The sequence below is a fragment of the Acidovorax sp. SRI_002 genome (genome assembly GCF_057586455.1).
In genome coordinates this window covers 1-56,116 of the sequence record NZ_JBYCZW010000010.1, presented here as the reverse complement: position 1 = coordinate 56,116, position 56,116 = coordinate 1, and the positions used below count along the sequence as shown (strand labels likewise).

51 protein-coding genes (1 of these 51 cut by a window edge) are annotated in these 56,116 nt (G+C 65.6%); 35 read left to right on the top strand and 16 right to left on the bottom strand.

Annotated elements, in window-relative coordinates:
• Nucleotides 1-830 carry the 3' portion of a mechanosensitive ion channel family protein gene (locus tag AC2YJX_RS23995; protein WP_487257474.1) on the top strand. It extends 319 nt beyond the left edge of the window, so 830 of the gene's 1,149 nt are visible here — the last part of the coding sequence; its start codon lies beyond the left edge, outside the window; its stop codon occupies nt 828-830.
• 211 nt (nt 831-1,041) lie between these two features.
• Here AC2YJX_RS23995 and gap read toward each other — a convergent pair whose 3' ends face one another.
• Nucleotides 1,042-2,040 (bottom strand): type I glyceraldehyde-3-phosphate dehydrogenase, encoded by a 999-nt coding sequence (gap, locus tag AC2YJX_RS23990; RefSeq protein WP_121421498.1) that lies wholly within the window; start codon nt 2,038-2,040, stop codon nt 1,042-1,044.
• Nucleotides 2,041-2,128: 88 nt separating this feature from the next.
• On the bottom strand, nt 2,129-4,210 hold the full coding sequence (tkt, locus tag AC2YJX_RS23985) for a transketolase (protein WP_487257473.1): 2,082 nt from the start codon (nt 4,208-4,210) through the stop codon (nt 2,129-2,131).
• 123 nt (nt 4,211-4,333) lie between these two features.
• Between tkt and AC2YJX_RS23980 the strand changes: the two genes are divergently transcribed.
• The 5 genes from AC2YJX_RS23980 to pyk all read left to right on the top strand — a co-directional run bounded on the left by AC2YJX_RS23980 (nt 4,334) and on the right by pyk (nt 9,249).
• Nucleotides 4,334-4,723, top strand: coding sequence for an S-adenosylmethionine decarboxylase family protein (locus AC2YJX_RS23980; protein WP_057271400.1), 390 nt, complete (start codon nt 4,334-4,336; stop codon nt 4,721-4,723).
• Nucleotides 4,720-5,505 carry a nucleotidyltransferase family protein gene (locus AC2YJX_RS23975; protein ID WP_487257472.1) on the top strand — a complete coding sequence of 262 codons (786 nt, stop codon included), beginning with the start codon at nt 4,720-4,722 and terminating at the stop codon, nt 5,503-5,505. The genes AC2YJX_RS23980 and AC2YJX_RS23975 overlap by 4 nt, the downstream gene beginning before the upstream one ends.
• Nucleotides 5,502-6,899 carry an aminopeptidase P N-terminal domain-containing protein gene (locus AC2YJX_RS23970; protein ID WP_487257471.1) on the top strand — a complete coding sequence of 466 codons (1,398 nt, stop codon included), beginning with the start codon at nt 5,502-5,504 and terminating at the stop codon, nt 6,897-6,899. The genes AC2YJX_RS23975 and AC2YJX_RS23970 overlap by 4 nt, the downstream gene beginning before the upstream one ends.
• A 2-nt stretch (nt 6,900-6,901) precedes the next feature.
• Nucleotides 6,902-7,699 (top strand): CPBP family intramembrane glutamic endopeptidase, encoded by a 798-nt coding sequence (locus AC2YJX_RS23965; RefSeq protein WP_487257470.1) that lies wholly within the window; start codon nt 6,902-6,904, stop codon nt 7,697-7,699.
• A 113-nt stretch (nt 7,700-7,812) separates the two neighbouring features.
• The gene (gene pyk, locus AC2YJX_RS23960) at nt 7,813-9,249 is read left to right on the top strand and encodes a pyruvate kinase (protein WP_055398460.1); all 1,437 of its coding nucleotides are present in this window, start codon (nt 7,813-7,815) and stop codon (nt 9,247-9,249) included.
• Nucleotides 9,250-9,268: 19 nt separating this feature from the next.
• Here the strand turns inward: pyk and AC2YJX_RS23955 are convergent, their stop codons facing one another.
• Entirely contained in the window at nt 9,269-10,009 is a 741-nt protein-coding gene (locus tag AC2YJX_RS23955; protein ID WP_487257469.1) for a phosphatase PAP2 family protein, read from the bottom strand.
• A gap of 79 nt (nt 10,010-10,088) precedes the next feature.
• Here AC2YJX_RS23955 and AC2YJX_RS23950 point away from each other — a divergent pair, with 79 nt between their 5' ends.
• From AC2YJX_RS23950 to AC2YJX_RS23915, 8 genes are all read left to right on the top strand, one after another.
• Nucleotides 10,089-10,796: a response regulator transcription factor gene (locus tag AC2YJX_RS23950; RefSeq protein ID WP_055398497.1), complete on the top strand. Its 708-nt coding sequence runs from the start codon at nt 10,089-10,091 to the stop codon at nt 10,794-10,796.
• On the top strand, nt 10,793-12,184 hold the full coding sequence (locus tag AC2YJX_RS23945; protein WP_487257468.1) for a histidine kinase dimerization/phospho-acceptor domain-containing protein: 1,392 nt from the start codon (nt 10,793-10,795) through the stop codon (nt 12,182-12,184). Before AC2YJX_RS23950 ends, AC2YJX_RS23945 begins: the two co-directional genes overlap by 4 nt.
• A gap of 79 nt (nt 12,185-12,263) precedes the next feature.
• Nucleotides 12,264-13,328, top strand: a complete 1,065-nt coding sequence (gene fba / locus AC2YJX_RS23940) for a class II fructose-bisphosphate aldolase (protein ID WP_055398457.1) — start codon at nt 12,264-12,266, stop codon at nt 13,326-13,328.
• A gap of 317 nt (nt 13,329-13,645) precedes the next feature.
• Entirely contained in the window at nt 13,646-14,380 is a 735-nt protein-coding gene (locus AC2YJX_RS23935; RefSeq protein WP_487257467.1) for a hypothetical protein, read from the top strand.
• Nucleotides 14,381-14,443: 63 nt separating this feature from the next.
• Complete coding sequence (locus tag AC2YJX_RS23930) at nt 14,444-16,045, top strand: Re/Si-specific NAD(P)(+) transhydrogenase subunit alpha (RefSeq protein ID WP_228897279.1); 1,602 nt, start codon at nt 14,444-14,446, stop codon at nt 16,043-16,045.
• Between the two features lie 35 nt (nt 16,046-16,080).
• Complete coding sequence (gene pntB / locus AC2YJX_RS23925) at nt 16,081-17,493, top strand: Re/Si-specific NAD(P)(+) transhydrogenase subunit beta (protein ID WP_426305495.1); 1,413 nt, start codon at nt 16,081-16,083, stop codon at nt 17,491-17,493.
• 91 nt (nt 17,494-17,584) lie between these two features.
• Nucleotides 17,585-19,264, top strand: a complete 1,680-nt coding sequence (locus AC2YJX_RS23920; RefSeq protein WP_121421489.1) for a long-chain-fatty-acid--CoA ligase — start codon at nt 17,585-17,587, stop codon at nt 19,262-19,264.
• Between the two features lie 70 nt (nt 19,265-19,334).
• Entirely contained in the window at nt 19,335-20,102 is a 768-nt protein-coding gene (locus AC2YJX_RS23915; protein WP_487257466.1) for a 5'-methylthioadenosine/adenosylhomocysteine nucleosidase, read from the top strand.
• Between the two features lie 293 nt (nt 20,103-20,395).
• On the opposite strand, the gene corA is transcribed toward AC2YJX_RS23915, so the two are convergent.
• The 5 genes from corA to AC2YJX_RS23890 form a co-directional block, all read right to left on the bottom strand.
• Nucleotides 20,396-21,382: a magnesium/cobalt transporter CorA gene (gene corA / locus AC2YJX_RS23910; RefSeq protein WP_055398450.1), complete on the bottom strand. Its 987-nt coding sequence runs from the start codon at nt 21,380-21,382 to the stop codon at nt 20,396-20,398.
• 198 nt (nt 21,383-21,580) lie between these two features.
• Complete coding sequence (locus AC2YJX_RS23905) at nt 21,581-22,363, bottom strand: uracil-DNA glycosylase family protein (RefSeq protein WP_487257465.1); 783 nt, start codon at nt 22,361-22,363, stop codon at nt 21,581-21,583.
• Nucleotides 22,364-22,391: 28 nt separating this feature from the next.
• Nucleotides 22,392-22,871 carry a ribosomal protein S18-alanine N-acetyltransferase gene (rimI, locus tag AC2YJX_RS23900; protein ID WP_121421487.1) on the bottom strand — a complete coding sequence of 160 codons (480 nt, stop codon included), beginning with the start codon at nt 22,869-22,871 and terminating at the stop codon, nt 22,392-22,394.
• A 19-nt stretch (nt 22,872-22,890) separates the two neighbouring features.
• The gene (gene tsaB / locus AC2YJX_RS23895) at nt 22,891-23,607 is read right to left on the bottom strand and encodes a tRNA (adenosine(37)-N6)-threonylcarbamoyltransferase complex dimerization subunit type 1 TsaB (protein ID WP_487257464.1); all 717 of its coding nucleotides are present in this window, start codon (nt 23,605-23,607) and stop codon (nt 22,891-22,893) included.
• A 30-nt stretch (nt 23,608-23,637) separates the two neighbouring features.
• Complete coding sequence (locus AC2YJX_RS23890; RefSeq protein ID WP_121421485.1) at nt 23,638-24,636, bottom strand: DMT family transporter; 999 nt, start codon at nt 24,634-24,636, stop codon at nt 23,638-23,640.
• A 97-nt stretch (nt 24,637-24,733) separates the two neighbouring features.
• Here AC2YJX_RS23890 and dacB point away from each other — a divergent pair, with 97 nt between their 5' ends.
• The 3 genes from dacB to AC2YJX_RS23875 all read left to right on the top strand — a co-directional run bounded on the left by dacB (nt 24,734) and on the right by AC2YJX_RS23875 (nt 27,956).
• Nucleotides 24,734-26,206, top strand: a complete 1,473-nt coding sequence (dacB, locus tag AC2YJX_RS23885; protein ID WP_487257463.1) for a D-alanyl-D-alanine carboxypeptidase/D-alanyl-D-alanine endopeptidase — start codon at nt 24,734-24,736, stop codon at nt 26,204-26,206.
• 50 nt (nt 26,207-26,256) lie between these two features.
• A complete protein-coding gene (locus tag AC2YJX_RS23880) occupies nt 26,257-26,526 on the top strand; it encodes a SemiSWEET transporter (RefSeq protein WP_055395455.1) in 270 nt (89 codons plus the stop codon).
• A gap of 131 nt (nt 26,527-26,657) precedes the next feature.
• Nucleotides 26,658-27,956 carry a lipase family protein gene (locus AC2YJX_RS23875; protein ID WP_487257462.1) on the top strand — a complete coding sequence of 433 codons (1,299 nt, stop codon included), beginning with the start codon at nt 26,658-26,660 and terminating at the stop codon, nt 27,954-27,956.
• Between the two features lie 123 nt (nt 27,957-28,079).
• On the opposite strand, the gene AC2YJX_RS23870 is transcribed toward AC2YJX_RS23875, so the two are convergent.
• The 4 genes from AC2YJX_RS23870 to purE all read right to left on the bottom strand — a co-directional run bounded on the left by AC2YJX_RS23870 (nt 28,080) and on the right by purE (nt 31,872).
• On the bottom strand, nt 28,080-29,033 hold the full coding sequence (locus tag AC2YJX_RS23870; protein WP_487257461.1) for an SGNH/GDSL hydrolase family protein: 954 nt from the start codon (nt 29,031-29,033) through the stop codon (nt 28,080-28,082).
• A 76-nt stretch (nt 29,034-29,109) separates the two neighbouring features.
• Complete coding sequence (locus AC2YJX_RS23865) at nt 29,110-30,126, bottom strand: L-threonylcarbamoyladenylate synthase (protein WP_426305488.1); 1,017 nt, start codon at nt 30,124-30,126, stop codon at nt 29,110-29,112.
• A 2-nt stretch (nt 30,127-30,128) separates the two neighbouring features.
• Complete coding sequence (locus AC2YJX_RS23860; protein ID WP_487257460.1) at nt 30,129-31,301, bottom strand: 5-(carboxyamino)imidazole ribonucleotide synthase; 1,173 nt, start codon at nt 31,299-31,301, stop codon at nt 30,129-30,131.
• 79 nt (nt 31,302-31,380) lie between these two features.
• Complete coding sequence (purE, locus tag AC2YJX_RS23855; RefSeq protein ID WP_121421480.1) at nt 31,381-31,872, bottom strand: 5-(carboxyamino)imidazole ribonucleotide mutase; 492 nt, start codon at nt 31,870-31,872, stop codon at nt 31,381-31,383.
• Nucleotides 31,873-32,029: 157 nt separating this feature from the next.
• Here purE and trxA point away from each other — a divergent pair, with 157 nt between their 5' ends.
• Nucleotides 32,030-32,938 (top strand): thioredoxin, encoded by a 909-nt coding sequence (gene trxA, locus AC2YJX_RS23850; RefSeq protein ID WP_487257459.1) that lies wholly within the window; start codon nt 32,030-32,032, stop codon nt 32,936-32,938.
• A 77-nt stretch (nt 32,939-33,015) separates the two neighbouring features.
• Here trxA and AC2YJX_RS23845 read toward each other — a convergent pair whose 3' ends face one another.
• On the bottom strand, nt 33,016-33,936 hold the full coding sequence (locus tag AC2YJX_RS23845; protein ID WP_218301903.1) for a phosphoribosylaminoimidazolesuccinocarboxamide synthase: 921 nt from the start codon (nt 33,934-33,936) through the stop codon (nt 33,016-33,018).
• 271 nt (nt 33,937-34,207) lie between these two features.
• Here AC2YJX_RS23845 and AC2YJX_RS23840 point away from each other — a divergent pair, with 271 nt between their 5' ends.
• From AC2YJX_RS23840 to hprK, 4 genes are all read left to right on the top strand, one after another.
• Nucleotides 34,208-35,434: an MFS transporter gene (locus AC2YJX_RS23840; RefSeq protein WP_487257458.1), complete on the top strand. Its 1,227-nt coding sequence runs from the start codon at nt 34,208-34,210 to the stop codon at nt 35,432-35,434.
• A gap of 237 nt (nt 35,435-35,671) precedes the next feature.
• Nucleotides 35,672-36,007, top strand: coding sequence for a ribosome hibernation-promoting factor, HPF/YfiA family (hpf, locus tag AC2YJX_RS23835; protein WP_010464246.1), 336 nt, complete (start codon nt 35,672-35,674; stop codon nt 36,005-36,007).
• Between the two features lie 113 nt (nt 36,008-36,120).
• Complete coding sequence (locus tag AC2YJX_RS23830) at nt 36,121-36,588, top strand: PTS sugar transporter subunit IIA (protein ID WP_055395439.1); 468 nt, start codon at nt 36,121-36,123, stop codon at nt 36,586-36,588.
• A gap of 35 nt (nt 36,589-36,623) precedes the next feature.
• Nucleotides 36,624-37,580, top strand: a complete 957-nt coding sequence (gene hprK / locus AC2YJX_RS23825; protein ID WP_055395437.1) for an HPr(Ser) kinase/phosphatase — start codon at nt 36,624-36,626, stop codon at nt 37,578-37,580.
• 160 nt (nt 37,581-37,740) lie between these two features.
• Here the strand turns inward: hprK and fur are convergent, their stop codons facing one another.
• Nucleotides 37,741-38,157, bottom strand: coding sequence for a ferric iron uptake transcriptional regulator (gene fur / locus AC2YJX_RS23820; RefSeq protein ID WP_487257457.1), 417 nt, complete (start codon nt 38,155-38,157; stop codon nt 37,741-37,743).
• A gap of 89 nt (nt 38,158-38,246) precedes the next feature.
• Here fur and AC2YJX_RS23815 point away from each other — a divergent pair, with 89 nt between their 5' ends.
• The 6 genes from AC2YJX_RS23815 to AC2YJX_RS23790 all read left to right on the top strand — a co-directional run bounded on the left by AC2YJX_RS23815 (nt 38,247) and on the right by AC2YJX_RS23790 (nt 44,412).
• Nucleotides 38,247-38,807, top strand: a complete 561-nt coding sequence (locus AC2YJX_RS23815) for an outer membrane protein assembly factor BamE (RefSeq protein WP_121508286.1) — start codon at nt 38,247-38,249, stop codon at nt 38,805-38,807.
• An 81-nt stretch (nt 38,808-38,888) separates the two neighbouring features.
• A complete protein-coding gene (dapB, locus tag AC2YJX_RS23810) occupies nt 38,889-39,734 on the top strand; it encodes a 4-hydroxy-tetrahydrodipicolinate reductase (RefSeq protein WP_121421477.1) in 846 nt (281 codons plus the stop codon).
• Between the two features lie 132 nt (nt 39,735-39,866).
• A complete protein-coding gene (locus tag AC2YJX_RS23805; protein ID WP_121508288.1) occupies nt 39,867-40,634 on the top strand; it encodes a MotA/TolQ/ExbB proton channel family protein in 768 nt (255 codons plus the stop codon).
• Nucleotides 40,631-41,080: an ExbD/TolR family protein gene (locus AC2YJX_RS23800; RefSeq protein ID WP_176887395.1), complete on the top strand. Its 450-nt coding sequence runs from the start codon at nt 40,631-40,633 to the stop codon at nt 41,078-41,080. Before AC2YJX_RS23805 ends, AC2YJX_RS23800 begins: the two co-directional genes overlap by 4 nt.
• A 135-nt stretch (nt 41,081-41,215) precedes the next feature.
• Nucleotides 41,216-43,909, top strand: a complete 2,694-nt coding sequence (gene leuS / locus AC2YJX_RS23795) for a leucine--tRNA ligase (protein WP_487257456.1) — start codon at nt 41,216-41,218, stop codon at nt 43,907-43,909.
• 5 nt (nt 43,910-43,914) lie between these two features.
• On the top strand, nt 43,915-44,412 hold the full coding sequence (locus AC2YJX_RS23790) for an LPS-assembly lipoprotein LptE (RefSeq protein WP_055395428.1): 498 nt from the start codon (nt 43,915-43,917) through the stop codon (nt 44,410-44,412).
• A gap of 96 nt (nt 44,413-44,508) precedes the next feature.
• Here the strand turns inward: AC2YJX_RS23790 and rocF are convergent, their stop codons facing one another.
• Complete coding sequence (gene rocF / locus AC2YJX_RS23785; RefSeq protein ID WP_121421472.1) at nt 44,509-45,459, bottom strand: arginase; 951 nt, start codon at nt 45,457-45,459, stop codon at nt 44,509-44,511.
• 194 nt (nt 45,460-45,653) lie between these two features.
• Between rocF and holA the strand changes: the two genes are divergently transcribed.
• Nucleotides 45,654-46,709, top strand: coding sequence for a DNA polymerase III subunit delta (gene holA / locus AC2YJX_RS23780; protein WP_228900239.1), 1,056 nt, complete (start codon nt 45,654-45,656; stop codon nt 46,707-46,709).
• A gap of 101 nt (nt 46,710-46,810) precedes the next feature.
• Here the strand turns inward: holA and AC2YJX_RS23775 are convergent, their stop codons facing one another.
• The gene (locus AC2YJX_RS23775; RefSeq protein WP_156358621.1) at nt 46,811-47,095 is read right to left on the bottom strand and encodes a hypothetical protein; all 285 of its coding nucleotides are present in this window, start codon (nt 47,093-47,095) and stop codon (nt 46,811-46,813) included.
• 63 nt (nt 47,096-47,158) lie between these two features.
• On the opposite strand from AC2YJX_RS23775, the gene AC2YJX_RS23770 reads away from it, so the two are divergent.
• The 6 genes from AC2YJX_RS23770 to gshB all read left to right on the top strand — a co-directional run bounded on the left by AC2YJX_RS23770 (nt 47,159) and on the right by gshB (nt 56,115).
• On the top strand, nt 47,159-48,439 hold the full coding sequence (locus AC2YJX_RS23770; protein ID WP_487257455.1) for a glutamate-5-semialdehyde dehydrogenase: 1,281 nt from the start codon (nt 47,159-47,161) through the stop codon (nt 48,437-48,439).
• A gap of 60 nt (nt 48,440-48,499) precedes the next feature.
• Nucleotides 48,500-49,954 carry a Trk system potassium transporter TrkA gene (gene trkA / locus AC2YJX_RS23765; protein WP_487257454.1) on the top strand — a complete coding sequence of 485 codons (1,455 nt, stop codon included), beginning with the start codon at nt 48,500-48,502 and terminating at the stop codon, nt 49,952-49,954.
• A gap of 24 nt (nt 49,955-49,978) precedes the next feature.
• On the top strand, nt 49,979-51,445 hold the full coding sequence (locus AC2YJX_RS23760; RefSeq protein WP_487257453.1) for a TrkH family potassium uptake protein: 1,467 nt from the start codon (nt 49,979-49,981) through the stop codon (nt 51,443-51,445).
• Between the two features lie 103 nt (nt 51,446-51,548).
• The gene (gene gshA, locus AC2YJX_RS23755; RefSeq protein WP_055395416.1) at nt 51,549-52,844 is read left to right on the top strand and encodes a glutamate--cysteine ligase; all 1,296 of its coding nucleotides are present in this window, start codon (nt 51,549-51,551) and stop codon (nt 52,842-52,844) included.
• Nucleotides 52,845-53,041: 197 nt separating this feature from the next.
• A complete protein-coding gene (locus AC2YJX_RS23750; protein WP_121421466.1) occupies nt 53,042-54,910 on the top strand; it encodes a potassium transporter Kup in 1,869 nt (622 codons plus the stop codon).
• A gap of 248 nt (nt 54,911-55,158) precedes the next feature.
• The gene (gene gshB / locus AC2YJX_RS23745) at nt 55,159-56,115 is read left to right on the top strand and encodes a glutathione synthase (RefSeq protein WP_121508297.1); all 957 of its coding nucleotides are present in this window, start codon (nt 55,159-55,161) and stop codon (nt 56,113-56,115) included.
• Nucleotide 56,116: the final 1 nt, after the last annotated feature.

Below are 56,116 nucleotides of genomic sequence, written 5' to 3'. Positions count from 1 at the left end.
TGCAGATGGGCCTGTGGGGCATGCGTGCCATTGGCATTGGCGTGCGCCGCTATGTGGAGCGGCACTCGTCCAGTGGCATGACGCAGGTCAGTGCCTCGGCCACGCTGATGTCCTGGGGGCTGCGCACGCTGTTGTGGAGCGTGGTGCTGCTGGCCATCTTGTCGAATGTGGGTGTGAACATCACGGCCTTCATCGCCAGCCTGGGCGTGGGCGGCATTGCGGTGGCGCTGGCGGTGCAAAACATCTTGGGAGACCTGTTTGCCTCGCTCGCCATCGCGGTGGACAAGCCGTTTGAGGTGGGCGACTTCATCGTGGTGGGCAATGTGTCGGGCACGGTGCAGGTGATTGGTCTCAAGACCACACGCATCCGCAGCCTGCAGGGCGAGCAGATCGTGATGTCCAACACCGACCTGCTCAAGCAGACCATCAGCAACTTTCGCATGCTGGAGCGGCGGCGCATCGTGTTCACGTTTGGCGTGGCCTATGACACCACCCCCGAGCAGGCTGAGGCCATTCCGGGTGTGGTGCGCAAGCTCATCGAAGCCCAGCCGCAGCTGCGTTTTGACCGCGCGCATTTCAAGGCGTTTGGCGCCAGTTCGCTCGACTACGAGGTGGTCTATATCGTCGAAGACCCGGCCTTCAACGTGTACATGGACCTGCAGCAGTCCATCAACCTCGGGCTGCTGCGCGAGTTCAAGGCCATGGGGGTGGAGTTTGCTTTCCCCACCCGCACGGTGCACATCGCAAGTGCTCCAGGGCAGGTGCCGGGGCCTGCGCCGCTGGCTGTGGCGGTCTCAGCAGCGGCAGCTCTTGGGGGTGGTGACCGTTGAATGCCAGGTGTTCCGTACCTGCTATGCGCGGAGGGCGGGCAAAAAAAAGCCGGTGGCCTTGGCAGGCGACCGGCTTGAACAGGGTAGTTGCTACTAGCGCTTCTTCATCTTCAAAGGGAAAACTTTTCAAGACCTGCGCAAACAGGCCTGAGTCCGCCGTTGCGTTCCGGGGACAAGCATGGCGCCTGATCCCCTTTTGCGCAAGTCGTACTTACTTGGATACCACGCGCACCATTTCCAGGCACTTGTTCGAGTAGCCCCATTCGTTGTCGTACCAGCTCACGACCTTCACGAAGGTGCCGTCCAGGGCAATGCCAGCGTCGGCATCAAAGATCGAGGTGCGGGTGTCGCCACGGAAGTCGGTGGCCACCACCTTGTCTTCGGTGTAGCCCAGAACGCCCTTCAGGGCGCCTTCGGACTGGGCCTTCATCTCGGCCTTGATTTCATCGTAGGTGGCAGCCTTGTCCAGTTCCACCGTCAGGTCCACCACCGACACGTCGGAGGTGGGCACGCGGAAGGACATGCCGGTCAGCTTCTTGTTCAGCGCGGGGATCACCACGCCCACGGCCTTGGCCGCGCCAGTGCTGGAGGGAATGATGTTTTCCAGAATGCCACGGCCGCCGCGCCAGTCCTTGTTCGAAGGGCCGTCCACGGTCTTTTGCGTGGCAGTCGCTGCGTGCACGGTGGTCATCAGGCCGCGCTTGATGCCCCACTTGTCGTTCAGCACCTTGGCCACGGGGGCCAGGCAGTTGGTGGTGCACGATGCGTTGGAGATGATGGCCTGGCCCGCGTAGGTGTCGTGGTTCACGCCGAACACGAACATGGGGGTGTCGTCCTTGGAGGGGGCCGACAGGATGACCTTCTTGGCACCAGCGTCCAGGTGCTTCTGCGCGGTGACCTTGTCCAGGAACAGGCCGGTGGATTCGATCACCACGTCGGCGCCGACTTCGTTCCACTTCAGGTTGGCGGGGTCGCGCTCTTGCGTCAGGCGGATCTTCTTGCCGTTGACGACCAGGGTGTTGCCCTCGACCGAGACTTCGCCCTTGAAGCGGCCATGCACCGAGTCGTACTGCAGCATGTACGCGAGGTACTCGGGCTCCAGCAGGTCGTTGATGCCCACGACTTCGATGTCGCTGAAGTTCTGGATGGCCGAGCGCAGCACGTTGCGGCCGATGCGGCCGAAGCCGTTGATACCAATCTTGATCGTCATAGGGAGCCTCTTCAAAGTTGCAAAGTCGAAATCGGGAATCTGCCGCCGCGCGCCCGCTGGCAGCGGGGCACAGCGGGCAGGAGAAGTTTTAGCGGGCCTTCTTGGTGGGCTTCAGACGTGCGGCGCCGATGGCGACCAGCACCGCATCGGCCACGTTTTCTGCGGTGAAACCGAAGTGCTTGAACAGCACGGGCGCAGGGGCCGATTCACCGTAGGTGTCGATGCCCACCACGGCAGCGCAGCCGTATTTCCACCAGCCGTCGGTCACGCCCATTTCCACGGCCACGCGGGGCACGCCGGCGGGCAGCACGCTGCTCTTGTACTTGGCGTCTTCACGGTCGAAGGTGGTGGTGCTGGGCATGGAGACCACGCGCACGCCGATCTTCTTGTCGGCCAGCAGGCGCTGGGCCTTCAGGGCTAGCTGCACTTCAGACCCGGTGGCAATGATCACGGCCACGGGCTTCTTCTTGATGCCCACGTCGGAGGGTTCTGACAGCACATAGGCGCCGCGCGAGATGTCGCCCAGGTCGCGCTTGGGAGCGTAGGGCAGGTTCTGGCGCGACAGGGCCAGAACGGTGGGCTTGTTGCGGTTGGACAGGGCCACACTCCAGGCCACGGCGGTTTCGGCCGTGTCACCGGGGCGCCAGACGTCGAGGTTGGGAATCAGGCGCAGGCTGGCCACGTGCTCGATGGACTGGTGCGTGGGGCCGTCTTCACCGAGACCAATGGAGTCGTGCGTGAACACGTGGATCACGCGCTGCTTCATCAGCGCGGCCATGCGGATGGCGTTGCGGCTGTAGTCGCTGAACGTGAGGAAGGTGCCGCCGTAGGGGATGAAGCCACCGTGCAACGCCACGCCGTTCATGATGGCGGCCATGCCGAATTCGCGCACACCGTAGTTGATGTGGCGGCCACCGACCTTGTCGCCATTCGCGGCTTCGGTCTTGACCACGTTGCCCTGCATGTCAAAGCGCAGGTTGGGCGTGCTCTTGGTGTTGGTGAGGTTGGAGCCGGTCAGGTCGGCGCTGCCACCCAGCAGCTCTGGCAGGGCTGCGGTGAAGGCTTCCAGCGCCAGCTGGCTGGCCTTGCGGCTGGCCACGGTTTCGCCCTTGGTATGGGCGGCCACCACGGTGTCCACGGCCACCTGGGCAAAGTTGGCGGGCAGGTCGCCGTTCATGCGGCGCGTCAGCTCGGCAGCCAGCTCGGGGAAGGCGGCGGTGTAGGCGGTAAAACGCTCGTTCCAGGCGGCCTCAAAAGCTTGGCCGTTGGCCTTGCAGTCCCAGCTGGCGTACACGTCTTCGGGGATCACGAAGGGTTCGCTGGCCCAGCCCAGGGCTTCGCGGGTCAGCGCGATTTCTTCGGCGCCGAGCGGTTCGCCGTGGGCCTTGGCGGTGTTGGCGCGGTTGGGGCTGCCCTTGCCGATGTGCGTCTTGCACACGATCAGGGTGGGGCGCTCGGTCTGCTTCTTGGCTTCTTCGATGGCTGCGGCCACCTTGTCAGCATCGTGGCCGTCGATGGGGCCGATCACGTTCCAGCCGCTGGCCACAAAACGCAGGGGGGTGTTGTCGGCAAACCAGGGAGCGACCTGGCCATCGATGCTGATGCCGTTGTCGTCGTACAGGGCGATCAGCTTGTTGAGCTTCCAGGCGCCTGCCAGAGACACGGCTTCGTGGCTGATACCTTCCATCAGGCAGCCGTCGCCCAGGAAGGCGTAGGTGTGGTGGTCCACCACGGCATGGCCTTCGCGGTTGAACTCGGCGGCCAGCAGCTTTTCGGCCAGCGCAAAGCCCACGGCATTGGTGATGCCCTGGCCCAGGGGGCCGGTGGTGGTCTCGACGCCAGCGGTGTAGCCCACTTCGGGGTGGCCGGGCGTCTTGCTGTGCAGCTGGCGGAAGTTCTTCAGCTCGCCAATCGGCAGGTCATAGCCCGTGAGGTGCAGCAGCGCGTACAGCAGCATCGAGCCGTGGCCGTTGGAAAGCACAAACCGGTCGCGGTCAAACCACTGGGGGTTGGTAGGGTTGTGCTTGAGGTGGCGGCTCCACAGCGCCACGGCCATGTCGGCCATGCCCATGGGGGCGCCGGGGTGGCCGGAGTTGGCTTGTTGAACGGCGTCCATGGCCAATGCGCGGATCGCATTTGCCATCTGTTGGGATTGCTGGGTGTTGGCCATGGGGGGAGGGTTCAGGGTGGGTGATTCGGGGGAAACCCGGCATTTTACCGGGGCGGCTTTCGCCCACCTGAATTCGCAGGCTGCAAGCCGGAAGCCCGGTGGCAATGCACTACAGTGCGGGCCATGCAAGGACTGCACCTCACCGCCGATCTCCATGGCTGCCGCTGTGCCCCTGCCTGGCTGCTGGACGCCGCCGCCCTGGGCCGCGCCTGTACCGATGCGGTGCACGCCGCCGGGCTGCAGCCCGTGGGGCAGTTATTTCATGAATTTCCGGCCACGGCGCATGGCCCTGGAGGGGTGACCGCTACTGTTTTGCTAGCAGAATCCCACCTGTGCGTGCACACCTGGCCCGAGCAGCGCGCGGTGACGCTGGATGTGTATGTGTGCAACTTTGGCGCCGACCATTCGGGCAAGGCGCGGGCGCTGATGGACGCGCTGCTGGCCCTGTTCGACCCCACCACGGTGGAGCGCCACGCGCTGCAGCGGGGTGCTGTGAACGAGGTGGCGGCATGAGTTCTAGTGCCGCCTCCCATCACCAGGTACCCGCGTTGCTGCTGGCCGCCGGCCGTGGCGAGCGCATGCGCCCGTTGACCGACACCACCCCCAAGCCTCTGCTGCCGGTGCAGGGCCAGCCACTGCTGCAGTGGCACTTGGCGGCGCTGCAGGAGGCGGGTGTGGAGCGGGTGGTGATCAACACCGCGTGGCTGGGGGCGCAGATCAGCGACCATTTTCTAGGTGTTTTCGGCCTTCAGCGCTTGATGGATAAGCGCAAACAGCTATCAATTTCATACTCGCGTGAAGGCGTGGACTTTGGCGGTGCGCTGGAAACCGCTGGTGGCATCGCGCGCGCGCTGCCCCAGCTGGGGCCCGTGTTCTGGCTGGCGGCAGGTGATGTGTTTGCCCCCGACTTCGTGTTCGACAGCGCCGCCGTGGCGGCCTTTGAAGCGAGCCACCACATGGCCCACCTGTGGCTGGTGCCCAATCCGGCGCACAACCCGCGTGGCGACTTTGGCTTGTCGGTAGACGGGCTGGCGCTGAACCTGCCCGCCGACGACCCCGCACCGCGTTACACCTACAGCACCATCGCCCTGCTGCGCGCCGAGCTGTTTGCAGCGCCGTGGTGCGACATTCCGCCCGGAAACCCCAGCGGCATCAAAGCCCCGCTGGCGCCGCTGCTTCGCCGTGCAATGGACAATGGCCGCGTCAGTGCGCAGCTCTACACCGGCCGCTGGACCGATGTGGGCACGCCCGAGCGGCTGGCCGAACTCAACTTCTTTTCTTCCAACGCGCCATGAACACCACCGTGCCTGCCTCTGTCTACGCCCAGCGCCGCGCGCACCTGGCTGCCCAGCTGGGCCCCGGGGGTATCGCCATCATTCCTACGGCGCTGGAGCGCCCGCGCAATCGGGACAGCGACTTTCTGTTCCGCCACGACAGCTACTTCTACTACCTGACCGGCTTCACCGAGCCCGGCGCGTGCCTGGTGCTGGCCCACGACGGCCGCAGCACGCTGTTTTGCCAGCCCAAGGACCTGGAGCGCGAGATCTGGGATGGATACCGCCTGGGCCCGGCCGCCGCGCCCGCTGCGTTGGGAGTGGACGCGGCACATTCGATGGCTGAGCTGGACAGCAAGCTGCCGCGCCTGCTCGAAAACACGGGCTGCGTCTGGTACCCGTTTGCCACGCACAGCGGCTTGGCGGCGCGGGTGGAGGGCTGGCTCAACGTGGTGCGCGGCCGTGTGCGCTATGGCGCCATCTGCCCCGCAGAACAGAACGACCTGTGCACGCTGCTCGACGAGATGCGCCTGTTCAAGGACGCGCATGAGCAGGACATCATGCGTCGCGCAAGCAGCATCAGCGCGCAGGCCCACATCCGCGCCATGCAGCGCTCGGCCCGCATGCTGCGCGCCGGGGAGGATGTGCGCGAATACCACCTCGATGCCGAGCTGCTGCACGCGTTCCGAGACGCAGGCTCGCAGTACCCGGCCTACAGCTCCATCGTGGCGGCGGGCGCGAACGCCTGCGTGCTGCACTACCGCGCCGATGCGGCCCCGGTGCGCGATGGCGAGCTGGTGCTGATCGACGCGGGCTGCGAGCTGGACAGCTACGCCAGCGACATCACCCGCACCTTCCCCGCCAACGGCACATTTACAGGCCCCCAGCGTGCGCTGTACGACCTGGTGCTGGCCAGCCAGGATGCCGCCGTGGCTGCCACCAAGGCGGGTGCCCGCTTCAACGACCCGCACGACGCAACGGTGGCCGTGCTGGCGCAGGGCATGCTGGACCTGGGCCTGCTCGACAAGAACAAGGTGGGGTCGGCGCAGGACGTGATCGACAAGCGTGCCTACTTCCAGTTCTACATGCACCGCACCAGCCACTGGCTGGGCATGGACGTGCATGACTGCGGCAGCTATGTGGAGCCCGGCGAAGTCGGCCAGGTGAGCGAGCGCAAGGACCCGCTCTCGGGCGAGACCATCACCAACCGCCCCAGCCGTGTGCTGCGCCCGGGCATGGTTCTGACCATCGAGCCCGGCATCTATGTGCGCCCCGCCGAGGGCGTGCCTGAGCAGTTCCACAACATCGGCATCCGCATTGAAGACGATGCCATCGTCACGGACACGGGCTGCGAGCTGATCACGCGTGGCGTGCCCGTGAAGGCCGACGAGATCGAAGCGCTGATGCGCGCCTGAGCGTGGGCAAACCCATGGCCGTGGACAACGCTGTGTTGGCGGAATCGGCGGGTGCCCCGGGGCAACCCGCGAAGTGGCGACTGGGCGGTGCGCTGTGGTTGTTGGGCATGCCTGGCGTGGTGGCGGTGGTGTGGGCGCTGCTGCCACCGTTGAAGGCCAACGAGGCGCTGCTGCCGTTGCCGCTCTGGGCGGTGGTGCTGCTCAGCGGGCTGCAGACGGCCGTGCTGTTGGCGCTGGCTGTGGCGGTGGGCGTGTGGCTGGCGCCCCGCGTGGGCCTGCGGGCGCCCGTGGTGTCTTCCTGGCTGGTCGGCCAGCCCATCGGCCCCGCGCTGCGTGTCCAGTCCCTGCCTGGCATCGTGGGCGGTGTGGCGGGCGCCGCGTGGTTGTGGGTGCTGTCCCAGGTGGCCCCCGCCGCGTTGCAACCGTCAGACCCCGCCAGTGCCATGCCCCTCCTGGTCAAGCTGCTGTATGGCGGCATCACCGAAGAATTGTTGGTGCGCTGGGGCGTGATGACCCTGCTGCTGTGGCTGGGCTGGCGCGTGCTGCAGCGCGGGCAGGGCCAGCCTGGCAAGGGGCTGGTGGCTGGCGCGGTGCTGCTCAGTGCGCTGCTGTTTGCGCTGGGGCATCTGCCTGCCGCGCAGGCGCTGGCGGGCGCATTGAAGGTGCCCGTCGTGGTGTTTGTGCTGGTGGGCAACACGGCCTTTGGCCTGGTGGCAGGCTGGCTCTACGCGCGCCACGGGCTGGAGGCGGCGATCCTGGCGCATGTGCTGGCGCATCTGTTGTCATCCCCGTTGCTCTGATGGGGCTTATGGACCGCAGGGCGGATGCAAGGGGTAACTCGCCTGTAACCGCTTCGTGTGAGAATTGAAACTCGATTACATCCACCAGACAAACGAGAGAAAGAGACAAACCCATGCCTACCCGCCGCGCCACCAAGATTGTTGCCACCCTGGGCCCCGCCTCCAGCGACCCGGCACTGCTGGAGGCCATGATCCGAGCGGGGGTGAATGTGGTGCGGCTGAACTTCAGCCACGGCAAGGCGCAGGACCACATCGACCGCGCCGCCACCGTGCGTGCCGCCGCCCAGCGCGCGGGCCGCGAGGTGGCCATCATGGCCGACCTGCAGGGCCCCAAGATCCGCGTGGGCAAGTTTGCCGAGGGCAAGGTGCAGCTGGAGTCGGGCGCCAAGTTTGTGCTGGATGCATCGCGCACCGAACTTGGCGACATCGAAGGCGTGGGCCTCGACTACAAGGAGCTGCCACGCGACGTGAAGGCGGGCGACCTGCTGCTGCTCAATGACGGCCTGATCGTGCTCACGGTGGATGCGGTGCGCGGCGAGGAAGTGCACACCACCGTCAAGGTGGGTGGCGAGCTGTCGAACAACAAGGGCATCAACAAGAAGGGTGGCGGCCTCACGGCACCGGCCCTCACGGCCAAGGACATGGAGGACATCCGCACGGCGATGAGCTTCCAGGCCGACTACGTGGCCGTGAGCTTTCCCAAGAACGCGACCGACATGGAAATGGCGCGCCAGCTGTGCAATGTGGCCGCGTCCGAGTACCGCCACAAGCCTGGCCTGATCGCCAAGATCGAGCGGGCCGAGGCCATCCCGCACCTCGAAGCCATCCTGCGCGTGAGCGACGGGATCATGGTGGCGCGCGGCGACCTGGCGGTGGAAGTGGGCAACGCGGCCGTGCCCGCGCTGCAAAAGAAGATGATCCGCATGGCGCGCGAGCTGGACAAGGTCGTCATCACCGCCACGCAGATGATGGAAAGCATGATCACCAACCCCGTGCCCACGCGCGCCGAGGTGAGTGACGTGGCCAACGCCGTGCTGGACGGCACCGACGCCGTGATGCTGAGCGCCGAGACGGCCGCAGGCCGCTACCCGCTCGAAACCGTGGAAGAAATGGCCACCATCTGCGCAGCGGCCGAGGCGGCGGAAGACCATCACCTGGACGCGGACTTCACCGGCCAGACCTTTGGCCGCATCGACCAGTCCATTGCCATGGGCGCACTGTTCACCGCCCACCACCTGGGCGCCAAGGCCATCGTGGCCATGACCGACAGCGGTGCCACGGCGCTGTGGATGAGCCGCCACAGCATCCGCATCCCCATCTATGCGCTCACGCCCAAGGTGACCACGCAGCGCAAGATGGCCATGTACCGCAACGTGCGCCCCCTGCTCATGGACACCAGTGCTGACCGCGATACGGCCCTTGAGCAGGCCGAGCGCCACCTCAAGAACCGCAACATCGTGCAAAAGGGCGATGTCTACGCCATCACCTGCGGCGAACCCATGGGTGCGCCGGGCGGGACCAACATGCTGAAGATCTGCGTGGCGAGCTGAATAGCCAGGTTCTGAGTCGTTAGCTGGCCGCGTGTGGCGGGTCGTTGGCGAGAGACAACGCCGCCAGGCGTGGGCGCAGTGCCAACGCTCCCAGGTCGCACAGCCAGCCCACCGTCCAGCAGAGCCAGCCCGTCCACAGCGTGTGGCTCATGAAGTGCGCGCCGCGCACCTGTTGGGCTCCACCCAGCACCAAGCCTGCCAGCATCGCCGCAGCCAGCCACCAGCGCGCGGCAGCCGGTGCCTTGTGGCGCAGCGCGAAGTAGCCCCCCACGAAGGCAAAACCCGCCGAGGCATGGCCCGCCGGAAAGCACCGCCCACCGCCGCCATCGACCACGCCCAGCGCCCAGTGGGAGGCATACCGCGCTACACCGCCGAACTCCGCCAGGTCCCAGGGGCAGCTGGTGGTGCTGAGGTTCTTGCCCACGCTCACGGCCGCCAGCGCCAGCAAGGCACTGATGGCCATCTGCAGGCGCTCACCCACATCCAGACGCCGCAACACCCCCCAGGGCCACCAAACGCCCAGCGCCAGCAGCAGCACCAGCAGCCATCCCAGGCGGCGGGCCCCTTCGTGGAGCACCTGCACGAAGAACCATTGTTCTCGCAGTGGGAACCCTTTGGCCGAGCCAAACGCGCGGGCCAGGGGGATGTCTTGCCCGCCAGCGTCCCATGCCACGATGGCGATCAGGATGCCCAGGGTCCACAGGAGCAAGGTACGGTGGTCGTGGGCGAAGCGGCGGGGCGAGGAAGGCGTGGACAGCATTCCACCGACCATAGGGCGCGCCACTTAACGCCGCCTTAATGACCCCGCGCAGGTGGCCGCGCCCGGCGACAATCGCTGCATGCGAATACTCGTTGTCGAAGACGATGCCGGCATTGCCGCAGGCCTGCGCACGAACCTGCAGCAACGTGGCTATGCGGTGGATGTGTGTGATGGCGTGGCCAGTGCCTGGGGGGCGTTGCGCGCGGAGCGCTTTGATGCCGTGCTGCTCGATCTTGGGCTGGCCGACGGTGATGGCGGCGATCTGCTGCGGCGGTTACGCCTGAGCCCGGCGCCGGGGGGAGCGGCTTCTGCGCAGGTTTTGCCCGATCCCTCCACCCCTGTACTCATCGTGACCGCCCGCGATCAGGTCCACCAGCGCATTGCGGGGCTGGACCAGGGGGCGGATGACTACCTGGCCAAGCCTTTTGACATGGACGAGCTGGATGCGCGCTTGCGCGCCCTGCTGCGCCGGGCCGCCGGGCGGGCCTCGCCCACCATCCGCTATGGCGATATCGAGATGGACCCTGCGGCGCGCACCGTGCACCAAGGCGGCAAGCTGGTGGAGATGTCGCCCCGGGAGTTTTCGGTGCTGCTGGTGTTGCTGGAGGCGCGGGGGCGGGTGCTCTCGCGCCAGCAGATCGAAGAGCGCCTGTACAGCTGGGATGCGGCCATCGAGAGCAATGCGGTGGAGGTCCACATTCACCACCTGCGGCGCAAGCTGGGCAGCGCATGTATCCAGACCATGCGAGGTGTGGGCTACTTCATGCCCCAGGAGGCGGCCGCATGAGCGCTGCTGCCGCAACGCCCGGGGGGAGTGCGCGCAGGCCGTCGCTGACCCGGCAGCTGCTGCTGTGGTCCCTGGGCGCGCTGGTGCTGGTGTGGGGCAGCTTTGTGTTCATGGGCTACCAGACGGGGGTGCACGAGGCGGATGAGCTGACCGACGGGCACCTGGCCAGCGTGGCCGCCCTGTTGCTGAACCTGCGTGCGAACGAGGCTGCCGAGGGGCCCCAGGTCACCCAGCGGGTCGCCACACCCTGGCTCAAATCGCACGACTACCAGCAATCGCTCAGCGTCGTCCAGTGGGATGCGCAGGGGCGTCTGCTCCATCACAGCGGTACGGCGCCCGTTCCTGCTTTCAGCGCCGCCGAGGGGTTCGCCAACATGGCGCTGGGGGCGAAGGGTGTGGTGTGGCGCAGTTTTTCCCAGTGGGACGCGGCACGCACGCACAAGATCATGGTGCTGCTGGAGCTGCGCGAGCGCGACGAGCTGGCCCAGGACATTGCCGAGCAGATGATCGAGCCTGGCCTCTGGTTGCTGCCCGTGGTGTCCCTGGCTCTCGGGCTTGCGCTGTGGCGCGGTCTGCGCCCGCTGTATGCCCTGTCGGCCGACGTGGCGGCGCTCGACCCCGCCAGCACCCAGCGCCTGGCGTCACGCCATGCCTGGAACGAGTTCGAGTCCGTGGTCGCATCGATCAACACCCTGCTGGACCGCCAGCAGGCGGCGATGGTGCGCGAGCGCCGGCTGGCCAATGAAGTCGCGCACGAACTGCGCACGCCCCTGTCCTCCATTGCGCTGCAGGCCAGTGCTTTGGGCGGCGAGCTGGATGCGGCCGCCCGGGCGCAGGCCATCGCCCGCATTGGCCAGGATGCCCTGCGTGCAGGGCATGTGCTCAACCAGCTGCTGGCCCTGGCGCGCGCGAGCCGGGCCGAACTGCATGAGGCCAAGGCGCCGGTGGATCTGTGCGCGGTGGCGCGCCAGGTGTGTGCCGACTATGCCCAGGCGGCCTGGCAGCGGGGCAACGACATCGCACTGTCGGCGCCACCGGCGCTGTGGGTGTCTGGGCATGCGCTGCTGCTGGACATCGCGGCGCGCAATCTGGTGGAGAACGCGCTCAAACACACACGAGACGGCACGCACATCGCCGTGCAGGTAGGTGCTTCTGACGGGGCGGGTGCATGGCTGCAGGTGTGCGACGACGGCGCGCGGCGCCAGGGCGATGCGTCTGTCGCTCCGGGGCCGAGAAACCCCTCGGACAGCCTGCATCTGGGCCACGAGATCCTGCGGCGGGTCGCAGACATTCATGGTGGCTATTTCGGGCCAGCGCCTGCCGCCCCGCCCTTTACCACCTGTTTTCGGTTGGATTTGCCCCCTTCGGCGGTCACGCCCCCCGGTTAAAATTGCGAGTTACCAAGCGGTTACCACCGCCAAGCCCGGCTTACAGCGCCTTCCCCAACCCTCAACGGACCCTACGACCATGCCCCTCGTTTCGATGCGCGAACTGCTCGACCATGCCGCTGCCAACAGCTATGGCATCCCTGCCTTCAACGTCAACAACCTGGAGCAGGTCCAGGCCGTCATGGCCGCCGCCGACGAAGTGGGCGCCCCGGTCATCCTGCAGGCCAGCGCCGGTGCCCGCAAATATGCGGGTGAGCCCTTCATCAAGCACCTCATCCAGGCAGCGGTCGAGGCCTTCCCGCACATTCCGCTCGTCATGCACCAGGACCACGGCACTTCGCCCAAGGTCTGCCAGGGCGCCATCGACCTGGGCTTTGGCTCGGTGATGATGGACGGCTCGCTGATGGAAGACGGCAAGACGCCTTCCTCCTTCGAGTACAACGTGGAAGTGACCCGCAAGGTCGTGGACATGGCCCACAAGGTGGGCGTGACGGTGGAAGGTGAACTGGGCTGCCTGGGCAACCTGGAAACCGGCGAAGCCGGTGAGGAAGACGGCATCGGCGCCGAGGGCAAGCTGGACCACAGCCAGATGCTGACCGACCCCGAAGAAGCGGCCGTGTTTGTGAAGGCCACCCAGTTGGATGCATTGGCCATTGCCATCGGCACCAGCCACGGCGCCTACAAGTTCAGCCGCAAGCCCACGGGCGACATCCTGGCCATCAGCCGCGTCAAGGAAATCCACCAGCGCATCCCCAACACCCACCTGGTGATGCACGGTTCCTCGTCGGTGCCCGCCGAGTTGCTGGCCATCATCAACCAGTACGGCGGCAAGATGAAGGAAACCTACGGCGTGCCGGTCGAGGAAATCCAGGAAGCCATCAAGCACGGCGTGCGCAAGATCAACATCGACACCGACATCCGCCTGGCCATGACCGGCGCGGTGCGCAAGTTCCTGGCTGAGAACCCCGACAAGTTCGACGCCCGCGAATGGCTCAAGCCTGCCCGCGAAGCTGCCAAGCAGGTCTGCAAGCAGCGTTACCTGGAGTTCGGCTGCGAAGGCCAGGGCAGCAAGATCAAGGGCCTGAGCCTCCAGGTTGTGGCAGCCCAGTACGCTGCGGGTACGCTGGCCCAAGTGGTGAACTGATCGTTGGCATGAGGCCCTGAGGGGCCGCTGCCCAGCCTGGCTGCGTTGTGCTGCCAGGCTTTTTTTTGCCTGTCTGCATGCAGAGACTGGGGAGTTCTCTCTACAGCAGACAAAGGTGACAGCGACAAGATCTTCTTCATGTAAGCTCGCGGTCAGCTTGCCCACCGGCAGCGCCGCAAGAAGTGTCCGATACCAGGGCGCTTTCAACACATTTCTCACCAGCTACACCGAGCTGGTTGTTGCATGGCAGAAGCCGTCGATGGACGGACTCGGGTGCCGTGGGATGATTGAAGGCGAATTCGTATGAACCTTTCTCTATGACTCTGACAAATTCAAAGTTCCGGCGGCTGTTGCCTCTCTTGCCTGTGTTGGCTGTGACGGTGTTCACGGTGGCGTGCGCGCCCCTGACCGTTCCTCCCAAGTCCGAATATCCCGTGGGTCGCGCCCGTCTGGTGTTGCCGCCGGGGGCGTGGCAGGACCTGGGAACCTCCGAAGAAGCCACATCCAGCTCCGCAGGCCGTACCCCGCTCCAGACGCGTGCGGTGGCGCTGCGGGGTGCGCAAGGTGAGTGGCTGGCTGCGGTGCGCGTGCAGACCAACCGCACCGGCGATCTGCGCGGGTCTCCGCAAGGGGTGGGGTACTGCCCGCCGCAACAGGACGTCGTGGTCAAAGATCCCGCGGATGGCAGCCCCGTGCGCGCCGACTGCCTGCGCTTCAAGCTTTGGGCGAGCAGCCCCAAGTGGCTTGAAAAGAACCGACCCGAACTGGGCCAATGGATGACCAGCCGCCAGATCGCGCTGAGCACCCCCTATGCGCATGTGAGCTACCGTTACGTCACCGAAGCGGGTGTCTGGGTGGCGGTGGATGCCCTGGTGGACCAGCGGCTGATCAGCGTCCGGCCGCGCAACAACGAAGAGTTCCTGCTCGCAGGCCTGCCCTTCCAGCAGTGGGCCTATGACCTGGCCCAGGCTGCGCGCCTGAGCGCCGGCATGGTGGACGGCCACCTGGCCATTCCGCCTTTCCCGTTCCCCACGCCCACATCCAGGCCCTAGCTCGCCAGTTTTTCCCTGCCTGGCGGCCTTGCATAACGATTACGAAACTCGAGGAGACCTCTAATGCAGACAACCCCCGTCCCGCAGCCGCAGCGTATCGGCGTGCCCAGGGAGACCTTCCCCGGTGAAAAGCGCGTGGCCACAGTGCCCGATGTGGTGGAAAAGCTGATCAAGCTGGGCTTCGCGGTCACTGTGGAGTCGGGGGCTGGGGATGGCGCCAATTTCAGCGATGACGCCTACCGCGCCGCCGGGGCCCAGATCGTGGGCGACGCTGCCGCGCTGTGGGCTGCATCCGATATCGTCTTCAAGGTGCGCCCGCCCAGCAGCGACGAAGTGGCGCTGATGCGCGAGGGTTCGACGCTCATCGATTTCATCTGGCCCGCCCAGAACCCGGAACTGATGCAGCAGTTGGCCGCGAAGAAGGCCACGGTGCTCGCCATCGACTGCCTGCCACGTACGCTCTCTCGCGCGCAGAAGATGGACGCGCTCACCTCCACCGCTGGCGTCAGCGGCTACCGCGCCGTCATCGAGGCGGCCAACGCCTTTGGCCGCTTCTTCAACGGCCAGATCACGGCGGCGGGCAAGGTGCCGCCGGCCAAGGTGTTCATCGCAGGCGCTGGCGTGGCGGGGCTCGCGGCCATCGGCACAGCAGCCAACCTGGGCGCCATCGTGCGCGCCAATGACACACGTGCCGAGGTGGCCGACCAGGTCAAGTCGCTGGGCGGTGAGTTTGTCAAGGTGGACTACGAGGAAGAAGGCTCGGGCGGCGGCGGTTACGCCAAGGTCATGAGTGAGGGCTTCCAGGCCGCGCAGCGCAAGATGTACGCGGAGCAGGCGAAAGACGCCGACATCATCATCACCACCGCGCTGATCCCCGGCAAGCCCGCGCCCAAGCTCATCACGGCCGAGATGGTGCAGAGCATGAAGCCCGGCAGCGTGATCGTGGACATGGCCGCCGAGCAAGGCGGAAACTGTGAGCTGACGGTGCCCGGCCAGGCCGTGGTGCGCCATGGTGTGACCATCGTCGGCTACACCGACCTGGCTTCGCGCTTGGCCAAGCAGTCGTCCACCCTGTATTCCACCAACCTGCTGCGCCTGACAGAAGAGCTGTGCAAGGCCAAAGACGGCGTGGCCGTGGTCAACATGGAGGATGACGCGATCCGGGGCCTTACCGTGGTCAAGGATGGTGCCATCACCTGGCCTGCGCCACCGCTCAAGCAGGCCCCTGCACCGGCACCCAAGGCTGCGGCGGCACCCGTGGCCGCCAAGAAATCCAGCCATGGCCCCGGTGCCCCCATGTCCGCCAAGACGCTGACCATTGTTTTTGCCGTGCTGGCCGTGCTGTTCTGGGCCATCGGTGCCTATGCGCCTGTGGCCTTCCTGGGGCACTTCACGGTGTTCGTGCTGGCCTGTTTCATCGGCTACATGGTGGTGTGGAACGTCACGCCCGCGCTGCACACGCCGCTGATGAGCGTGACCAACGCCATCTCCAGCATCATCGCCATCGGCGCGCTGGTGCAGATTGCGCCGCCCGATGCGGGCATCAATGGGCGCCCGGATGGGCTCATCCTGTGGCTTGCCTTTGCCGCCCTGGTGCTCACGGCCGTCAACATGTTCGGTGGCTTTGCGGTCACGCGCCGCATGCTCGCCATGTTCCGCAAGTAATCCGATAACGACAAGAACAACGAGGAGCACAGAACATGTCCCAAAGTCTCGCTACCGTGGCCTACCTGGGCGCGGCCATTTTGTTCATCCTGAGCCTGGGCGGGCTCTCCAACCCCGAAACCTCGCGCCGGGGCAACCTGTTCGGCATGGTCGGCATGGCGCTGGCCGTGCTGGCCACAGTGTTCGGCCCGCGCGTCAGCCCCGCAGGGGTGGCCTGGATCGTCGGCGCGCTGGTCATTGGCGGCGGCATTGGCCTGTATGCGGCCAAGGTCGTCAAGATGACGCAGATGCCGGAGCTGGTCGCGCTCATGCACAGTCTGGTGGGTCTTGCGGCCTGCCTGGTGGGGTTTGCCAGCTATGTGGATACCTCGATCCAGCTGCAAGGCGCGGAGAAGATCATCCACGAGGTGGAGATCTATGTCGGCATCCTGATCGGCGCCATCACGTTCAGCGGATCACTGATCGCCTTTGGCAAGCTCAACGGCAAGATCGGTGGCAAGCCGCTGTTGCTGCCCGGCCGCCACTGGATGAACCTGGCTGCGCTGCTGATCGTGATCTGGTTTGGCCGCGAGTTCTTGCGCGCCGAGACCATTGAACAGGGCATGGTGCCGCTGATGGTGATGACGGCGATCGCACTGCTTTTCGGCATTCACATGGTGATGGCCATTGGTGGCGCCGACATGCCGGTGGTGGTGTCCATGCTCAACAGCTACTCGGGCTGGGCAGCGGCGGCCACGGGCTTCATGCTGTCCAACGACCTGCTCATCGTCACGGGCGCGCTCGTGGGCTCCTCGGGCGCCATCCTGTCCTACATCATGTGCAACGCGATGAACCGCAACTTCATCAGCGTGATCGCGGGCGGCTTTGGCTCGGGCGCTGGAACTCCCGCCAAAAAAGGCGAGGCCACCGAGCCGCAGGGCGAGGCCGTACCCGTCAGCTCCGCCGAGACGGCCGAGCTGCTGCGCGACGCCAAGAGTGTGATCATCGTGCCCGGCTACGGCATGGCTGTGGCCCAGGCCCAGCATACGGTGTACGAGATCACCAAGACCTTGCGCGAAAAAGGCGTGGATGTGCGCTTTGCCATCCACCCGGTGGCGGGCCGCATGCCTGGCCACATGAACGTGCTGCTGGCCGAGGCCAAGGTGCCCTACGACATCGTGATGGAGATGGACGAGATCAACGAGGACTTCCCGAATGCCGACGTGGCCATGGTCATCGGCGCCAACGACATCGTGAACCCGAGCGCGCTGGACGATCCGTCCAGCCCCATCGCCGGCATGCCGGTGCTCGAAGTGTGGAAGGCCAAGACCTCGATCGTGATGAAGCGCTCCATGGCGTCGGGCTATGCCGGGGTGGACAACCCTCTGTTCTACAAGGACAACAATCGCATGCTGTTTGGCGACGCCAAGAAAATGCTCGACGAAGTTCTTTCCGCGCTCAAGGGGTGACGGGCATAATTCCACCGCAAAAAAAGCACGACCGTGCTGTTAGCCGCAGCACGGTTTTCACGACCTCAATAAAACTTATCAGGAGACAACAATGACCCATCGCCCCTGGCTGACTGCCTATCCGCAAGGCGTCCCCGCAGACATCGACACCACGCAATATCCGTCGCTCGTGGCCCTCATGGACGAGGCGTTCACCAAGTACGCGGGCCGCGTGGCCTACAGCTTCATGGGCAAGGAAGTGACCTATGCCCAGACCGACTCCCTGAGCAGTGCGTTTGCGGCCTACCTGCAGGGCCTGGGCCTGGTCAAGGGCGACCGTGTGGCCATCATGATGCCCAACGTGCCGCAGTATCCTGTCACGGTGGCCGCCATCCTGCGCGCAGGTTTTGTGGTGGTCAATGTGAACCCGCTGTACACGCCGCGCGAACTGGAGCATCAGCTCAAGGACTCGGGTGCCAAGGCCATCGTCATCATCGAAAACTTCGCCACCACGCTGCAAAGCTGCATTGCGAACACGCCCGTCAAGCACGTGGTGCTGTGCGCCATGGGCGACCAGTTGGGCCTGCTCAAGGGCGCGCTCGTCAACTATGTGGTGCGCAACGTCAAGAAGATGGTGCCCGCCTACAACCTGCCGGGTGCCGTGCGCTTCAATGACGCGGTGGCCCAGGGCACGCGCGGCACGCTCAAGAAGCCCGACATCAAGCCTGACGACATCGCGCTGCTGCAATACACCGGCGGCACCACGGGTGTGAGCAAGGGCGCCGTGCTGCTGCACCGCAACGTGATCGCCAACGTGCTGCAGTCCGAGGCGTGGAACGACCCCGTGATGAAGAAGGTGCCCGCAGGCGAACAGCAGACCAGCATCTGCGCGCTGCCGCTGTACCACATCTTTGCGTTCACCGTGAACATGATGCTGAGCATGCGCACGGGCGGCAAGACCATCCTGATCCCCAACCCGCGCGACCTGCCTGCCGTGCTCAAGGAACTGTCCAAGCACACCTTCCACAGCTTCCCGGCCGTGAACACGCTGTTCAACGGCCTGGCCAACCACCCCGACTTCAATACCGTCAACTGGAAGAACCTCAAGGTCTCGGTAGGCGGGGGCATGGCCGTGCAGGGCGCCGTGGCCAAACTGTGGCTGGAGAAGACCGGCTGCCCCATCTGCGAAGGCTACGGCCTGTCGGAGACCAGTCCCTCGGTCAGCTGCAACCCCGTGACCGCCAAGGAGTTCACGGGCACCATTGGCGTGCCGCTCCCCGGCACCCTGATGAAGCTGATCGACGACGACGGCAAGGAAGTCACCACCCTCGGCCAGCCCGGCGAGATCGCGATCAAGGGCCCGCAGGTGATGGCCGGGTACTGGCAGCGCCCCGATGAAACCGCCAAGGTCATGACCGACGACGGCTTCTTCAAGTCCGGCGACATCGGTGTCATGGACGAGCGCGGCTTCTTCAAGATCGTGGACCGCAAGAAGGACATGGTGCTGGTCAGCGGCTTCAACGTCTACCCCAATGAGGTGGAAGAGGTCGTGGCCAACTGCCCCGGCGTGCTCGAATGCGCCGTGGTGGGCGTGCCCGACGAGAAGACTGGTGAAGCCGTCAAGCTCGTGATCGTCAAGAAAGACCCCGCGCTCACCGAAGCGCAGGTCAAGGAGTTCTGCCGCGCTGAACTCACGGGCTACAAGCAGCCCAAGGTCATCGAGTTCCGCACCGAGCTGCCCAAGACCCCCGTGGGCAAGATCCTGCGCCGCGAACTTCGGGACAAGAAGTGACCCGTGGGGCCACGTGCCCCACTTGACAATCCAGGCGGCCTCGGCCGCCTTTGTTTTTCAGGGAGAACCCATGACCACCGCCATCCTCAGCGCCTTGCCCGAAGAGCAAAGCTCGCTGGTTGATCACCTCTTGCACCCTCAGCGGGTGATGCACGCAGGCCGGGCTTTCTGGCTGGGTGATCTGCAGGGCCGTCCGGTGGTGTTGGCGCTGTCGGGTATCGGCAAGGTGGCGGCGGCCACCACGGCCACGGCGCTCATTGAGCGGTTCGGTGTGGCGCGTATCGTCTTCACCGGGGTTGCGGGCGGTGTGGGCGATGGCGTGAATGTGGGCGACGTGGTGGTAGCGCAGGACTACCTCCAACACGACATGGACGCCTCTCCCCTGTTCCCCCGCTGGGAAGTGCCGGGCTACGCGCGCAGCCGCCTGGTCTGTGATGCGGCATTGTCTGCTACGCTTTTGGAAGCTGCTCACGCTTGTGTATCAAGCGCTAGAGGCCAATTTGGCTTGAAATCTACGCCGCAGAGCACATCGGAAGATGCCCTGCACCGCGCGCACCACGGCCTGGTTGCCAGCGGGGACCGCTTTGTTTCTGCCGCCGATGAAGCCCACCGTCTGCGCACCACGTTGCACGACGCTGGCCACAATGTGCTGGCCGTAGAAATGGAAGGCGCCGCCGTGGCCCAGGTGTGTCACGACTACGGCATCCCCTTCGCCGCTGTGCGCACCATCTCCGACCGCGCCGACGACACCGCGCACGTAGACTTCCCCCTCTTCGTGCAGACCGTGGCCAGCCGCTATGCCGAGCACATGGTGCTTGCCCTCATGCATAAACTATGAAATTGATAGCTGCTAACGCTTTATGGAAAAGCGATACAGGTCAATTTGACTCATATTTTGCGTTGAGATAAACGACGAACCGATCACCAGCTTCGCTTCGGTTTCGACAGGCTCAGCCCGAGCGGTCGGGAGACCGAATTCATGGAGTCCGCTATAGCGCCGGGGCTACAAGTTCGACAACTGTGCCGTGAAACCGGCGCACCCCAAATACCAGCGCCACCGCGGAACCGGCTCTGCCGGGCCGCTGGAGGCGTCCCTCCTCGGGGGGGAAGGCGCGCAGCGCCACAGGGGGGCTACTTCAACCAGCCGCGCTTGCGGAAATACCACATGGGCCCGAGCGCACTGGCCACCATCAGCGCAAGCGCATACGGGTAGCCCAGCGACCAGTCCAGCTCGGGCATGAACTTGAAGTTCATGCCGTACACGCTCGCAATCAGCGTGGGCGGCAGCAGCGCCACGCTGGCCACCGAGAAGATCTTGATGATCTTGTTCTGGTTGATGTTGATGAAACCGACCGTGGCGTCCATCAAGAAGTTGATCTTGTCGAACAGGAACGCCGTGTGGTTGTCCAGCGATTCGATGTCGCGCAGGATCTGGCGGGCTTCCTCGAACTGCTCGGAGTTGAGCATCTTGCTGCGCATCATGAAGCTCACCGCGCGGCGGGTGTCCATCACGTTGCGGCGGATACGGCCGTTCAAGTCTTCCTGGCGGGCAATGGCGCCCAGCACCTCGCCAGCAAGGGCGTCGGTCACGTCGCCGGCCAGCACTTGCTTGCTGACTTTCTCCAGCTCGTCGTAGATGTTTTCGAGCGTGTCGGCCGAATACTCGGCGTCGGCATCGAACAGCTTGAGCAGAACTTCCTTGGCGTCCTCGATGAGGCCCGGCGCGCGGCGTGCGCGCATGCGCAGCAGGCGGAACACCGGCACGTCTTCGTCGTGGATGGAAAACAGCACGCCCCGGCTCTTGAGGTTGGCGTTGTGCTGGTTCAGGATGAAGGCCACGCGCACCGAGCGGGGGTCTTCGTCGTCGTCAATCAAGAAGTCGCTGCGGATGTGCAGCTCGCCGTTGTCTTCTTCGTAGAAGCGGGCGGATTCCTCGATGTCCTCGTCCATCGCATCCTCGGGGATGGACAGGCCGTAGTGCTGCTTGATCCAGCGTTTTTCTTCGAGCGTGGGGGCTTCCAGGTCCACCCAGATCGGCTGGAACTTGGTCAGCTCTTCCAGCGATTCAATTTCTTCCTGGAACAGCCGGCCATTGGCGAGCGTGAAGATGTTGAGCATGGGCTCACTCCCTTGTTGTATGGCATCTGCGGTGTGGGGGATCGGGTGCTTTCAACCCCACAGCGGCAGGCCGGGGAGCTGAAAGCTACCAACTCGGGTAGGTTTCCAAGGAGCTTTCTCCGTAAAAAAATGGACAGGCGGCGGATTATGGCACTGCGGCTGCAGTGGAGTCGTTGCAAATGCCCGCGCCCTCAGCGGTCAGCCGGGCGAAGCCTGGCGCACGATGGCAAGCGCCCGGCACAGGTCGGCCCAGGCGGCGGCCTTGACGTCTTGCGAGCGCAAGAGAAACGCGGGGTCGTAGGTCACCACGGCCGGGCATTCCGCCAGCTGGTGCGGGCCCGCGCGCAGGCGGCCCAGCGGCTCGGTGCGCCCCAGCGCCGCCCGCGCCGCCACATGGCCCAGCACCAGGACCAGGGCGGGTTGTAACTCAGCCACGGCGTCGGCCAGCGCGGCGGGGATGTTGCTGTCGCCACTGGTCTCTGCGCCGGCTGCAGTGCGCTCCAGCGCAGCAAGGAACACACGGGGGTGCTTGTGCAGCTGCATGGCGCGCAGCATGTTGTCCAGCAGCCGGCCTGCGTCGCCACCCAGCGGCTCGCCCGGCGTCAGGCTCTCGGTCACGATCAGCCAGCCTCCACCCAGCCCGGCCGGGGTCTGCGATGGGTCGGCGCTGGGGTAAAGCACCTGGGGCGCATGCAGCCGCAAGCTGGGGATGGCCGGTGCTGCGCCTGCGTTCTCTACCGCAGGTGCCGGTGCGGGTGCTCGCGGGGCCGCTGGCTGGGGCGCTCGCGCAGCAGGAGGGCTGGCCACGGCGGGTGTCGGGGCGGTGGGGGGCGCCATGCGGGCGGCAGGGGCGGGCGCCGCCACGGCGACGGCGGGGGCCCCGGCTGTGGTGCGGGCTACGGGTGCCTCCGGCTGCACCCACACGGTGACGCCCATTTCTTGCAGCATGGCGCGCTGGCGCGCATCGAGGTGAAGGTTCATGGAAAAAAGGGCCGGTTGAAGGTGTTGCTCACAGTGCCAGGCTCATGACCACGGCATCTTCGCGCTGGCCCAGGTCAGCGGGGTAGTAGCGCTTGCGTTCGCCCACGCGTCGGAACCCGTGTGTCTGGTAGATGTGCTGGGCGCGCAGGTTGCTCACGCGCACCTCCAGCCACAGCCACTGGGCGCCGCGCCCGCGTGACCACAGGGCCAGCGCGTCCAGTAGCACCCGCGCCCAGCCCTGGCGCTGGAACTCGGGGGTGACGGTGATGTTGAGCAGGTGCACCTCGTCCACCCCCATCATGGCCACGAAGTAGCCGAGCAGGTGTTCGTCCGCCATCAGCACCTGTGCCTGGTAGCCCGATGCCATGGCATCGGTGAAGTTGCCGCGTGTCCAGGGGTGCGAATAGGCACGTTGTTCCACCGCCAGCACGGCATCCAGCCGCGCGAGCGTGAGGGCTTCAAAGCGCGCCTCGGGCGCGCCGGCAGACGGGGTGGGCAGGGCGCTCATGGGGTCTGGCAGAAAGGATTCACAGAGGAGCGGGCACCGCCTGGGCGGCGCGCAGCGCAGCCCGCTCGGCGGTGGTTTGTGCCACTTTATCGCGGATGTAGCGCGGCAGCGCATCGCTGGCCGGCACACCTTCGCCCGCTGCCAGCAAGGCCGGTGCCAGGCGCAGCAGCGCCGTGGCTGTGGGCAGCGTGGCCACGTGGGCGGCCATGGGCGCCAGCCGCTCGCCATAGGGCGTGCGCGCATTGCCCGCCACCGTCCACCCTGCGGGGGCAAGCACGGATTCCGGTGCGCCCAGGCCAAAGTCGGCCTCGGTGTGCCAGCGGCCCTCGGCAGCGACCCATTCGCAGCGCGCGTGGTAGACCTCGTCCATGCGCGCGTCCAGCACCGCCACCACCTGCGTGCAGCCGTGCGCGTGGCGCGCTTCCTCGGCCACGGCCAGCAGGGTGTCCACGGGCAGCACCGGCACACCCTGGCCCGCGCGCGCGCCAAACGCCAGCCCCTGGGCCACGGCGCAGGCGGTGCGCAGGCCGGTGAAGGAGCCTGGGCCCCGGCCAAAAACAATGGCCTCCAGCGTGTCGAACGACAGGCCCGCTTGTGCCATCAGGCTGCGCACCGTCGGGATCAGGGTGGCCGATGCTTGCGCGCCCCCGGGACCCGTGTGCTGCCACACGGCATCCCCGTGCTGGACGGCAATGGAAAGGGTGTCGGTGCTGGTGTCGAAAGCAAGCAGATTCATGGGGCCAGTGGGGTTGCGCGGCAAAGGAGGTCAGGGGACGGTAGGGCCAGGCACGGGCGTGGGCGGGGTGACCGCAGGCGCCTGGCTCCTGCGCAGCACGCCCAGCAGGATACCGGCAGTCACCAGCAGCAGGCCGGCGACGAGGTTCCAGTACATCGGCTCGTCCAGAAAAATCACCGCGCCGATGGCCGAGAGGCCGGGCACCAGGGCCGTGATCATGGTGGAGCGCACAGGGCCATAGTGCTGGATCATGCGGGTGAAGCCAATGCCCGAGATCACCACCGACCCGCCACCTTGGAACGCCATGTGAAAGACGATCTCGCTCCACGGCGCAATGGCCAGATGGCTGGTGACGGTTCCCAGCGCAATCAGCAGGGCATAGCTGGGAACATAGACCAGGCAGGCAAACGCGGTGATGGCGATGGTGGCCTGCACGGCGTCCACGGCGTGGCGCCGGGCCAGCACGCTGTAGGTGGCCCAGCAGGAGGCGGCCAGCATGAACAGCACGTCGCCCTTCCACACATCACCGCCCGAAAACGCTGCCAGCAGGCTGCGCCCGCCCACCAGCAGGTCGCCTGCCACGATCAGCGCCAGGCCCGCCGCGCGCAGCGGGGTGATGTGGTCGCGCAGCAGCACGGCGGCGAGCAGCGCCGTCCACAGCGGCAGGCTGCCCGGCATGAGCACCGCCGCATGGGTGGCGGGCGCGTGGAAGAACCCCGCATAGGCCAGCATGGCGTAGAGCAGACCGCCAAAGCTGCCCAGCAGCACCGTGGTGCGCAGCGGCAGGGGCGAGATACCTGCCAGGCTGGAGGGCGGGGCCGCAGAGCCCAGTGCTGTGGTGCGCTGCCGCACCATCCACCAGCCCCAGGGCAGCAGGACCAGGCTGGCGCCCACGATGCGCAGCAGCGCAATGTCGAACGGGGTGAGCGTGCGCTGGGCCGAGGCGCGGGCAATGACGATGAAACCCGTCCAGATGGTGACCGTCACGACTGCTGCCAGCAGGCCGATGGCACGAGGAGAAAAACGCATCGGGGGATTATCGGTGGGTGGGGGCGGCGGCGCTTGCAGCGGGTCTGGGGGCCGCCGCGGCCCAGGTGGGTTTCCTGCCGGGCGATAGACTCGCTCCATGCTTTTGCTTCCTGTTTTTTGGCGCCGCGCTGCGCTGCGTGGCGCCCTGGGTGTTGTTGTGGCCTGGTTGGCTCTGGTGGGGGCTGTTGACACGGCCCAGGCCCAGGCGGCGGCGCCCGCCACCCCGCTGCCGCCCGAGGTCGAAGCCGCCCTGGCCCGCGCCAGGTTACCGCGCGAGGCCCTGTCGGTGATGGTGGTGGATGCCCAGGGCGGCAAGACTTCGCCTGCGCGCCTGGCGCACCGTGCGCAGTTGCCGGTGAACCCGGCATCGGTGATGAAGCTGGTGACCACTTACGCCGCGCTGGAGCAACTGGGCCCCGCCTATGTGTGGAACACCCCGGTCTATCTGCAGGGCACGGTGCAGGACGGCAGCCTGCGGGGCAACGTCTACATCCAGGGCCAGGGAGACCCCAAGCTGGTCATGGAGCGGCTGTGGCTGCTGATGCGCCGCCTGCAGGGCCAGGGTATCCAGGTCATCGTGGGCGACATCGTGCTCGACCGCACCGCCTTTGAGGTGCCCGACCACGATCCAGCGCGATTTGATGGCGAGCCCCTGCGCCCCTACAACGCCGCGCCCGACGCGCTGCTGCTCAACTACAAATCGTCGGTGATGACCTTTGTGCCGGATGCCGCCGCAGGCCTGGCGCGCATTCAGTACGACCCACCCCTGGCGGGCGTGGCGCGCCAGGCCACCGTGGCGCTGGGCGCGCCGGGCACCGAGTGTGGCGACTGGCGTGGTGCCTTGCGGGCGGAGCTGGCCGACCCGGCCAAGGTGAGCTTTCAGGGCGTGTACCCCGCGGCATGTGGCGAGCGCGTCTGGCCCGTGGCGGCGGCCGACCCACGCGGCTTTGCGGCGCGTGCGGTGGAGGGCATGTGGCGCGAACTGGGCGGCAAGCTCACGGGCAGCGTGCGCGAGGGCAAGGTGCCGCCTGGCCTGAAGCCTGCCTTCACCGTCACCTCGCCCGCGCTGTCCGAGGTGGTGCGTGACGTGAACAAATACAGCAACAACGTGATGGCGCAGCAGGTGTTCCTGACGCTGGCATTGCAGAAAAACGGCGTGGCCACCTTCGACGGCGCGCGCGATGCCCTGCGCCAGTGGTGGCTTGCACGCATCGGCGACGCCGAGCTGCCCCAGGCCGACAACGGCGCAGGCCTGAGCCGCGATGCCCGCCTGACGGCCCAGGCACTGGCGCGCATGCTGCAGGTGGCCTGGGTATCGCCCGTGATGCCGGAGCTGGTGGCGTCGCTGCCCATCTCCGGGGTGGACGGCACGCTGCGCCGCAGCCAGAGCCGTGCGGGCACGGCCCACCTCAAGACGGGCAGCCTGCGCGATGTGATGGCCGTGGCCGGTTACGTGCACGCGGCCAGCGGGCGGCGGTATGTGCTGGTGGCCGTGGTCAACCATGCCAATGCCGGCGCTGCGCGGCCCGTGCTCGACAGCCTGATCGACTGGACCGCGCGCGACCAGTGAATAATGCGCACTCGCGCAGCCATCCGCCGCGCAGTCACCCGCCTCCCTTCATGTCCACCACCGAGCTGATCGGCTACGTTGCCGCCTTCCTGACCACCTGCAGCTTCGTTCCGCAGGCCCTGCACACCTTCCGCACGCGCGATGTCCGGGGCATCTCTCTGGGCATGTACAGCGTGTTCACGGCGGGGGTGGCGCTGTGGCTGGTGTATGGCGTCGTCCTGGCGGCGTGGCCCATCGTGGTGGCCAACGCCATCACGCTCGCGCTGGCGGGGACGATCCTGGGGATGAAGCTGGTCTACGGGGCGCGTGGCCATCGTTGAGCGGCCACTGCTGGCGGGCTGCTGTCACCTAGGCGTCTGCCCGCTGGTTCGGTCCGCGTTATCCCCTATGGATGGTGCAGTGCAGGTGCGCGCACGATGCGTCGTTGTTTCTTGACCTGAGGTATCCATCCATGAAGTATTTCCGCCTTACCTGTGTTGCCGCTGCTGCGGTGCTGCTTGTCGCCTGCGGTGGCTCTGACGATCCAGACCGTGGCTCGCTGATCGACCCCCCTGCCGTGATGACCACGCTGACGGCCGCGCAGATCGACGCAGGCACCTCCAGCAGCGGCCTGCAGGCCATCACGGGCAAGGCGAAGTGTGATGTCAAGGTGGTGGCGCTCAACTACGCCACCGTCGGCGCCAAGGCCGGAGAGAACACCAACGCCTCGGGCGTGATGCTGGTGCCCGCTGGCAGCTGCAGCACGGCCGCACCGCTGATTGCCTACGCCAAGGGCACCGATGTGCAAAAGCCCCGCACCCTGGCCAACCCACAGGACAACGAAACCTTCCTGCTCGCCGCCATGTACGCCGCCCAGGGCTATGCGGTGGTGGCCACCGACTACCTGGGCTTTGCCAAGTCGGGCTACAGCTACCACCCCTACCTGCATGCCGACTCGGAAGCCACCACGGTCATCGACTCGGTGCGTGCCGCGCGCAACGCAGCGGGCACCGTGGGGGCCAATCTGTCGGGCAAGGTCATGTTCACGGGCTACTCGCAGGGCGGGCACTCGTCGATGGCCGCGCACCGCGCTGCGGAACGCGACTACGGCAGCGAATTCAATGTGGTTGCTGGTGCCCACCTGGCGGGCCCGTACAACCTGTCGGGCTCGCTGCGCATTCCGGAGGCGATTGCCGGGGTGCAGTTCTTCGTGCCGTATCTGGTGACGGCCTGGCAGAAGGTCTATGGCGACGTTTACACGGACGTCAAGCAGGTCTTCAAGGCACCGTACTCGGGCTACATCGAAAACCTGCTGCCCAACCCCACGATGACCTACACCACGCTGCTCACCTCGGGCACCCTGCCCGCAGGCACTCCCAACCAGGCGCGCGATGCGCTGTTCCAGTCCGCCTTCATCACGGGCTCGCAGACCAGCACCACCCACCCGCTGTACCTGGCGGCCAAGAAGAACGACCTGCTGGGCTGGAGCCCCAAGGCCCGCGTGCTGCTGTGCGGCGGCGCGGGTGACCCCACAGTGCCGCCAGCCATTCACCAGCGCGTGATGAAGGCCGACTTCGACAGCCGGGGCCTGACCAACGTGACCTCGGTCGACGTCGATGCCGCCATCCAGGCCACCTTTGGCCCGGGTGGCCAGGCCCCCACCGACCCCGCATCGGCCGCGTTTGCCACCTACTACGGCGCCTACCATGGCACCTACGAACCCCCGTTCTGCCACGCCCAGGCGCGCGCTGTGTTCGACATGGTCAAGTAAGCCAGCTGGCTTGCCACAGCAAGCCGCACAGCAAAAAGCCGACCCAAGGGTCGGCTTTTTTTGTGGGCCGCTGCCCCAGCACAGCAGCAGGCTCCGCGGCGGCTGGGGCGAGTCAGCAGCCCCTTACCAGCGGGCGCGCAGGCGGTCGTAGGCGTAGGTGCCGAACTGGCGCTGCGCCGAGGGCGTGAGGTACACCGGGTCGGCAAACACGTAGGAGGTCTGGCTGACGCCCGGCAGCAGCGTGGAGGCGGTGCACAGGGCAGAGTTGACCTGTCCTGCGCCGATGCCGATGCCGTTGGTGGCATCCACCGAGGTGCACACGGCCGTGGTGGCGTTGTTGAAACCGTAGTTGGCGGGCACGCCGGTGTACAGGTTCACGTAGTAGGCCAGGTCCACATACAGCGCGTTGGCACCCAGGTCCACGATGCCCACGAGCAGGCCGTCGTTGAAGCGGCTGCTCGCATCGGCCAACAGGGCTTCACGGCCAATGGTCTTGGCCCAGGGGGTCTTGCTCAGGTCGTAGGTTCCCGTCACGACCACATATTTGGCGCCTGCGGCGACCAGGCGTCGCACCTGCGCGGCCATGTCTTCACCCGCCTGGCGGGCTGCGGCCACCATGGCGGCCTCGGTCTGGGTGCCGGCCTGCACGGCGGCCATGCCGGCAATCACGTCGCTGATGCCGCCGCTCAGAAACACCACGTCACTGGCGCCAAAGCTGCCACTGGCCAAAAAGGTGTCGATCTGCTCGGTGATGGTGGGGGTGCTGGCGTTGCCTGCCGCGTCGGGCTTGATCTTGACGCGGGCATTGCCTACGGCATAGCTCTTGCCACCCGCAGAGGCGGCCGCAAGGGGCTTGCCGTAGTTGGCAGCCACCTGCAGGGTCCAGTTGTTCACACTGCCGTCGTTGACGGTATAGCGCGTGCCTTTTTGCCCCACATCGCTGTTGGCATCGCCAAACGCGATGAAGCGCTCGGGCGCGATGGCCGATTCGGTGGTGCTGGAACCGCAGGCCGCGAGCAACGCGGCCGACGCACATGCGGCGACCAGTACGGTGCGGCGCATCCAATTTGCTGCCATGTATTTCTCCAGAAAAGTGGGGGGTAGTTTAGCGGTGCAACGTCAACGCATGTAAAGCCGCCTGGCGCGGCCGGAATCACGCTGCAGACGCACGCTGCAGTCGGTCGCGCACGCCTTCCCACTCCGGGCTGGTGGGCGGGGTCTCGATCCAGATCAGTTTCACGCCATCGTCGTCAAAGCCGCGCAGCACTGCAAACAGCTGCTGGGCCGTGGCGGTGGCGTCGTCGGGCATGCGGCGCATGACGAGCTTGGACGATTGGGTGCGCAGCGCTGCGCGGGCATACACCGCAATGTGGGCGGCGTCGGCGCCCAGCAGGTCCAGGCCGGTCTGCAGTGCCTTGGCGTCCATCAGCCGCACCTTGGCGGCGGGCGCGTAGTGCGCTTCGAGCGTGCCCGAGGCGCGGGGCGTGAGCGCGGGCATGTCGTCTTTGGACAGCGGCGCAATGCCGCAGGCCGCCCGGATCTGCTCGCGCGTGATGGCGCCGGGACGCAGCAGCACGGGCACGCCGCGCGTGCAGTCCACGATGGTGCTTTCGATGCCCACTTCGCACGGGCCGCCGTCGAGCACCAGCAGCTCGGCGCCCAGCTCGTCCTGCACGTGCCGGGCGGTGGTGGGGCTCACGCGGCCAAAGCGGTTGGCGCTGGGGGCGGCCACGCCCCACACGGGCGGGCCGCCCTGGGCGTCGCTGTCGCCGGGTGCGGCGCAGGCCTGCAGCAGGGCATGGGCCACGGGGTGGGCGGGGCAGCGCAGTCCCACGCTGTCCTGCCCGCCCGTGGCGGCGCTGGCCACGCCGGGCAGGCGCGGCAGGATGAGCGTGAGCGGGCCGGGCCAGAAGGCATCGACCAGCTTCTGCGCAAAGCCCGGCACCTCGCTGGCGAAGTGCGCAATGCCCTCGGCATTGGCCACATGCACGATCAGGGGGTGGTCGCTGGGGCGCCCCTTGGCCGCAAAGATCTGCGCCACGGCGGCATCGCTGCTGGCGTCGGCCGCCAGGCCGTACACCGTCTCAGTGGGCAGGCCGAGCAGCGCGCCGCTGCGCACGGCCCGCGCTGCGGCGGCGATGGATGCGGGCTGGGTGCCGTCAAGAATCATGGTCAGAACGGTGCGATGCCCAGCAGGGCCGCCGCCTGCAGGGCAGTGGCACGTGCTGCTTCGGGGGTGGCTGCGGTGATGTTGAGATGCCCCATCTTGCGACCACGCTTGGCGTCGCGCTTGCCATACAGGTGCAGGTGCGTGCCGGGCAGGGCCAGCACCTCGGCCCAGGGGGGCGTCTGCGCGGCGTCGCCGTGCGCAAACCACAGGTCGCCCAGCAGGTTGAGCATCACAGCGGGGCTGTGCTGGCGCGGCTGCGTGAGCGGCAGGCGGGCCATGGTGCGTACCTGCAGCTCGAACTGCGACACATCGCAGGCGTTCTGGCTGTAGTGGCCGCTGTTGTGTGGGCGCGGGGCGATCTCGTTCACCACCAGGCTGCCGTCCTGCAGCACAAAGAACTCCACGCAGAGCACGCCGACGTATTGCAAACCATTTGCTATCGAAATTGCAGCTGCTACCGCTTGTTGGATAAGCGCTGGGGGCAGATTTTGTTCAAAAACCTCCGTCACAGCCAGAATCCCGTCGCGGTGCAGGTTGCGCTGCACGGGCAGGTGCACGGTGGCGCCGTCCGCGCCGCGCGCCACGATCACCGAGCATTCCAGCGCCAGCGGCAGCATCTTCTCCAGCACGCAGGGCACCTTGCCGACAGAGTCCCATGCAGCGGCCAGCTCGGCGGGCGTCTTCACGCGCACCTGGCCCTTGCCGTCGTAGCCCATGCGGGCCGTCTTCAGGATGCCTGGTAACAGATCAGAAGAAACTGCAGCCAGTTGCTCCGCCGTTTCGATCACCGCATACGGCGCACAGGGCACGCCGCAGGCCACAAAGTGGGCCTTTTCCCGCGCACGGTCCTGCGCCACCGACACCGCGCTGGCGGCGGGCGACACGGGGCGTTGCGCAGCCAGGGCGGCCAGCGCGGCAGCGGGTACGTTTTCGAACTCGGTGGTCACCGCATCCGACAGGCGGGCCAGCTCGGCCAGGCCTTGCGGATCTTCATAGCCGGTCTGGATGTGGTGGTGGCTCACCAGCCCGGCGGGGCTGGTGGGATCGGCGTCGAGCACGGCCGTGAAGTAGCCCATGGCCTGCGCCTGGTGCACAAACATGCGGCCCAGCTGGCCGCCGCCGAGCACGCCCAGTGTGCTACCGGGCAGAAGGGGTTGATGGGTGGATTTTTTCATCGCCGGGCCGCCCCAAGATGAAAAAGCGGCCCCCTCGGGGGGCAGCGACCCGCGCAGCGGTGGAGCGTGGGGGTCGTGTTCATGCGGGCGGCAAGGTCATGTTGCGGGCCACTTCCGTCTGCTCGGCACGGAATGCTTCCAGGCGCTGGCGCAGTTCGGGGCTTTCGTTGGCCAGCAGGGCCACGGCGAACAGGGCCGCATTGGCAGCGCCCGCCGTGCCGATGGCGAACGTGGCCACGGGGATGCCCTTGGGCATCTGCACGATGCTGTGCAGCGAATCCACACCCTGCAGGTGGCGGCTGGCCACGGGCACGCCCAGCACGGGCACGGTGGTCTTGGCGGCAATCATGCCGGGCAGGTGGGCGGCGCCACCGGCGCCCGCGATGATGGCTTTGAGGCCCCGGCCCGCGGCGGCCTCGGCGTAGGCAAACATGTCGTCGGGCATGCGGTGGGCCGAGACCACGCGGGCCTCGTGCGCGATGCCGAACTGTTCAAGAATCTGCACTGCATGCTGCATGGTGTCCCAGTCGCTGCTGGAACCCATGACCACGCCGATCTGGATGGGTTTCATGGTGTGGAGGGCGCTGGCGGGCAGGTTGCGCCTGCTCTGCCGCTGTAGGTGGAACCCGCGATTTTACTTTTTGCGCCTCCCTTCCCGGCATGGGGCTGTTTCGATGGGCCAAAATAGCGCGCAAACCGCTCCACAGGCCCCTGGCCTCCACACCGCCATGATTGACGTCACCGTAGAAAATTTTGAAGCCGAGGTGGTTGCTGCCTCGATGAACGTGCCCGTGCTGGTGGACTTCTGGGCGCCCTGGTGTGGCCCCTGCAAGTCGCTGGGGCCGGTGCTGGAAAAGCTGGAGACCGACTACGCGGGCCGCTTCAAGCTGGTCAAGATCGATTCGGACCAGGAGCAGCAGCTGGCGGGCATGTTCGGCATCCGCAGCATTCCCACCTGCGTGCTGCTCATGAACGGCCAGCCCGTGGATGGCTTCATGGGCGCCCTGCCCGAAGGCCAGGTGCGCGCCTTCCTGGACAAGCACATCCCCACCGCCGAAGAACTGGTGGCGGAAATCGAGGAAGAAGAAGCCCAGGACGCCCTGGCCGAAGGCGACACCAGTACCGCGCTGGAGAAGCTGCAGCACGCCGTGGTGACCGATCCTTCCAATGACGACGCGCGCTTCGACTACGTCAAGCTGCTGCTGCAGTTGCGTCGCGAGGACGACGCCAAGGTCGCCTTTGCCCCCGTCATCGCCAAGGCCGCAGCCTCGCGCAAGCTGGGTGCGTTGAAAGCCTGGATGGATGCTATTGATTTCGTAGCTTCTAACGCTTATGGGGAAGGCGCTGGTGCCGATTTTGATGCAAAAATCGCCGCCAACAAGCGCGACTTTGACACCCGCTACGCCCGCGCCCGCTGGCTCATGGCCGACCAGCGCTGGACGGACGCCATGGACGAACTGCTCGAAATCCTCATGCGCGACAAGGCCTGGGGCGAAGAGGCCGCCCGCAAGACCTATGTGGCCATCCTTGAAATCATCGAGCTGCCCAAGGTGAAGGTGGCCGACGGCCAGATCCCTCCCGACGACCCGGTGGTGGCGACCTACCGGCGCCGCTTGTCGAGCGTGGTGCTCAGTTGAGCTGAGCGGGGTTCACCCCACCAAAAAGAAAAGGCCCGGGAAGGGCCTTTTCTTTTTGGTGGGGGCTGACGGAGGCGTCAGGCCGTCAGCCGCTCCAGCGCTTCACGGTACTTGGCGGCGGTCTTTTCGATCACTTCGCGCGGCAGGCGGGGGGCGGGCGCGGTCTTGTCCCAGGGCTTGCCGTTCACCTGGGCTTGCTCCAGCCAGTCGCGCACAAATTGTTTGTCGTAGCTCGGTGGGTTCTGGCCAGCGGCCAGGGCGGCCTCGTAGCCTTCCACGGGCCAGTAGCGCGAGCTGTCGGGCGTGAGCACTTCGTCCATCAGCACCAGCGTGCCATCGGGCGCCAGGCCAAACTCGAATTTCGTGTCGGCAATGATCATGCCTTTGGCGAGCGCGATGTCGGCAGCAGCCTTGTAGATCGCAATGCTCAGGTCGCGGATGCGGGTGGCCAGGTCCAAGCCAATCATCTCCACCGTGCGCTCGAACGTGATGTTTTCATCGTGCTCGCCCGCAGCGGCCTTGGCGGCCGGGGTGTAGATGGGCTCGGGCAGCTTGGCGGCATTGGTCAGCCCTTCTGGCAGGGGCACCCCGCACACTGCGCGTGATTCCTGGTATTCCTTCCAGCCGCTGCCGGCCAGGTAGCCCCGCACCACGGCTTCGACCGGAATGGGCTGCAGCCGCTGCACCAGCATGGACCGGCCACGGATCTGCGGGGCTTCTTCCGGAGACACCACACTTTCCGGCGCGTCGCCCGTCAGGTGGTTGGGGCAGATATCTCCGAGCTTGTCGAACCAGAACAGCGCCATCTGGGTGAGCAGCTCGCCCTTGCCCGGAATGGGCTCGCCCATGATCACGTCAAAGGCCGACAGGCGGTCGCTGGCCACCATCAGGATGCGGTCGTCGCCCACGGCGTAGTTGTCGCGCACCTTGCCGCGTGCCAGCAGGGGCAGCGATGTCAGGGCGGAGGTGTGCAGGGCGTTGGAGCTGGGCTGGGTCATGGTGTCGGTGTGGGCGATCGATGTGCGCTGCAGGCAGGCCGCAAAACGGGGAGTGAAGCGCGGGAGCTGGTGAAGTCTTCAAGTGCGTGCGCGCAACCTTTGGATTTTACGCGCGGGTCTGACGCGTGTCTGCGGCAAGGGCTCGGTGGGGGCTTGGCAGGGGCATGTACCGGCGTGCATGAGGCCGCTAGTGCGGACCTGCGCGCTCGGTGAGCTTGCGGCACACTGTGTGGCCCTGAATCTGACAGTGCCGCCTTCGGCCGCGCCCCCTGTGACCTCCACCTCTGCGCTCACTCCCCGCCGCGAACTTTGGCTGCTGCTCACCCTGGCGGGCATTCAGTTCACCCACATCCTTGACTTCATGATCATGATGCCGCTGGGGCCCCGGTTCACGCAGCTGTTTTCCATCAGCGACGCGCAGTTCGGACTGCTGGTGTCGGCGTATACGCTGTCGGCCGGGGCTTCGGGTTTGCTGGCGTCTACGTACATTGACCGGTTCGGGCGCAAGCGGCTGCTGCTGGTCCTCTACGTCCTGTTTGGGCTGGCCACACTGGCCTGTGGCGTGGCGCCCACCTACGGCACGCTCATGGTGGCGCGCGTTTTGGCGGGGGCATTCGGGGGTGTCTTGTCGGCCCTGTCGCAAACCATCGTGGCTGACGTGATCCCGTTCGAGCGGCGCGGCCGTGCGATGGGCATCGTGATGACCTCGTTCTCGGTATCGACCGTGGCCGGTGTTCCGCTGGGGCTGATCCTTGCCGAGGTGGGTGGCTGGAACATGCCGTTCATTGCGATTGCCGCGATGGTGGGGCTGCTGGCCGTGCTGGCGGCGCGCACCATGCCGGCGATGACGGCCCATGTGCAGGCGGCCAGCGGACGAACGGCGCTGGGCGGCATCGGACAAGTGCTTGTCGACCCGAACCATCGCTGGGCGTTCCTGTTCTCCGCGTTGCTCATGTTTACAGGTTTTACGGTGATTCCCTACATCACCATCTACATGCAGACCAATGCTGGTGTGCGGGCCGACCAGATTCCGGTGGCCTACCTGTGTGGAGGTGTCGCGACCCTGTTCACCGCGCGCCTGTTTGGCCGGTTGACGGACCTGCGCGGCAAGGTGCGAACCTTTCGCTGGCTGGCCCTGGCTGCGGCGCCCTGCCTGTTGGGCATCACGCTGGTGCAGGGGCTGCCGCTGTGGGGCATTCTGGCGGTGTCCACCCTGATGTTTGCCTTTGTGAGCGGCCGGATGATTCCGGGCATGGCCATCGTGGCCTCTGCGGCGCAGGCACCGCTGCGCGGTACCTTCATGACCTTGAACGCATCGGTGCAGTCTGCTGCCATGGGGGCGGCGTCTTTGGTGGGCGGGATGCTGATCAGCCGCGACGCGCAGGGACTGGTGCAGAACTACTGGATGGCGGCGCTGGTGGGTATTGCCGCGAGCCTGCTGTCGATGGTGGTGGCAGGGCGGTTGACGCTGCATGGTGCAGCGCCTTCGGCACGCTGAGCAACTGCCGACTGGCGGGGCGTGTGCTCCCCGGCAACTCAGCCATTGTGCGCGCTTTTTGGGGGCTTGGCACCTTGGCGGGCATAACCCAGCGGGTCGGGGCGGAATGGGATTGCTTTTCAGGAAGGGCGGGGGCATAGTGACTTCACGTCAACGGGATGCATCCAAGTTCGCCGGGCCGCTCCTCTGATCCAGGACGGCGCTTCTTCCACAGAGAGTGTTACAGGAGACTTATCTATGAACCTGACGATCAGCGGTCACCACCTCGAAGTTACCCCAGCCTTGCGCAACTACGTCACCACCAAGCTGGACCGGATCACCCGCCATTTTGACCAAGTTGTCGACGTCAAGGTACTGCTGACGGTAGAGAAGCAAAAGGAGAAGGAAAAGCGGCAGCGAGCGGAATGCAATATCCATGTGAAGGGCAACGACCTGTTTGCCGAAAGCTCCCACGCCGACCTGTATGCTGCCGTGGATGAACTGGTCGACAAGATGGACCGTCAGGTGGTGCGCCACAAAGATCGCCTGCAGGACCACCACCACGAAGCCGCCAAGCGCGAACTGCACGCTTGATGCGCCAGCCCTGAGCCTGGCACAGCAGCCGCCCCTTTCGGGCGGTTTTTTTGTTGCCCACAGCGCCGCGCTCAGGGTTTTCGCCAATATGTGCATAATTGTTACCCTTGACCATGAACCGACTCGCCTCCATCCTGCCCTCCGCTCAAGTGCTTGTGAGCGTTGACGCCACCAGCAAGAAGCGTGCTTTTGAAGAAGCGGGTCTGCTGTTCGAGAGCCAGCACGGTCTCTCGCGCGCGTTGATCACCGACAGCCTCTTTGCGCGTGAACGCCTGGGCTCCACCGGACTGGGCCATGGCGTGGCCATTCCCCACGGGCGCATCAAGGGCCTCAAGGCACCGATGGCTGCCGTGTTCCAGCTGCTGAACCCCATCGGGTTCGATGCGCCAGACGAATTGCCTGTGGGTCTGCTGATTTTTCTGCTGGTGCCTGAAGCCGCCACACAGAAGCACCTCGAAATCCTCTCCGAGATTGCCGAACTGCTCAGCGATTCGGCCCTGCGTGAAAGGCTCAAGGCCTGCACCGATGCTGCCGAACTGCACGGCATGATTGCCGGCTGGCAGTCCACGCAAACGGCTTGAGCCTGTCTGGCGCTGCGCACTTTCGCTGATTCGCCGTGAAGCCCAATGTTGTCAGCGCCGATGTTCTGTTTGAGGAATTTCGCGGCCCCCTGAAGTGGGAGTGGGTGGCCGGGCTGGGCGCTTCCGAGCGGCGCTTTGACGAAGTGGCCGTGCGGTCCGCGCGCTCCGGGGCCGATCTGGTCGGCTACCTCAATTACATCCATCCCTACCGCGTCCAGATCCTGGGCGAGCGCGAGATTGCCTATCTGAGCAGCGCGTCTCCCGACGATTGCAAGCGTCGCATTGCCCGCATCGTGACGCTGGAGCCGCCCGTGCTGGTGCTGGCCGACGACCAGACCGCCCCCGATGCGCTGGTGTCGATGTGCGAACGCGCGCAGATCCCGATGTTCTCCACGCACGAGTCCTCGGCGTTTGTGATCGACGTGCTGCGTGCCTACCTGTCTAAGCACTTTGCCGACCGCACCACCATGCACGGCGTGTTCATGGACATTCTCGGGCTGGGGGTGTTGATCACCGGCGAATCTGGCCTGGGGAAAAGCGAGCTGGGCCTGGAGCTGATTTCGCGCGGCAACGGCCTGGTGGCCGACGACGCGGTGGACCTGTACCGCATCAACCAGACCACCATCGAGGGCAAGTGCCCCGATCTGTTGCAGAACCTGCTGGAAGTGCGCGGCATCGGTCTGCTCGATATCCGAGCCATCTTTGGCGAGACGGCGGTGCGCCGCAAGATGCGCCTCAAACTCATCGTGCACCTGGTGCGCAAGGAGACCCTGGAGCGCGACTACGAGCGCCTGCCCTACGAACCACTCACGCAAGACGTGCTGGGCGTGCCCGTGCTCAAGGTGGTGATCCAGGTGGTGGCTGGCCGCAACATCGCCGTGCTGGTCGAAGCCGCCGTGCGCAACACCATCCTGCAACTGCGCGGCATTGATACCTACCAGGAATTTGTGGAGCGCCATCGCCGCGCCATGGAGCGTGACACCGGCGGTTGAGTTCGCCAAGGTCGGGTTGCCAGGAATCCAGCCCCAAAACAAGCTGGGGCGCACTGTTGGCACCACCACCGCCCGATGCCAGCGCCCCCGTGCAAGGGCCGCCCCGCCGCACCGGGGGCGTCCCCCTCAGGGGGAAGGCGCGCAGCGCCTCAGGGGGAGCTCACTTCGCTGCGCAGGCAGCGCACTGGCCATACAGGGCCATGGTGTGGTCCTGCACCAGCCAGCCCTTGGCCTTGGCCACGGCCTGCTGGCGTTTTTCAATCTCGGGGTCGTAGAACTCCTCCACCTTACCGCACGACGTGCAGATGAAGTGGTCGTGGTGCTGCCCTTCGTTGAGTTCGTACACCGCCTTGCCGCTCTCGAAATTGCTGCGGATCAGGATGCTCGCCTGCTCGAACTGCGTGAGCACGCGGTAGACCGTGGCCAGACCAATGTCCGAACGCTCTTCCAGGAGCACGCGGAACACATCTTCGGCCGTCATGTGGCGTTGCTCGCCTTTCTGGAAGATCTCCAGAATCTTCAGGCGGGGCAGCGTGGCCTTGAGTCCCGTGCTTTTGAGTTCGTCGATGTTGGTCATGGCATGGTCTTTCGGGATGCGGGCCTCGGCCTCAAGGTCAGAAGGCCTACCGCTACAATGGGGCGATCATATCCTCAGCCCTTTTACCCATGCCCGTCAAAGCCCGTTTCAGCGCCCGCCTGGGCCTGGTCCTTTTGGTCGGTGCCAGCGTGGCCGCCCTGGCCGGTTGCAGTAGCCTGGATGGTGCCAGTACCCGCATTGCCAGCATTGTCACTCCCTACAAAATCGATGTGGTGCAGGGCAATTTTGTGTCGCGCGAGCAGGTCGAGGCGCTCCAGCCCGGCATGAGCCGCCAGCAGGTGCGTGAAATCCTCGGTACGCCGCTGGTCACCAGCCTGTTCCATGCAGACCGCTGGGAATACGTGTTCACGCTCAAACGCCCCGGTGAAGAAGCCCAGACCCGCAAGCTGACCGTGTATTTCAAGGGCGATGGGCTGGACCGCTCCGAAGGCGACCCCATGCCCACAGAGACCGAGTTCGTGGCCACACTGGGCTCGCGTGGCTCCAAAAGCAAGGTGCCCGTGCTGGAGGCCACACCGGAGCAACTGGCCCGCTACCCTGCGTCGCAACGGCCATCTGCCTCCCCGACAGCGCCCCCGCTGGAGCCTGCTTCTGTCAGCTACCCGCCGCTGGAAGCGCCAGCACGCTGATTTTCGCGATCTGGCCGGTGGGGCAACGGGTAGATCGATGCCCGCCTCACTTCAAAGCCAACGACAACGTACAGGACACTCATGACAGGGACCCCTTCGCCTGCCCCCGCATCCACGCCCTCGCGCCCCCTCCGTGTTGCCGTTGCCGGTGCCTCCGGTCGCATGGGCCGCATGCTGATCGAGGCCCTTCGCGCCAGTGATGACTGTGTGCTGGCAGGCGCGCTGGACGTGCCGTCCAGCCCCGGCATCGGTTCGGATGCCACCGCGTTTCTGGGCCATGCCAGCGGTGTTGCCATCACCGCCGACATTGCTGCGGGCCTGAAAAACGCCGACGTTTTGATTGATTTCACACGCCCTGAGGGCACCCTGGCCCATCTGGCCGTGTGCTGCGAACTCGGGGTAAAAGCCGTGGTGGGTACCACGGGCTTCACCGATGCGCAAAAGGCCGAGATTGCCGTCTTTGCCCAGCGCACCGCCATCGTCATGGCGCCCAACATGAGCGTGGGCGTGAACGTCACCCTCAAGCTGCTGCAGATGGCGGCCAAGGCCATGGCCACGGGCTACGATATCGAGATCATCGAAGCCCACCATCGCCACAAGGTGGATGCGCCCTCGGGCACCGCGCTCAAGATGGGCGAGGTGATTGCCGACGCCATGGGGCGCGACCTCAAGGAATGTGGCGTGTACGCCCGCGAAGGTGTGACCGGCGAGCGCGACCCGTCGAGCATCGGTTTCGCCACCATCCGGGGTGGTGACATCGTGGGCGATCACACCGTGCTGTTCGCGGGCATCGGCGAGCGCATCGAGATCACGCACAAGTCTTCCAGTCGCTCCACCTACGCACAGGGCAGCCTGCGGGCGGTGCGGTTCCTCGCTGGGCACAAGACGGGCATGTTCGACATGTTCGACGTGCTCGGTCTGCAATGAGAAACCCCCTGAGATGCTTCGCATCTTCCCCTTACAGGGGGACGCCACCCGTGGCCTGGCGAAGCCAGTTCCACGGTGGCACTGGCTTCGGGCGCGCCAGTTGCGGGCGATGCGCCAAATAGCGAGGTATTGATGGACGCTCTCCACTGGTGGCGCCAGGGCGACGCCGTCACGCAGGGTGCCGCACTGGTGCTCCTGGCCATGTCGGTGGCAAGCTGGGTGGTCATCGTCTGGAAGCTGCGGCTCATGCGCCAGGCCAGTGCCGACGTGGCCCGCTGCACTGCGGCGTTCTGGCAGGCGCCATCCATGGAGGTTGCAGCACAACGTTTGCAGTCTTTTGACCGCGCTGCGCTGGTCTTGCCTCTGGTGGTTGCTGCAAATTCAATAGCAAATCATTCTCTGCCCGATGCCCCGGCCTCATTGGCCAGCGCGGGCAGCCTGTCTCAGCGGTTGACCCGGGTGCTGCGCGATGCCCTGCATGGCGTGCTGGGGCGCCTGCAGTTTGGCCAGGTGCTGCTGGCCACGGTGGGCTCCACCGCGCCGTTCGTGGGGCTGCTGGGCACCGTGTGGGGCATCTACCATGCGCTGACGGCCATGGCGGGCGCGGGCCAGATCACCATCGACCGCGTCTCCGGCCCCGTGGGCGAGGCCCTGGTCATGACGGCGGCCGGGCTGGCCGTGGCCATCCCCGCCGTGCTGGCCTACAACGTGTTTGGGCGGCTGATCGGCCGCATCGAGGCGGACCTGGAAGGGTTTGCGCGCGACCTGCGCGAACTGGTCATTGACACGGCGGCACTCCAGAGTTTGGCAGGCACCACAGAAGGTCTGAGCAATGCGAGCCGACCCGCCGCCGGGCCGCCCCAAGGCGGGTCAGCCCCCATGGGGAGCGTGGGGGCATGAGTTTCGGCAGACTCGAACGCACCACCGGGCCACAGCCCATGAGCGACATCAACATGACGCCGCTGGTCGATGTGATGCTGGTACTGGTGGTTATCTTCATCCTCACGGCACCGCTGCTGGCCAGCTCCATCCGGCTCGACCTGCCACGCTCCGAGGGCGCCACGCCCGGTAGTGCGCCGCAGTTCGTTACCCTTGTGGTCGATGCGTCGGGCCAAGCCTTTCTGGACGACCAGCCGCTGTCGCAGAGCGCGTTGGCTGAGCGCCTGCGCCGCATCGGCGCCGAACGGCCCGACACCGAAATCCAGCTGCGCGCTGACGCCGCAGTGCCCTACGGGCGCGTGGTCGAGGTCATGGGCGCAGCGCATCTGGCCGGGCTGCAGCGCATCGGCTTTGTGGCCGAGCCACCGGCCGCAGGCGCGCCGTCTGCCCCTGCCAAGGCCCCCTGAAACCGCCGTGCGCTGCCGTGCCAGCCGTTCTGCGCAGGCCGCTGGCGGCGCCAGGCGCGGAAGGTGGGGCCTGACAGCCTAAAATCTGCGCAGCGCGGCCCTGCGGCTGCACCTCCCTCTCACCCCTGAGCCCCCATGCAAGACAAATACTCTCCCCAAGACGTCGAGCGCGCCGCCCACGGCCACTGGACCGCCACCGATGCCTACCGCGTGACGGAAGACGCCAACAAGAAGAAGTTCTACGCCTGCTCGATGCTGCCGTACCCCAGCGGCAAGCTGCACATGGGCCACGTGCGCAACTACACCATCAACGACATGCTCACGCGCTACCTGCGCATGAACGGCCACAACGTGCTGATGCCCATGGGCTGGGACGCGTTCGGCCTGCCCGCCGAGAACGCGGCGCTGAAGAATGGTGTGCCCCCTGCCAAGTGGACGTACGAAAACATCGCGTACATGAAAAAGCAGATGCAGGCCATGGGCCTGGCCATCGACTGGAGCCGCGAGGTGGCTACCTGCGACCCCACTTACTACAAGTGGAACCAGTGGCTGTTCCTCAAGATGCTGGAAAAGGGCATTGCCTACCGCAAGACCCAGGTCGTGAACTGGGACCCGGTGGACCAGACCGTGCTGGCCAACGAGCAGGTGATTGACGGCAAGGGCTGGCGCACGGGTGCGGTGGTCGAAAAGCGCGAGATCCCCGGCTACTACCTCAAGATCACCGACTACGCCGAAGAGCTGCTGGACTTCGTCACCGGCGACAAGCTGCCCGGCTGGCCCGAGCGCGTGAAGCTGATGCAGGAAAACTGGATCGGCAAGTCAGAGGGCGTGCGCTTCGCCTTCCCGCACGACATCGCGGGCGACGACGGTGCACTGATCGGCGACGGCAAGATGTACGTGTTCACCACGCGCGCCGACACCATCATGGGCGTGACCTTCTGCGCCGTGGCGCCCGAGCACCCGCTGGCCACCCATGCCGCCAAAACCAACCCTGCACTGAAAGCCTTCATCGAAGAGTGCAAGAGCGGCGGCACGACCGAGGCCGAGCTGGCCACGCAAGAGAAGAAGGGCGTGCCCACGGGCCTGTTCGTCACCCACCCGCTGACCGAAGAGAAGGTCGAGGTCTGGGTCGGCAACTACGTGCTCATGGGCTATGGCGACGGCGCCGTGATGGGCGTGCCCGCGCACGACGAGCGTGACTTCGCGTTCGCCCTCAAGTACGGCATCGAGATCAAGCAAGTGGTGCTGGTTGATGGCGAACACTTCGACTACCACCAATGGAACGACTGGTACGGCGACAAGCAGCGCGGCGTGACCATCAACTCCGACAGCTTCAGCGGCCTGTCGTACAAGGAAGCCGTGAACGCCGTGGCCCATGCGCTGGAGCAAAAGGGCCTGGGCGAGAAGAAGACCACCTGGCGCCTGCGCGACTGGGGCGTGAGCCGCCAGCGCTACTGGGGCACGCCGATCCCCATCATCCACTGCGATGAACACGGCGCCGTGCCCGTGCCCGAAAAAGACCTGCCCGTGGTGCTGCCGCAAGACTGCATCCCCGATGGCTCGGGCAACCCGCTGCACAAGCACGAGGGCTTCCACGCGGGCGTGACCTGCCCCGTGTGCGGCAAGCCTGCCCGCCGCGAGACGGACACCATGGACACGTTCGTGGACAGCTCGTGGTACTTCATGCGGTACTGCGACCCCAAGAATGCCGACGCGATGGTGGCGGGAGGTGCCGACTACTGGATGCCGATGGACCAGTACATCGGCGGCATTGAGCACGCCATCCTGCACTTGCTGTACGCCCGCTTCTGGACCAAGGTCATGCGCGACCTGGGCCTGGTGAAAGTGGACGAGCCCTTCACCAAGCTGCTCACGCAAGGCATGGTGCTCAACCACATCTACAGCCGCCGCACCGCCAAGGGCGGCAAGGACTACTTCTGGCCGCATGATGTGGAGCATGTGCTCGATGAAGGCGGCAAGATCATCGGCGCCAAGCTCAAGAACGAAGCCACCAGCGGCGACGGCCTGCTGCCCGTGGGCACGCCCATCGACTACGAGGGCGTGGGCACCATGTCCAAGTCCAAGAACAATGGCGTGGACCCGCAGGACCTGATCGAGAAGTACGGCGCCGATACTGCCCGCCTGTACACCATGTTCACCGCACCGCCCGAGGCCACGCTGGAGTGGAACGACGCTGCGGTGGAAGGCAGCTACCGCTTCCTGCGCCGGGTGTGGAACTTTGGCCTCAAGCTGTCTGCTATGGATATGGGAGCTGCAAGCGCAAGCGTGGCAAGCGCCAGCAGCCTGAAAGACGTTGAATTTGGCAAAGAAGCCAAGGCCCTGCGCCTGGAGATCCACACCGTGCTCAAGCAGGTGGACTACGACTACCAGCGCATGCAGTACAACACCGTGGTCTCCGGCGCGATGAAGATGATCAACGCGCTCGAAGACTTCAAGGCCACCGACTCGGCTGGTGCCCAGGTGGCGCTGATCGAAGGCTTTGGCATCCTGCTGCGCTGCCTGTACCCGGCCACCCCCCACATTGCGCACAGCCTCTGGAGCGGCCTGGGTTACGCGGCCGAACTGGGCGACCTGCTGGATGCACCCTGGCCCCAGGTCGATGCGAACGCGCTGGTGCAGGACGAGATCGAGCTCATGCTGCAGGTCAACGGCAAGCTGCGCGGCTCCATCCATGTGCCCGCACAGGCCGACAAGGCCGAGATCGAACGCATTGCCCTGGCCAGCGAGGCGTTTGTGGCCCAGGCTGCAGGCGCTGCGCCCAAGCGCGTCATTGTGGTGCCTGGCCGCCTCGTGAACGTGGTGGTATAGCCCCCATGAACAAGCGCACACTGCTCTCCCTCGCGCCCGTGGCCCTGCTGTCCGCTTGCGGATTTCGGCTGCGGGGCGTGCCCGAGTTCGGGTTTGACTCGCTCTACATCGCAGCACCTGCAGGCTCGCCCCTCGCGCGGGAGTTGCAGCGCACGCTGGAGGGTTCGGGCGGCAAGCTGCAGCTGCTGCGCGACCCGGCGGCCATGCCCACGGCCGATGCCATTCTGGATGTGCTGCAGGAGCAGCAGGAGCGCGCGGTGGTGGGGCTCAATGCTTCCGGCCAGGTGCGCGAACTGCAGCTGCGCCTGCGCATCAGGTTCCGGCTGCGTACCCCGGCAGGTGCCGAACTGATTCCCGAGACCGAGCTGCTGCAGCAGCGCGACATCAGCTACAACGAAACCATCGCCCTGGCCAAGGAGGCTGAGGAAGCACTGCTCTACCGCAACATGCGGACCGACCTGGTGCAGCAGCTTATGCGCCGCCTGGCAGCGGCCAAGCGCTGAGCCCAGGCGTGCGGCTGTGGCCTCTTGGCGGTAGCGCAGAGCAGCAGGCAGCGACAGCGCCGTGCCGGGCGTTCGTGATGGGCGAGGCGCAGGTGCTCAGGGGGATGTCCGCATGAGCGTACTTTTGCCAAACAGCGACTCCACCAAGTCCACCGCCAGCACCGCCGTGCGGTTGCGCACATCGAGCGCGGGGTTGAGTTCCACAATGTCCAGCGAGGCCAGGCGCCCGCTGTCGGCAATCATCTCCATGCACAACTGCGCCTCGCGGTAGGTGGGGCCTCCCGGCACCGTGGTGCCAACGCCGGGCGCGATGTCGGGGTCCAGAAAGTCCACATCAAAGCTCACATGCAGGTGGGTGTGTGCATCCAGTCCGGCCAGCGCCTGCTGCATGGTCTGGCGCATGCCCACCTCGTCGATGTAGCGCATGTCGAACACCTCCAGGCCCTGCTCATGCACAAAGCGCTTTTCGCCTGCGTCCACGCTGCGGATGCCGATTTGTCGGATCTGCGACGGGCGGAGCGCCGCGCCACCGCCCGGCATGCGGGCCAGCCCGGTCAGCGCCTCGGGGCCGAACCCGCACAGGCAGGCCACGGGCATGCCATGCACATTGCCGCTGGGCGTGAGTGCACTGGTGTTGAAGTCGGCATGGGCATCCAGCCACAGCACCCGCAGCTTCTTACCCATTTCTGCGCAATGGCGGGCCACGGCGCTGATGCTGCCCAAGCCCAGGCAGTGGTCGCCACCCAGCAGGATGGGCAGGTGGCCCAATTGCAGTTCGGCATACACGGCGTCAAACACCCGCTGGTTCCACTCCACCACCTCGGGCAGGTGTCGATAACCGTCCACGGGCGGCTGCCAGGGGTTGGCGGGGCCACTCAAGTTGCCCCGGTCAAACACCTGCAGTCCGTGCGACTCCAGCGCTGCCTGCAGGCCCGCCACGCGCAGGGCCTCGGGCCCCATGGAGGCGCCGCGCGCCCCGGCGCCGATGTCGGTGGGGGCGCCGATCAGGCTGGTGGGCTGGGCGCTGCGCAGGGCGTTGGGTGGCATGGTGCGGGGGCTTTCTGGGAAGGCAGTCGATGTCGGTACGGGCGCGTGTACGCGCCCCGGGGGAATTCTCGGGGCTTTGGGCGCCAGTGAATAGCACTGCAGCTGACTAGTTCGCGGTCTCTCTTGTGCACTGTGAGGGCATTTGCTGGCAATGTGCACAGTGCCGGGCCTGCCCAGGCGATAAACTTTGCCGCATGCAAGTCGCCCTGGCCCAACTCTCACCGCATCTTCAACGGGGCCTGTCGCCGCTTTACGTGTTGCATGGCGACGAGCCCCTGCTGCAGCAGGAGGCGGCAGACGCCATCCGCGCCACGGCCCGTGCTCAGGGCTATACCGAACGCACCTCGTACACGGTAGCAGGCGCTCACTTTGACTGGAGCGCTGTGCTGGCAGCTGGCGGCAGCTTGAGCCTGTTTGCCGACAAGCAGATCGTCGAGATCCGCATCCCCTCGGGCAAGCCCGGCAAGGATGGCGGCGTGGCGCTGCAGCAGATTGCTGAATCCGCCAAGGGCAACGACAGCACGCTCACGCTGGTGATGCTGCCGCGCCTGGACAAGGCCACACGCACGGGCGCATGGTTTGCGGCGCTGGAATCCAGCGGCACCTCGATCCAGATCGACCCCATCGAGCGCGGCATGCTGCCGCAGTGGATCGCCCAGCGTCTGGCCGCCCAGGGCCAGCGCGTGGTGGCGGGCGAGGAGGGCCAGCGCACGCTGCAGTTTTTTGCCGACCGGGTGGAGGGCAATCTGCTCGCCGCCCACCAGGAGATCCAAAAGCTCGCATTGCTCCACCCCCCCGGCGAGCTGACACAGGCCCAGGTCGAAGCCGCTGTGCTCAACGTGGCGCGCTACGACGTGTTCAAGCTCTCTGAATCCGTGCTCTCAGGCCATACCGCCCGCGTGCAGCGCATGCTCGACGGCCTGCAGGCCGAGGGTGAGGCCGAAGTGCTGGTGCACTGGGCGCTGGCCGAAGACATCCGTGCCTTGAAGCGCGTGAAAGACGCCATGAACGCCGGCCGCCCTCTACCCATGGCCCTGCGCGAAAACCGGGTGTGGGGCGCCAAGGAAAAGCTGTATGAACGCATCCTGCCCAGGGCCAGCGACGCGGCGCTGGCGCGCCTGCTGCAGTCGGCGCATATCGTGGACGGCATCGTCAAGGGGCTCAAGCAGCCCGATTGGCCCACGGACGGGTGGCAGGCGCTGCAGAGGCTTGCGTTGCAGGTGTGCAGGCTGACCCAGGCCGCGCGGTAAGGTTGGCCGATAAATTTGAGTGTTTTTGGCCTCTGGCGCTTATCCAGTAAGCGCAAGTAGCTATCAAAGATGAAGTGGCGGACTTTGTCTGCCCGTGGGCTTCAGGGCTGCTCCAGCACCCCGCGCGCTTTGTCTGCCCACATCCGCAGGTTGGCCACCAGATCCTTTTGGCTGAATGAGCAGCTTTCCTCTGAAAACAGCGCGCTCGACTCCAGCCGGTCCAGCAGGTTCAGCAGCACCTCGCCGTAGCGTGGGGGCAGGGCGGCGAGCAGGGTGGTTTGCTGGCGGGCCAGGGTGCTCAGGGTGGCGGCGGTGTGGTCGCCGCGTTCAAAGGCCTGCAAGGCTTCGGTCAGGGCGACGAGCTGGGCGGGGGCGGTGGTGGTCATGGCCAAGGATGTGCGAGTAGGGCAAGGCCGCAAGGGTAAAGCCAAGTGCGGCAAAATCGCTGGATGAACGCCCTCCACGTCGCCGAATACACGCATTCTCTCGGTCTCCAGGCCAAAACGGCCTCTGCGCTGATGGCCAAAGCGCCAGCAGCTATCAAAAACAAAGCGCTCAAGGCGCTGGCACGCTTGCTGTGTGAGAACGTGGCTGCGCTGCAGATCGACAACGCCAAAGACCTGGAGCGCGCTGTGGCCAACGGCCTGTCCGAGCCCATGGTGGACCGCCTCAAGCTCAGCCCCAAGGTGCTGGAGACCTGCGCCGAAGGCTGCGAGCAGCTCGCCGCCATGCCCGACATCATTGGCGAGATCCTGGGCATGAAGCAGCAGCCCAGCGGCATCCGCGTGGGCCAGATGCGCGTGCCGATAGGCGTGTTCGGCATGATCTACGAGAGCCGCCCCAATGTGACCATTGAGGCCGCGTCGCTGTCGATCAAAAGCGGCAATGCCTGCATCCTGCGTGGTGGCTCCGAGGCGATTGATTCGAACAAGGCGCTGGCCAAGCTGGTGCAGCAGGCACTGGCGGAGGCGGGCCTGCCGGAGCACGGCGTGCAGCTGGTGCAGACCACGGACCGCGAGGCCGTGGGCCAGCTGATTGCCATGCCGCAGTTTGTGGACGTGATCATCCCGCGCGGCGGCAAGGGGCTGATCGAGCGCATCAGCCGCGATGCCAAGGTGCCCGTGATCAAGCACCTGGACGGCAACTGCCACACCTATGTGGACGACCCCTGCGACATCGCCATGGCGGTGAAGGTGGCCGACAACGCCAAGACCAACAAATACAGCCCCTGCAACGCGAGCGAAGGCCTGCTGGTGGCGCGCGGCGTGGCGGCCGAATTCTTGCCCCAGATCGGCGCTGTGTATGCCGCCAAGGGCGTGGAGATGCGCGGCTGCCCTGAGTCGCTGGCCATCCTGGCCTCGGTGCCCGGTGCCCAGCTGGTGCCCGCCACCGAGCAGGACTGGAGCGAGGAATACCTGGCCCCGATCATCAGCGTGAAGGTGGTGGCCGGTGTGGACGAGGCCATTGCCCACATCAACCACTATTCGAGCCACCACACCGATGCCATCCTGACGCGTGACCACATGCACGCCCAGCAGTTCCTGCGCGAGGTGGATTCGGCCAGCGTGATGGTGAACGCCAGCACGCGGTTTGCCGATGGTTTTGAGTACGGCCTGGGCGCCGAAATCGGCATCAGCACCGACAAGTTCCATGCGCGTGGGCCGGTGGGCATCGAAGGGCTGACCTCACTCAAGTACGTGGTGCTGGGCGAGGGTGAGGTGCGGGGTTGATTTGCTTCTTATTTCATAGCTGCTAGCGCTTGCCTGTAAAGCGCTAAGGCCCAATTTCTTATGAAAATCATCATCCTCGGCGCGGGCCGTGTGGGCCAGAGCGTGGCAGACAGCCTGGTGTCCGAGCGCAACGACATCACAGTCATCGACACCGATGCAGCCCGCCTGCGCGACCTGGAGTCGCGCTTTGACCTGCGCGGTGTGGTGGGCAATGGCATCGAACCGGCCGTGTTGGCCGAGGCGGGCGCCGAGGACACCGATTTGCTGATCGCCTGCGCTGCACAGGACGAGACCAACCTGGTGTGTTGCAAGGTGGCGCAACTGGTGTTCAACATCCCCAAGCGCATCGCGCGGGTGCGTTCCAACGGATTCACGCTGGATGAGCGGCTGACCGGCCCCGAGGGCTTTGGTGTGGACCGCATCATCTGCCCCGAAGAGTCTCTGACCCGCTACATCGGCAAGCTGATCGAATACCCCGAGGCCATGCAGGTGCGCGAGTTTGCGGGCGGCCGCGCCTGCCTGGTGTCGGTGCGTGCGCGCGCCGGGGCGCCCATGGTGAGCCGCACCATCTGCGAGCTGCGCGAGAGCTTGCCCGACGTGGCCATGCGCCTGGTGGCGATCTACCGGCGGTTTCAGGACGAGCCGGACCGCTTTGTGGCCTGCGATGGCAACACGCGCATCGAGCCGGGCGATGAGGTGTTTGTGCTGGCGGCCAGCGGCCACATTGCCAACGTGCTCACGGCCTTGCACCGGCGCGGGGACCGCCCGGGGCAGCCTGTCCGGCGCATCATGATTGCCGGGGGTGGCCGCGTGGGGCTGCGGCTGGCGCGCCAGCTCAGCAAGGAGCCGGGGCGGTTTCACATCAAGATGATTGAGTCCGACCCTGATCGCTGTATCGAGCTGGCGTCCAGTCTGCCGTCCGATGTGCTGGTGCTGCAGGGCGATACGACGGACGAAGACCTGCTGGGCGGCGAGAGCGTGGAAGAGATCGACCTCTTCCTGGCGCTGACCGATGACGACGAGGACAACATCATGTCGTCCCTGCTGGCCAAGCGCATGGGCGCCAAGCGGGTGCTGGCCCTTATCAATCGGCGCAGCTACGCCGACCTGATGCACGGCACGCAGATCGACATTGCGCTGTCGCCCGCGCAGGCGATGCTGGGCGAGCTCCTGGCCTATGTGCGCCAGGGCGATGTGCAGGCCGTGCACAGTCTGCGCCGTGGCGTGGCCGAAGCGCTGGAGATCGTGGCGCGCGGCGACCGCAAAAGCTCGCGCGTGGTCGGCCGCAAGGTCAGCGACCTGCAGTTGCCGCACGAGGTGCACATGGGCCTGATCGTGCGCGGCCTGCCGGATTCGCCGGACGCGCCGCCTGATGATTTGCGCGAACCCCAAGTGATCATCCCGCGCAGCTCCACCGTCATCGAGAGCAACGACCACGTGGTGTTCTTCCTGCCGCACAAGCGGCTGGTGCGTGACGTGGAAAAGCTCTTCCGCGTGAGCGCCACTTTCTTCTGACGCAGGGCCTGCGAGAACGACGCCATGGTGGACATGTTTCCCGTGCTGCGGGTGCTGGGCATCCTGATCATGATCTTTGCGCTGACCATGGGGCTGCCGTTGTCGGTGTCGTGGTTCCTGCGCGATGGGGTGTGGCACATCTATCCCGTGGCCATGGCTGCGATCCTGGCCGTAGGCTGCGGCCTGTGGTGGAAGCTGCGCCTGTTTCGGCGCGAGCTGCAGCCGCGCCATGGCGTGATGCTGGTCACGCTGGTCTGGGTGCTGCTGCCGCTGTTTGCGGCGCTGCCGCTGATGCTGGTCACCCATGAAATCGGCCGGCCCATGTCGTTCACCCATGCGTACTTCGAGGCGGTGTCGGGCCTGACCACCACCGGGTCCACGGTGCTCACCGGGCTCGACGCATTGCCCGTGTCCATGAACGTGTGGCGCACCTTTTTGCAGTGGGTGGGGGGCATGGGCATCCTGATCCTGGCCGTGGCGGTGTTGCCCTTGCTGGGCGTAGGCGGCAGTCAGCTGTTCAAGGCCGAGGCGGCGGGCCCGGTGAAGGATGCCAAGCTCACCCCGCGCATGACCGAAACCGCGAAAGGGCTGTGGGGGGTGTACGCGCTGTTTTCCACGGCGTGTGCGCTGGCGTACTGGGCGGGGGGCATGGACCCGGTGAACGCGCTGATGTACATGTTTTCCACGGTGAGCCTGGGGGGACTGTCGCCCCACGACACCAGCTTCGGTTTTTATCAGTCGCCCTTGCTGGAAGCCATTGCCGTGGGCTTCATGCTGGTGGCCAGTTGCAACTTTGCGCTGTATTTTGTGGCTATTCGCAAAGGCCACTGGCAGGGGTTTTGGCGCGACCCCGAACTGCGCGCCACCTTGTTCACGCTGGTGGGCGGGGGGCTGCTGGTGTCGGTGCTGCTGTGGGTGAAAGGCGTGTATGCGCCGCTCGATGCGCTGCGCTACGGCATGTTCAACCTGGTGTCGATTGCCACCACCACCGGCTACGCCACGGTGGACTACCTGAGCTGGCCGGTGTTTGCGCCCGTGTTCATGCTGCTGCTGTCGGGCGTGGCGACCAGCGCGGGCTCCACCGGGTGCGGCATCAAGATGGTCCGCATGCTCATCCTGCTCAAGCAGGCGCGGCGCGAGATGAACCGCCTGGTGCACCCCCGCGCCGTGCAGCCGGTGCGCCTGGGCGATGCGGTGGTGGACAACCGGGTGATCTTCTCGGTGCTCGCCTTCATGCTGGTGTATGGCGCCACCATCATTGGCCTGAGCATGGTGCTGCTGCTCACCGACCTGGATCCGGTGACCGCGTTCTCCGCTGTGATCGCCAGCGTCAATTGCATGGGGCCGGGGCTGGGCAGCGTGGGGCCAGCGTCCAACTACGCCGTATTGACGGACTTTCAGGTGTGGGTGTGCACGCTGGCCATGCTGCTGGGGCGGCTGGAGATTCTGAGCTTCATGGCCTTGCTCACCCCGGCGTTTTGGCGGCGCTGAGCGGGGGCAGCCCGAAAAATCCGCCCGGCGGGCTTGCGAAGGCCGGTCACGCCCCAACCCTACAATGGATTGCAATCGTTCCCGTCTCCTCTGAGGGCTTCCCATGGTTCCGCATCTCATCACGGCCCTGACAGGGCCGATCAACGAACTCGAACAGCGCGTTCTCGACTCGATGCCCGCCATCGAACGCTGGTTCCGGCTGGAGTGGATGGAGCACACGCCGCCGTTCTATACCTCGGTGGACATCCGCAATGCCGGCTTCAAGCTCGCGCCCGTGGACACCAACCTGTTCCCCGGCGGCTGGAACAACCTGACCAAGGAGATGCTGCCCCTGGCCGTGCAGGCCGCCATGGCTGCCATCGAGAAGATCTGCCCCGAGGCGCGCAACCTCTTGATCATTCCGGAGAACCACACACGCAACACCTTCTACCTGGCCAACGTGGTGCAGCTGCAGCGCATCTTCAACATGGCCGGGCTCAACGTGCGCGTGGGCTCCATCAGCCCCGAAATCAAGAAGCCCACGCTGATCGAGCTGCCCAACGGAGACACGGTGACGCTGGAACCCGTGGTGCGCACCAAGCGCCGCCTGGGTCTCAAGGACTTTGACCCCTGCACCATCCTGCTCAACAACGATCTCTCGGCCGGCGCCCCCGGCATCCTGGAAGACATCCACGAGCAGTACCTGCTGCCCCCGCTGCACGCGGGCTGGAGCGTGCGCCGCAAGAGCACCCACTTCAAGAACTACGAAGAGGTGGCCAAGCGTTTTGGCAAGATGCTGGGCATCGACCCCTGGCTCATCAACCCCATGTACAGCCAGTGCGACGAGGTGGACTTTGCCGAAGACAAAGGCATGGACAAGCTGCAGACCACGGTGGATGCGCTTTTGACCAAGGTGCGCCGCAAGTACAAGGAATACGGCATCAACGAAAAGCCGTTTGTCATCGTCAAGGCCAACAACGGCACCTACGGCATGGGCATCATGACCGTGCGCGATGCCAAGGAGCTGGATGCGGTCAACCGCAAGACCAAGAACAAGATGGCCGTCATCAAGGACGGCCAGCCGGTCAACGACCTCATCATCCAGGAAGGCGTGTTGACCCAAGAGCGTGTGCACGAGGCCGTGGCCGAGCCTGTGGTCTACATGATGGACCGCTACGTGGTGGGCGGCTTCTACCGCATGCATGCCGAGCGCGGCGTGGACGAAAACCTCAATGCACCGGGCGCCAGCTTCGTGCCGCTGGCCTTTGAGCACAGCACCCACATGCCCCAGCCTGGCGTGCGCCCGGGGGTGAGTGCGCCCAACCGCTTCTATATGTATGGCGTGGTGGGCCGCCTGGCGATGCTGGCAGCCAGCTATGAGCTGGAGGCCACCAACCCCGACGCCGAGGTGTACGACTAGCCTCTTCCCTGAATTGCCCACGGCGCGTTCCTGCCAGCCAGGGGACGCTGCCTGCCACGTCGGCCCACGACTGCCAAGGGTGAGTTGCTGCGTTGCAACATAGGGTGTGGCCTCCAGGCGCTTGATCGGGCGCAAGCGCACAATAGCGTTCCCAAAAGTAACGGAACCCGGCGACCCTTGTGTGCCGGGTGCGGTCAGTGCAAAGCTCCAAGTCATCGCTCGCAGCGCTCACGCTGGGCGCCATCGGTGTTGTGTATGGCGATATCGGCACCAGTGTGCTGTATGCCGTCAAAGAAGTGTTCGGGTCCGGCCATGTGCCGTTCACGCAAGACAACATCTACGGCATTCTTTCGATCTTCTTCTGGACGCTGACCGTCATTGTTTCGCTGAAATACGTGGTGCTGGTGCTGCGCGCCGACAACCATGGCGAAGGCGGGCTGATCGCGATGCTGGCCCTGGCTTCGCAGGCCGTGAAGGACAAACCCCGGCTGCGCGGCGTGCTGCTGGCAGTGGGCATCTTCGGCACCTCGCTGTTTTATGGTGACGGCGTCATCACCCCGGCCATTTCGGTGTTGTCGGCGGTGGAAGGGCTGGAGGTGGTCTCGCCCCACTTCAAGCAGTACGTGATTCCCATCACACTGGTCGTGCTGTTTTGCCTGTTTGCCGTACAAAAGCGCGGGACCAGCGGGATCGGCAAGTTCTTCGGGCCCATCACGCTGGTGTGGTTTTTCAGCATTGCCCTCCTGGGGGTCTCTCACATCGTGGGCCACCCCGAAATCCTCTGGGCGTTGAGCCCGCACCATGCAGTCGGGTTCATGTGGGCCAACCCGGGCACCAGCTTCATCATCCTGGGTGCGGTGGTGTTGTGCGTGACCGGCGCCGAGGCCCTGTATGCCGATCTGGGCCACTTTGGCAAGCGGCCCATTCGCCTGGCTTGGTTTGGCGTGGCCATGCCGGCGCTCACGCTCAATTACTTTGGCCAGGGCGCACTGCTGCTGGCCGAGCCCGAAGCCGTGAAGAACCCCTTCTACATGATGGCACCCGACTGGGCGCTGATCCCGCTGGTGGTGCTGGCCACCATGGCCACGGTGATCGCGTCGCAAGCCCTTATCACTGGCGCCTTCAGCGTGACCAAGCAGGTGATTCAGTTGGGCTACCTGCCCCGACTGAATATCCAGCACACCAGCGTGCGCGACACGGGGCAGATTTACATGCCGCTGGTCAACTGGGGGCTGTTCGCCGCCATCGTTCTTGCGGTGGTGATGTTCCGCTCGTCCAGCAACCTGGCGGCGGCTTACGGCATTGCCGTGACGCTGGACATGCTGATCACCACCACGCTGACTTTCTTCGTGATCCGCTATGGCTGGGGCTACCCGCTGGCGTTGTGTATTGCGGCCACAGGCTGTTTCTTTGTGGTGGACCTGGCGTTTTTTGCGTCCAACCTGCTCAAGCTGTTCCAGGGCGGATGGTTCCCGCTGCTGATTGGGGGCATCGTGTTCTCGTTGATGATGACGTGGAAGGAAGGGCGCCGCCTGCTGAATGACAAGTTGCGTGCCGACGCAATCGACCTCAAGGACTTCCTGGAGTCGGTGTTCGTCAGTCCGCCCACGCGCGTGGATGGCACCGCAGTGTTCCTCACTGCCGAAACCGGCGCGGTGCCCAATGCGCTTTTGCACAATCTCAAGCACAACAAGGTGCTGCATCAGCAGAACCTCTTTGTGACGGTGCACAACCACGAGACGCCATGGATCGGACTGGACAAGCGCCTGCAGGTTGAACCGCTGGGCCACGACTGCTGGCAGGTGGTGATCCACTACGGCTTCAAGAACGACCCCGACGTACCCCGCGCGCTGGAGCTGCTGCGCGGCCGGGGCTGCGAGCTGGAGGCCATGACGACCAGCTACTTCCTCTCGCGCGATACGGTCATCCCCACCATGGGCGGCGGCATGGCCCCCTGGCGCGAAAAGCTGTTTGCCCAGATGCACCACAACGCCAGCGGCGCGGCAGACTTCCTGCACCTGCCGAACAACGCAGTGGTCGAACTGGGGTCCAAGATCGAGATTTGAACAGGTTCTAAGGTGTTTTCAGGCCCTTGCGCTTGGCGGCCTCAAATCTAAAGTGCAACACCCTCTACGTTTCTGGTGACGCTCAGCTGCGTGGTGTTCGCGGGCAGGATTGCGCTATTTGTGCAACAGTACAGGCGTTTACCAGCGTGAGGTACACGGCGCACTGCTTGCGTGGCTCCCTGTTCTTCTTGTCTGCCTGCAAGTGATCTGCCATTGGCAGCACCTGCACACCTTTCTGACCTGACACCATGAAACTGCTCTTCATTGCCGATCCCCTGCAAAGCTTCAAGATCTACAAGGACACGACATTCGCCATGATGCGCGAGGCTCAGCGGCGCGGGCACACCTTGGCGGTGTGCGAGCCGCAGCACATTACCTGGCAGCGTGGCAGCAAGGTGACGGCCCGTGTGTGCGACATCCAACTGACAGCAGACCCGGTGCAGTGGTACGCCGCACAGCCCGAGCGCAGTGCACCCTTGGCTAGCTTCGATGCTGTGCTGATGCGCAAGGACCCGCCTTTCGACAGCGAGTATTTCTATGCGACACACCTGCTGGAGCAGGCTGAGCGTGACGGCGCCCGTGTGTTCAACAAGCCCCGTGCGCTGCGCGACCACCCGGAGAAGCTGGCGATCATGGAGTTTCCGGAATTCATCGGGCCCACTCTTGTGACGCGGGATGCCGCAGACATTCAGCGTTTTCATGCAGAGCACGGGGACATCATTCTCAAGCCGCTTGATGGTATGGGCGGCATGGGAATCTTCCGCGTGGGCCCGGATGGGCTCAACCTGGGAAGCATTACCGAAACCCTGAACCGCCACGGCGCGCAAAGTGTCATGGTTCAGAAGTTCTTGCCGGAGATCGTCGAAGGCGACAAACGTGTCCTCATCATCGGGGGGGCACCAGTGCCTTTTTGCCTGGCGCGCATCCCGCAGGGCAGCGAAGTCCGGGGCAACCTAGCTGCCGGAGGCAAGGGTGTTGCCAAGCCGTTGTCGACACGGGACTGGGAAATCGGTAACGCCTTGGGGCCTGTGCTTCAGGCGCGGGGCCTGCTACTGGCTGGAGTGGATGTGATCGGCGATTGCGTTACCGAGATCAACGTCACGAGTCCCACCTGCTTCCAGGAGATCTTTGACCAGACGGGGTGCGATGTCGCTTTCCTGTTCATCGATGCCCTGGAGGCTGCATTGACGTCCTCTGCCCAGTAGC

Coding starts and splice junctions, on each gene's coding strand:
- gshA (WP_055395416.1), top strand. CDS start 51,549: ATGGTTCCGCATCTCATCACGGCCCTGACAGGGCCGATCAACGAACTC.
- fur (WP_487257457.1), bottom strand. CDS start 38,157: ATGACCAACATCGACGAACTCAAAAGCACGGGACTCAAGGCCACGCTG.
- AC2YJX_RS23845 (WP_218301903.1), bottom strand. CDS start 33,936: ATGACCCAGCCCAGCTCCAACGCCCTGCACACCTCCGCCCTGACATCG.
- AC2YJX_RS23945 (WP_487257468.1), top strand. CDS start 10,793: ATGAGCGCTGCTGCCGCAACGCCCGGGGGGAGTGCGCGCAGGCCGTCG.
- dacB (WP_487257463.1), top strand. CDS start 24,734: ATGCTTTTGCTTCCTGTTTTTTGGCGCCGCGCTGCGCTGCGTGGCGCC.
- gap (WP_121421498.1), bottom strand. CDS start 2,040: ATGACGATCAAGATTGGTATCAACGGCTTCGGCCGCATCGGCCGCAAC.
- AC2YJX_RS23905 (WP_487257465.1), bottom strand. CDS start 22,363: ATGAACCTTCACCTCGATGCGCGCCAGCGCGCCATGCTGCAAGAAATG.
- AC2YJX_RS23915 (WP_487257466.1), top strand. CDS start 19,335: ATGACCACCGCCATCCTCAGCGCCTTGCCCGAAGAGCAAAGCTCGCTG.
- AC2YJX_RS23970 (WP_487257471.1), top strand. CDS start 5,502: ATGAACACCACCGTGCCTGCCTCTGTCTACGCCCAGCGCCGCGCGCAC.
- AC2YJX_RS23980 (WP_057271400.1), top strand. CDS start 4,334: ATGCAAGGACTGCACCTCACCGCCGATCTCCATGGCTGCCGCTGTGCC.
- AC2YJX_RS23975 (WP_487257472.1), top strand. CDS start 4,720: ATGAGTTCTAGTGCCGCCTCCCATCACCAGGTACCCGCGTTGCTGCTG.
- AC2YJX_RS23955 (WP_487257469.1), bottom strand. CDS start 10,009: ATGCTGTCCACGCCTTCCTCGCCCCGCCGCTTCGCCCACGACCACCGT.
- tkt (WP_487257473.1), bottom strand. CDS start 4,210: ATGGCCAACACCCAGCAATCCCAACAGATGGCAAATGCGATCCGCGCA.
- dapB (WP_121421477.1), top strand. CDS start 38,889: ATGACAGGGACCCCTTCGCCTGCCCCCGCATCCACGCCCTCGCGCCCC.
- purE (WP_121421480.1), bottom strand. CDS start 31,872: ATGAAACCCATCCAGATCGGCGTGGTCATGGGTTCCAGCAGCGACTGG.
- rocF (WP_121421472.1), bottom strand. CDS start 45,459: ATGCCACCCAACGCCCTGCGCAGCGCCCAGCCCACCAGCCTGATCGGC.
- AC2YJX_RS23865 (WP_426305488.1), bottom strand. CDS start 30,126: ATGATTCTTGACGGCACCCAGCCCGCATCCATCGCCGCCGCAGCGCGG.
- AC2YJX_RS23815 (WP_121508286.1), top strand. CDS start 38,247: ATGCCCGTCAAAGCCCGTTTCAGCGCCCGCCTGGGCCTGGTCCTTTTG.
- AC2YJX_RS23790 (WP_055395428.1), top strand. CDS start 43,915: ATGAACAAGCGCACACTGCTCTCCCTCGCGCCCGTGGCCCTGCTGTCC.
- holA (WP_228900239.1), top strand. CDS start 45,654: ATGCAAGTCGCCCTGGCCCAACTCTCACCGCATCTTCAACGGGGCCTG.
- AC2YJX_RS23890 (WP_121421485.1), bottom strand. CDS start 24,636: ATGCGTTTTTCTCCTCGTGCCATCGGCCTGCTGGCAGCAGTCGTGACG.
- corA (WP_055398450.1), bottom strand. CDS start 21,382: ATGCTCAACATCTTCACGCTCGCCAATGGCCGGCTGTTCCAGGAAGAA.
- trxA (WP_487257459.1), top strand. CDS start 32,030: ATGATTGACGTCACCGTAGAAAATTTTGAAGCCGAGGTGGTTGCTGCC.
- fba (WP_055398457.1), top strand. CDS start 12,264: ATGCCCCTCGTTTCGATGCGCGAACTGCTCGACCATGCCGCTGCCAAC.
- AC2YJX_RS23775 (WP_156358621.1), bottom strand. CDS start 47,095: ATGACCACCACCGCCCCCGCCCAGCTCGTCGCCCTGACCGAAGCCTTG.
- trkA (WP_487257454.1), top strand. CDS start 48,500: ATGAAAATCATCATCCTCGGCGCGGGCCGTGTGGGCCAGAGCGTGGCA.
- AC2YJX_RS23805 (WP_121508288.1), top strand. CDS start 39,867: ATGGACGCTCTCCACTGGTGGCGCCAGGGCGACGCCGTCACGCAGGGT.
- AC2YJX_RS23760 (WP_487257453.1), top strand. CDS start 49,979: ATGGTGGACATGTTTCCCGTGCTGCGGGTGCTGGGCATCCTGATCATG.
- AC2YJX_RS23880 (WP_055395455.1), top strand. CDS start 26,257: ATGTCCACCACCGAGCTGATCGGCTACGTTGCCGCCTTCCTGACCACC.
- AC2YJX_RS23800 (WP_176887395.1), top strand. CDS start 40,631: ATGAGTTTCGGCAGACTCGAACGCACCACCGGGCCACAGCCCATGAGC.
- hpf (WP_010464246.1), top strand. CDS start 35,672: ATGAACCTGACGATCAGCGGTCACCACCTCGAAGTTACCCCAGCCTTG.
- AC2YJX_RS23860 (WP_487257460.1), bottom strand. CDS start 31,301: ATGAAAAAATCCACCCATCAACCCCTTCTGCCCGGTAGCACACTGGGC.
- tsaB (WP_487257464.1), bottom strand. CDS start 23,607: ATGAATCTGCTTGCTTTCGACACCAGCACCGACACCCTTTCCATTGCC.
- AC2YJX_RS23935 (WP_487257467.1), top strand. CDS start 13,646: ATGACTCTGACAAATTCAAAGTTCCGGCGGCTGTTGCCTCTCTTGCCT.
- AC2YJX_RS23875 (WP_487257462.1), top strand. CDS start 26,658: ATGAAGTATTTCCGCCTTACCTGTGTTGCCGCTGCTGCGGTGCTGCTT.
- leuS (WP_487257456.1), top strand. CDS start 41,216: ATGCAAGACAAATACTCTCCCCAAGACGTCGAGCGCGCCGCCCACGGC.
- AC2YJX_RS23930 (WP_228897279.1), top strand. CDS start 14,444: ATGCAGACAACCCCCGTCCCGCAGCCGCAGCGTATCGGCGTGCCCAGG.
- AC2YJX_RS23770 (WP_487257455.1), top strand. CDS start 47,159: ATGAACGCCCTCCACGTCGCCGAATACACGCATTCTCTCGGTCTCCAG.
- pntB (WP_426305495.1), top strand. CDS start 16,081: ATGTCCCAAAGTCTCGCTACCGTGGCCTACCTGGGCGCGGCCATTTTG.
- AC2YJX_RS23920 (WP_121421489.1), top strand. CDS start 17,585: ATGACCCATCGCCCCTGGCTGACTGCCTATCCGCAAGGCGTCCCCGCA.
- AC2YJX_RS23830 (WP_055395439.1), top strand. CDS start 36,121: ATGAACCGACTCGCCTCCATCCTGCCCTCCGCTCAAGTGCTTGTGAGC.
- AC2YJX_RS23950 (WP_055398497.1), top strand. CDS start 10,089: ATGCGAATACTCGTTGTCGAAGACGATGCCGGCATTGCCGCAGGCCTG.
- pyk (WP_055398460.1), top strand. CDS start 7,813: ATGCCTACCCGCCGCGCCACCAAGATTGTTGCCACCCTGGGCCCCGCC.
- AC2YJX_RS23870 (WP_487257461.1), bottom strand. CDS start 29,033: ATGGCAGCAAATTGGATGCGCCGCACCGTACTGGTCGCCGCATGTGCG.
- rimI (WP_121421487.1), bottom strand. CDS start 22,871: ATGAGCGCCCTGCCCACCCCGTCTGCCGGCGCGCCCGAGGCGCGCTTT.
- gshB (WP_121508297.1), top strand. CDS start 55,159: ATGAAACTGCTCTTCATTGCCGATCCCCTGCAAAGCTTCAAGATCTAC.